Below are 57,671 nucleotides of genomic sequence, written 5' to 3'. Positions count from 1 at the left end.
TTACCTTATTACACCTTAATTAACTTACCTTAATTAATTTACCTTATGTTCCACTCCACATTTTGAGTTATTTTTCTTCGATTTCAATAAGAGAATTGTAATGAATCGTTAAGTATCTTATATAAATGTAAATATTGAAGGCTCGTAGTCAGACCAAAGATAATAAAAAATTTTCATCACTATTGCTATCCTTTAGTAAAGAAAAAAACGTAAATTAATCAATATTAACAGACAAAACCAGATTGAATTTATACATCACTTAACCCTCTATAAATTCTCACTCCGTAGAGATTAGAAACCCGTTTGCTATATGTTGAAGATAATCCGATTATCTGATTAAGTTATGTCATCTAACGTCAGGCCAACATGTTAAAAGCTACCACAGGAACAAATAGAGTATTATGAAAAAAAACATTCAACCCGGTTTCTGTGTCGTACAGCAATCTGGAGGATTGAGTTTTCAAGCAAGTCTGTTATTCAGCCATTCAAATAGCGAAGCGGCCCGGTATTTTATGGCATTAAATTCAAATTACCGATTCCTGAAACCGGGACAAATCCTGCTGGTTGCAGATCCAGATTCCTATAATCCGCCACACATAATACAGCTATTAAAGCAATCTCAGTATGAAGTAAACCGATCCATTTCAGCTTTACCTAATGAATACGCGGCACTTTTGCATCGTCATTTTGGTCTGTTTCACTATGTGCTGGATCAGGGAGGAACTTTGGTTGGTACCTCTTCATCTCTGGGTAACTCTTATTTCTCCCAAATTAAAAAAAATCTGTCAAAATTACAGAAGCTTTATCAAAAAGAATATCGGCTAAATGGGCTAAACCGAAAATATGTCAGTCCCGAGTTTTATGTAGAAAGACAACTGATTATGGGTAACCTAAAGAGATTATTGAATAAAGTTGGCCGACTCTCTTTGAAAATCGACCAACATCCTAATCTAAAGCATGCGCTAAAGTTATCAACTAAAGCCATTGCTCATCAATGGGATAAAGTCGGAGTTGGCGCAATAAAGGGATATAGTCAAACAATTATACAAAGTGAAAAAATGGTTAAATGGATGAAATATGGTGGCTGGGTTGCAATCGGCTTAGATTTTACTGATACCACCGGGCAAGTTATTGATGCCTGTAATTATGGGCAAACAGGGAAATGTGAAAAAGTAGCTATCAAGGAATATAGTAAATTTGCTGGCAGGACAGGAGTAGGAGCAGGTCTTGCATATATTGGTGGAATTACCGCAGACGCAGCATGTGTTGCTCTTGGTGCTACATCTGGGGGACTAGTTGCTGGAATTTGCATGGCGGGTGGCGGCCTTGCCGGTGGTTATATTGGTAGCAAAGGAGGAGAATTGCTCCTCGAATTTATTGTTGAATCTTCAATGGGACTTTAATATGAATAGAATCACTTTCATCATCTTGGTTATTTTTTTTATCTCTTTCAACCTTTTTCTCATTATATCGATAGCCATTTACAAAATAAATCAAAAAAAGATGGATGAAATTATTGAATTATATATGGAAAAAGGGTTTTGCTTATCAACAGCAGCATACATTGGTCATTCTATGGGTATTCATGGTCAGATTCATCCTGCCGTATTTTTCTATAAGTTATTAACAGGGAAAAGAATAAGGATAAATGAGCCTGGTAGTAAATATATGCCCCAAGAATCTTATGATTTCATTCAAAACTTACCCTCCAATTTGACCCACTGGATAAAAATATATTTCATCACTATCAATATAAGCCTTGTATCCTTATCTATATCAATGGCAATATACCTATTTGAAAAATACGCTTAACTATATGGATATTCATGGGGTGTCAATATGAATATAATCACCTTTATCATTTTACTTGTTTCTTTTTCTTCTTTTCTTCTTTCTCTTGCTATATCAATAACTATTTATAAAATAAATCAGAAAAAGATGGATAAAATTATTGAATTATATATAGGAAAAGGGCTTTTGTTATCAACAGGTGTGAACATTGGCCGTTTTATCGGTGTTTATGGTCAGTTTCAAATTGCTACATTTTTCTACATGTTATTAACGGGAAAAAGAATAAGGATAAATAGACCTGACAGTAAATACATGTATCAAGAATCTTATGATTTCATTCAAAATTTACCTTCCAGTTTAACTCATTGGATAAAAACATATTTCATCACCATTAATATAAGTTTTATATTCTTCTTTATATCAACAGTAACGGCTTTATGTCATAAATACTCTTATGTTTTCAACTAAAATCAGTTAAAATACGCACTAAAACCTGGAGATCATATTATGAATAAAAATGGAGAACGCAATGGATAAATCTTCTATTAAATATTTTCTCGGAAATTAATATAAACAGAATAATTACTCTTATTGTTATTATCTCTTAATCAGTTTATTATCTTTCGCTATTGGGATAGTATTTCTTACATATGACAAATATATCTTGCCGTTCTTTAATTAGGACTTTTTCCAGAAGAACACGTAGCCAGGAAGGCTATAGGTAACTATGGATTTGAGAAAGCTGCGGAATTTACTATAGATTTATTTATAGGAAATTAACTATGAGAATATTGGATTTGATAATGACAATATGTCTTTTCTTATCTCTTTTACTTTTGATTATATCAATAGCCATTTATAAAACAAATCAAAAAAAGATGGATAAAATTATTGAATTATATATAGACGAAGGATTTTATTTACCAATAGGAATAACGATAGAACGCTTCGGAAGGATGCGTGATCAGTTTCAAGTCGTTATGTTCTTCTACAGGCTGTTAACTGGAAAAAAAATGAAAACAAACCATCCTGATAGCAAATATATGCACCAAGAATCTTATGACTTTATTCAAAATCTACCCTCCAGCTTAACACACTGGATAAAAATATATATCATTACCACTTATATAGGTGCAGCATTTTCTCTCATATCAACAATAATAATCTTAATTCAAAAAGATTATTAATCGTGCTAAACCTATTTAAGAGTTTCAATAAGCATTGAATATCAGTTCCAGTTTTTCACTTGTTAACAGCCGCTATCATTAGCAATGGGGAAGATTTATCTAATAATTTAATAAAGTTTACCGGCTGATAATTGACATGCTGAGCGACAGTCAAACCATGATTGAATTGCAACACCATAATTTTATTTTCAAATCCATTCTGATACCGGTTACCAATAGAATCTAAAGTTGAACACCCTTGAGAAATAAGCCCCTGAGATTCACCTTTTATCGTCACATAAATCATATTTGCCATACTATACCTTAATTAACTTACCTTAATTAATTTACCTTATGTTCAATTCCCCATTTTGAGTTATTTTCCTTCGATTTCAATAAGAGAATTGTAATGAATCGTTAAGTATCTTATATAAATGTAAATATTGCAGGCTCGTAGTCAGGCCAAAGATAATAAAAAATTTTCATCAATATTACTATCCTTTATCAAAGAAAAAACTGTAAATTAATCAATATTAACAGACAAAACCAGATTGAATTTATACATCACTTAACCCTCTATAAATTCTCACTCCGTAGAGATTAGAAACCCGTTTGCTATATGTTGAAGATAATCCGATTATCTGATTAAGTTATGTTATCTAACGTCAGGCCAACATGTTAAAAGCTACCACAGGAACAAATAGAGTATTATGAAAAGAAACATTCAACCCGGTTTCTGTGTCGTACAGCAACCTGGAGGATTAAGTTTTCAAGCAAGTCTGTTATTCAGCCATTCAAATAGCGAAGCGGCCCGGTATTTTATGGCATTAAATGCAAATTACCGGTCCCTGAAACCGGGACAAATCCTGTTGGTTGCAGATCCAGATTCCTATAATCCGCCACACATAATACAGCTATTAAAGCAATCTCAGTATGAAGTAAACCGATCCATTTCAAGTTTACCCAATGAATACGCGGCATTTTTACATCGTCATTTTGGTCTGTTTCACTATGTGCTGGATCAGGGAGGCACTTTGGTTGGTACCGCTTCATCTCTGGGTGATACTTATTTCTCCCAAATTGAAAAAAATCTGTCAAAATTACAGAAGCTTTATCAAAAAGAATATCGGCTAAATGGGCTAAACCGAAAATATGTCAGTCCCGAGTTTTATGTAGAAAGACAATTGATTATGGGTAACCTAAAGGGATTATTGAATAAAGTTGGCCGACTCTCTTTGAAAATCGACCAACATCCTAATCTAAAGCATGCGCTAAAGTTATCAACTAAAGCCATTGCTCATCAATGGGATAAAGTCGGAGTTGGCGCAATAAAGGGATATAGTCAAACAATTATGCAAAGTGAAAAAATGGTTAAATGGATGAAATATGGCGGCCGCGTTGCCATTGGTCTTGATTTTGTTGATACCACCGGGCAGGTTATTGATGCCTGTAATTATGGACAAACAGGGAAATGTGAAAAAGTAGCTATCAAGGAATATAGTAAATTTGCTGGTAGAACAGGAGGAGGAGCAGGTTTTGCATATGCTGGTGGAATTGCCGCAGGCGCAGCATGTGTTGCTCTTGGGGCTGCAACTGATGGCTTAACTGCCGGACTTTGCATGGCGGGCGGCGGTCTTGCCAGTGGTTATATTGGCAGCAAAGGAGGAGAATTGTTCCTCGAATTTATTGTTGAATATTCAATGGGGTTTTAATATGAATAGAGTCACTTTTATCATTTTACTTATTTCTTGCGCTTCTTTTATTGGTTTTTTCATTATATCATCAGCCATTTACAAAATAAATCAAAAAAAGATGGATAAAATTATTGAATTATATATGGAAAAAGGGTTTTGTTTATCATCAGGAGCATACATAGGGCATTTTATGGGTATTCACGGTCAATTTTATACTGCCGCATTTTTCTATAGATTATTAACAGGAAAAAGAATAAGAATAAATAAACCCAATAGTAAATATATGCCAAAAGAGTCTTACGATTTTATTCAAAATTTACCCCCCAATTTAACTCACTGGATAAAAACATGTTTCATTACCATCAATATAAGTGTTGCATCCTTCATTATATCAATGGCAATATACCTATTTGAAAAATACGCTTAATCATACTGAAAATTCAATAGGACTTTAATATGAACATAATCACCCTTATTATTTTGATTATACTTTACACCTCTTCAACACTTATTCTTTTTATATCAATAGCCATTTACAAAATAAATCAGAAAAAGATGGACAAAGTTATTGAATTATATATAGAAGAAGGACTTTATTTGCCAACAGGCATAATGATACAACGCTTCGGAAGGATGCGTGATCAGATTCACGTCGTTATGTTCTTCTACAGGCTGTTAACTGGAAAAAAAATGAAGATAAATCAGCCTGATAGTAAATATATGCACCAAGAATCTTATGACTTTATTCAAAATCTACCCTCCAGTTTAACGCATTGGATGAAAACATGTATCATTACCACTTATATAGGTGGAGCATTATTTTTTACAGCAACAATAATAGTCTTAATTCAAAAAGATTATTAATCGTGCTAAATGGATATGCGTGGCTGTCGGCAGTGTAGTAGGTGGAGTTACCGGAAGCACAGCGGAAAATTTCTTAATCGATAAAATAGTAAGTGAATAACATGAATATCCTAATTAATACAATTAACTTTCTCATGATTTCTTTATTTTTAGTTAGTCTGTTTTTGCTACTATTTTTATTCTTTTTTTATGGGGTAAAGAAAGCATCCTTCGCAGAAATCAGAGAAAAATATACACAAAAAGGATTTTTTATACCACAAATTATATATGTAATATCGTTCTCTGGTTTTTATGGTAGTTATTATTTATCCTGTTTCTTCTACCAGATAATAACCAGAAAAAAGACTATAATATCTCGTGCTTATATAGGTAATTCCATACCGGAAGAAGCATATGAGTTTGCAAACAGTATACCTAAAAAACTTGCTTCAATAATAATTATATATTATTGTTTATTTTCTATTTCTATATTACTGTTCACCTTAAGCAGTATACTTATCTTGTTATACAAGTGTTTAACGAATACATAAAACACACCCTACTTTTACATCAACAATAATAGCCTTAACTCAAAAACATTATTCATTATGCTAAACCTATTTAAGAGGATCAATATAAATAACAGTCAGACCATGATTAAATTGCAGCACTGCAATCTGATTTTCATCTCCATTCTGACACCGACTACCAATAGAATCCAGAGTATGCGCGCTCTTCATCTTCGACAACAGAAAAAACTATCAATTGATTAGCATTAACAGGTAAAAACGAGCGGAATCTATCGCAAACTCTTTTAAGGTGTCAGGTAATAAAAATGGTATACTCCATCCCCTAAATCCCATTTAAACATTATCTACAGAGTGTCCGTGGTGGATCAGAAACAACAATATAACCTGAACAAATTACAGAAGCGTTTACGCCGTGATGTCGGTCAAGCAATCGCTGATTTCAATATGATTGAGGAAGGCGATCGTATTATGGTCTGCCTTTCTGGTGGTAAAGACAGCTATACCCTGCTATCTATCCTGCAAAATCTGCAAAAAAGCGCTCCGGTTAATTTTTCACTTGTTGCAGTTAATCTGGATCAGAAACAACCCGGTTTTCCTGAGCATATCCTTCCCGCTTATCTGGATGAACTGGGTGTGGAATATAAAATTGTCGAAGAAAACACTTATGGCATAGTGAAAGAGAAGATACCCGAAGGTAAAACAACCTGTTCACTCTGCTCCCGTTTGCGCCGTGGGATCTTATATCGCACAGCCACTGAGTTGGGCGCAACGAAAATTGCATTAGGCCATCACCGTGATGATATTTTACAGACCTTATTTCTCAATATGTTTTACGGCGGCAAACTAAAAGGTATGCCGCCAAAGTTGATGAGTGATGATGGTAAACATGTTGTCATTCGTCCTCTCGCCTATTGCCGTGAGAAAGATATTGAGCGCTATGCAACCGCCAAAGCATTTCCAATCATTCCTTGTAATCTCTGTGGTTCACAACCCAACCTGCAACGTCAGGTTATTAAGGATATGCTACGGGAATGGGATAAGCGTTATCCGGGCAGAATTGAAACTATGTTTCGTGCGGTACAAAATGTCGTTCCATCGCATCTCAGCGATTTTAATTTATTCGATTTTAAAAATATCACTCACGACAGCGAAGTTATTGATGGCGGCGATCTCGCTTTTGACCGCGAAGAATTACCCATACAACTCGTCGGTGATATAGAAGATCAGCCCGATTACCAATCAGAACGGCTGGATGTTGTTGAAGTAAAATAGTTATACCCAATGGATTTCAAGTTGCATCGCGACGGCAAGGGAGCGAATCCCCGGGAGCATAGATAACTATGTGACTGGGGTGAGTGAGTGCGGCCAACAAAGAGGCAGCTTGAAAGATGACGGGTATATTCTTAATCATACCGCTCTGGATATATTTCAGAGCGTCAATTTCTTTGTCTCTTTTGCCTTGATTTTTATTTATTTTCCTACAACAACGATAAATAAAAAAAGCCGACATTATAAATTAATATCGGCATAAGAATGGGCAATTATTCTGTATAAAGACTTATGTGAGAAAAACTACAATTACGGAGAACAACGTTCATCGCTTAACGTTGTTTTCACCTGCGAGAGTTATCATGCCTCAATGACGTCTGGCGAATATTGATATATCTCAAATTAAGAGCTAATTTTAGTAACACTTCCCCCGCAGTTGTGTTTCATCTCGCCAAATAACTCTCTAATTATCACAGCCATTTACTTCTTTTTAACCACAAAGCAACAAATATAATCAATCCCAATAACAGCAAACAAAAAATACTAAAGCCTAGATGGTTTTCATTGCCAGGAATACCACCAAGGTTGACACCAAATAATCCGGTCAGGAATGTTGTTGGTAAAAAAATCATAGCAAGTAATGACATAGTATAAGTACGACGATTCATCGCATCCGCCATCATGGATGTAATTTCATCTGAAATAATTGCTGTACGAGCAATACAACCATCCAAATCATCCAATTCTCTTCCCAAGCGGTCAGCTATTTCCTGCATTCGATGGCGATCTTCATCACTCATCCAGAGTAATTTTTCATTGGCGAGACGGGCAAATACATCTCTTTGAGGCGCCATATAACGACGAAGAATGATCAATTGTTTACGCAGTAAAGCTAATCCACCTCGCTCTGGCGTCCGTTGCTCAAGAATCATATTCTCAAGCTCAATAAGGTTGTCATGAAGATCTTCAATAAAATTACCCACTTCATCAGTTATTGCATCAGCCATTTCAACCAACCAATGCCCGGTCGTTTTCGCGCCTATACCATTTTGTAAATCACTCAGTACCTGTTCAAGTGAATGAACTTTACGATGGCGACTGGAAACGATAATTTCAGCATTAATGTAAATACGGAATGTGACCAATTGATCGGGACGTTCACTTTTATTGCTATTAATTGTCCGCAGCGTGATCATCGTACCATCACCAGTACGCACTATTTTCGGTCTAAAACTCTCTCCAGCCAGCCCCTTTTTGACCGTTTCTGGTAACAAATCAGTGTCCATTATCCAGCGATAACTCTTGGGATTATGGTAATCCAGATGTTGCCAGAAAGGTTGAGCTGGTGTGGCTAATCCATTCATATCAATCGATGTCATGCCGCCTTGACCATCAAACTGACAAGCATAGACTGCATCAGCCTCTTTCAATGATGAGCCATAAATGGTCTCCACATCCAGCTCCTTACCCTCAATGCTTAATTATGTACATAGTATGGCTATATGCCACGTCTTCAGGATTGGTGATCGGGTATCCTTTTAACCAAGGTTTTATCAACCTGCCGTTAGTGTACTGATAAATCGGTGCAATAGGCGCCTGTTCAGCAATCATTTGCTCCGCTTTGTTATAGTCATCGTTTCTTAAAGCATCATCTGTTCGCAAACTAGCAGATTGTAGTAATTTGTCATAATTTGCCTGATGGAATTTAGCAATATTGCCACTATGCGTTGAAGTTAACAGGCTTAGAAATGTAGAAGGTTCATTATAATCACCCACCCAAGATGCTCGAATAACATCAAAATCGCCCGTGTTACGGCTATCAATATAAGTTTTCCATTCCTGATTCATCAAACTCACTTGCGCCCCCAATTTTTTCTTCCACATAGAGGCAATAGCAATCGCAATTTTCTGATGGTTTTCGGAATTATTATAGAGCAGAGAAAGTTTCAGTGGATTGTTCGGCCCGTAACCCGCCGCTTGTAACAAAACCTTAGCCTGTTGATCCAATTCTGCCTGTGTATGTTGTTCCATGTCACTGAGCGCAGGATGGAAACCAGCAGTCACATCCGGCGTAAAATGCCAGGCAGGTTTCTCTCCTGTCCCTAAAACTTTTTCAGTAATGACTTTGCGATCAATTGCCATAGAAAGCGCTTTACGTACTCTGGCATCATTAGTTGGCGCACGTTGAGTGTTAAAAGCATAATAATAGGTTCCCAACTGATCCGGCGTATAGACTTGCCCAGGTAATTCATGCTGCAATTTTTTATACATATTTTTCGGGAAGGATTCAGTGATATCTAAATCATCCGCCAGATAACGTTTAGTCGCGTGTGATTCCTGATTAATGGGCACAAATGTGACTTTGGTTAGGACGGTTTTTTTATGATCCCAATAATAAGGGTTTGGTGTCAGAACGATTTTCTCATTAACAATTCGATCATGTAATTTGAAAGCGCCATTTCCCACCAAATAACCAACTTTTATCCACTCTTTCCCATATTTTTCTACTATCTTCTTATTTACCGGGTAGAGACTGAAATTCGCCGTCAGATTGGGGAAATAAGGCACAGGCCGGTTTAATGTCACTTTTAATGTGTGCTTATCAATGGCCTCAACACCCAGTTTTGCTGGCAGCAGTTTGCCGTCAATAATTTCCTGCGCATTTTCAATACCTGCAAGTGCGGCAAACCAAGCAAAAGATGACGTATTAGCCGGAGTGACTAACCGCTGCCAACTATACACAAAATCTGTCGCAGTAACGGGTTCACCGTTTGACCAACGGGCATCAGAACGCAATGTAAAAAACCAAGTTTTGTTGTCTACAGTTTTCCACGCTGTTGCTACACCGGGAATGGCATTGCCATACGCATCCTGATTCACCAACCCTTCAAACAGATCGCGCTGAACTTGCGCTTCTGTCAGGCCTACGGCATTAATCGGGTCTAAGGACGCCGGTTCGTCTTTTAGATGACGTACCAGTTCTTGTTTGTCATTAAGCTGAGTACCAGGAGGAACTTCCGCAGCAAAAGCAGAAACGGTGATAAGAGAACTACTGATAATAAGAGAACTATTGATAATAAGAGAACTATTGATAAATAGTGCACAAGAAATCAGATTGAAATAGCGCATAAGGTAATAATCTGCCCTGTTATAAAATAGATATCCCATTGCTAAATTATAAGCCATTGTCGAAATGACACAATCAGACAATTTTACTCTCACAAGCACTATTTTTGATGGGCAAGAGCCGAATATTCTTCTACACTGGGCAATCGTGGTTCATTTATCAGAGGAAGAAAACTATGACACAAACAGTAAAATTTCAAGGCAATGATATCTCCGTAAGCGGCCAGTTCCCAAAATCAGGGGAAAAAGCGCAAGATTTTACTCTGACAGCCAAAGATCTCTCCGATGTCTCTCTTAGCCACTATGCCGGAAAGCGTAAAGTGCTGAATATTTTCCCAAGTATCGATACCGGTGTTTGCGCAGCATCAGTACGTAAATTTAATCAGGTAGCGAATGATTTGGAAAATACCGTCGTTCTGTGCATTTCCGCCGATCTGCCTTTTGCTCAGTCCCGTTTCTGCGGCGCGGAAGGGTTATCGAATGTCGTCACGCTGTCTACCCTGCGTGGCGGTAGTTTCAGTGAAGATTATGGCGTTGCCATCAGCAACAGTCCTCTGAGTGGTCTCACAGCCCGTGCAGTCATTGTGCTTGATGAAAGCGACAATGTGATTTATAGCCAACTGGTTGATGAAATCACTAATGAGCCAGATTACGATAACGCACTGGCCGTACTGAAATAAATCCCGTGATTTGTATAATGCCCACTTCCGGTGGGCATTATTTTACTCGTCGTCATCCGGTTCATATTCAGTAGCATGTTTCCTGCTACTCAGACCATATTCTCTCAATTTATTGGCAATCGCAGTATGCGATACCCCAAGACGTTTAGCCAGTTTACGCGTGCTTGGATAATGCCGATAAAGACGCGTCAACACTGAACGTTCAAAGCGTTTACTGATTTCATCCAGAGAACCATTGAACACATCTTCACTAAAAGACACCTCTGTTTCAAACTCTGGCAGTTGGATATCCCGCGGCGTCAGCTCCATATTTTCAAGCTGAGTCAATGCGCGATAAATAGCATTTTGTAACTGCCTTACGTTACCGGGCCAACTGTAACTCATTAGGAAATGGGAAAGTTCAGGGGACAATTTAGGTTTCAGCACCCCCTGCTCTTCGGAAAAACGCTCAATAAAATACTCCACCAGCGGCATAATATCTACTTTGCGATCACGCAATGGCGGAAGTGTAATCGCCAATACATTAAGACGATAATAGAGGTCTTCGCGAAATTCCCCCCGTTGCACTAATTCAACCAGATTTTTTTGTGTAGCACAGATAACTCTGACATTCACTTTAACTTCGTTTTCTTCCCCTACTCGGCGAAAGGTACCATCATTAAGAAAACGCAGTAACTTAATTTGCATCTGTGGCGACATTTCCCCAATTTCATCCAGTAAAACAGTGCCGCCATTGGCCTGCTCGAAGAAACCTTTCTTTCCTTCAATCGCATTGGGATAAGCGCCGGCAGCATAGCCAAACAGTTCACTTTCTACTACATCATCCGGCATTGATGCGCAGTTCAACCCCAGGAAAGGTTGCTTTCCGCGTAAGCTGTGCAAATGACAAGCTTTTGCCAGAATATCTTTACCTGTTCCTGTCTCGCCAATCAGCAGCAGCGGCGCATCCAACATCGCCATCTTACGGGCCTGTTCAATAATCTGAGTCATTTTTGGGCTGACAGCGATAATTTTCTTAAATTCACTGCCATCATTGTCAGTCAGTTTTTTCAGTTGATTCCCTATTCGGGCGGCAGATTTGAGCATAATCACCGTACCAACACACTGCATTTTCTGCTTTTCATCAATCAGTTGGATAGGCGTAATATCCATCAGGTAGTCCAAACCTTTGAGAGTTATCCTTTCCACACGCTGCTGGATATTTTTATTTTCAAACCAGCGCGAAAAGTTATAACCGCTGATAAACTGCCCGATAGGTTTTTGATAAGTTTGTTCTTCACTCACACCAAACAGCTTAAACACCGCAGAGTTAGCAAGTTCAATATTTCCTTTCAGATCAACCGAAAAAACAGGCTCAGGCAAGGACTCCAACAATGCGCACATCGCTTTGTGTTCTCTTTCGGAAGGCATAAAAGAGACGGTACGAACATCAATAACACCATTAATACGACGAATTTCCGCCATCAATTTACGAAATACATTGAAATCAACTGGTGAAAAATTAAGGTAAATCCGGCCGATTTGGGATATTTCTATCCCTTTTAAATCAATATTCTCTAATACCAGTAGATCGAGCAATTCACGGGTAAGCCCAATTCGATCATGGCAAATAACTTCTAAGCGCATCTGTTTTGACCTTATTTACACTAATACATATAATTTTTTAAAATACTACTCTCTACGATTATTCATATGAAGCATTCTGTCAGTAAAAATTGACCAGACTCCGGTTTTTTCAATGTCGTAAATAACACAGCATTTGAAACTTTCACTAAAATAAACAAATTCTACAATTGATTATAAAACAGATTAATAAAATAACGTAAAACGTTGTCGTTATCTGGATATTTTGTGCCTTCATATAGAATTAAAGCATATATCATTTAATCAACTATATTCTTAGATTTATTTGGCAGGATATTCTTAAGTTGAGTGATTAGCTGACGACGGAAATCTCCTAATTTAGGTTTGTCACCTTCTATCCAAGGTAAAGGCCTACATAATTCCATCGCTTTAATACCCAGCCGGGCGGTCAGTAAACCGACACCGATCCCTTGGGCGGCTCTGGTAGAAAGACGCGCGGTGATATCCTGCGATAACCAATCCATACCCACTTCCCGTACCATTTCTGAGACGCCGGAAAAAATAATATTCAGCAGAACAAGGCGGAAAAGCCGAATACGACTGAAATATCCCAATTCAATACCATATAGAGCTGCAATACGATTAATTAGCCGGATATTACGCCAGGCAATAAATGCCATATCGACAATCGCCAACGGGCTAACCGCTATCATTAATGCCGATTCCGCAGCATAGCGGCTGATTTCAGCCCTGGCTTGAGAATCTAAAACAGGTTGAACCCATTTGCTGTACAACAGCACCACTTCACGATCATTATGTGTATCGTGTAAAGCGGCCCGCCAACGCTGTAACGCCGGGTTATGCTGTTCGATACCCGCCTGACTTGCCAACCTCTCACAAAATTCCCGCCCTTTACCCATACCATGATGCTGTAATAATGCTTTCGCAGTATCACGCTCTTCAGACCGCATTCTTAGCCGATAAAGACGACGCCACTCACTGACAAGAGAACCTATACCCGCAAAGACAATCATGCCCCCTGCTGCCGCTACACCTAATGCGCTCCAATCCTGTTGCTGCCATGATTGATAAATCCATTGCACAAACTGAGCAACAGCGCTCACGCCTAGTAAAATCAGAGCGCCATATACCATTTTACGCCAGCAACTACGCTTGGGTTTCAATGCCGCATTAACTATCCCTTCTACCTGACCTTCGCGCTCTTCTGTCTCAAGTTCTGGCGATACAGGATAGAAATTCGCCATATCTTTTTCATCGAAAATCTGAGCGGGTTTTAAAACCGGCTGTTGTGGCCCTGATAAGGGTTCTTCAAAGTCAATTCTTGGCTTCAAGGGCTCGGTCATCTCACTTTATCTCCCACTAAAAATTCCAGCACGGTATCTAACCGAATATGAGGCAATGGCGTATCAGTATCTACCGGACAAGGGCCAAATTCCTCGAAAGAGAAACCCTGCTTTTGCCAGAAATTATCATCAGGTAAACGCCGCGGTACTTCACCGGGAAAAAATGTCAGTGATTTACCATCTGTAAGTCGATATCCCTTCAACGCCGGAATGCTTTCACCGTGATGTTCAATCACGCCATTTTCTGTCGCCCGTACCGATGCCAAACCAACACAATCCATGCTGATACCTTCGAAAGCCGCATTTTGTCTGGCTTCCTGAACCAATTGCTGAAGTAAGGAAACCAAATTAGCATGTTGATCGGCAGTAACATGATCTGCCTTACTGGCAGCAAACATTAATTTATCAATGCAAGGGGAAAACAGGCGACGGAAGAGAGTGCGTTTACCATAATGAAAACTCTGCATTAATTGTGTCAGCGCCAAACGCATATCATTAAATGCTTGTGGTCCACTGTTCAATGGCTGTAAACAATCTATCAACACAATTTGCCGATCAAAGCGTAGAAAATGCGCTTTATAAAACCCTTTCACAACTGACTGGCAATAATATTCAAAGCGCTGACATAGCATACCAATATTCGTGTGTTTATCTGCCTGAGCAAATTGTGACTCAACGATATGGTTGATATCCGGCCACGGAAAAAATTGCAAAGCTGGAGCGCCCATCATATCACCGGGCAGAACAAATCTCCCCGGCTGGATAAAATGCAATCCTTGCTCTTTGCATTTAACCAAATATTCCGTATAGGCCTGAGCAATAGCAGCCAATAGATTCTCATCTGCGGGCGCCAGTGGATCGCACTGTTTACAAAGTTCCAACCAAGGCTTTGCCCATTCAGCTCTTTCTCCCTGCAATAAGCTGTTCATCTGGTGTGACCATGTTAAATAACTTTGTGCCAACATTGGTAGATCTAACAGCCATTCACCGGGATAATCCACAATTTCCAGAAATAACGTGGCTGTTTCTTTGAAATGACGCAGCAGAGAATTCTCAGAACGGTAACGAAGCGCCAGCCGGATTTCACTGACACCCCGTGTCGGCGTCGGCCAGGCAGGTGGTGTGCTGTAAAGTGCGGCCAATCCTTCATCATAAGTAAAACGGGGAACGCCCAAATCACGTTGAGGAACCCGTTTTACACCTAACAAGCGACCGTCACGCACAGCAGAAAATAGCGGCAACCGGGCGCCGCTATGGAGGTGAAGTAACTGGTTAACCAAAGATGTGATAAACGCTGTTTTACCACTACGACTTAATCCTGTCACCGCTAACCGTAAATGGCGATCCATCCCACGATTAACCAGTGCAGTTAATTCATTTTGCAGCCGTTTCATGTCTCTCCTGTGATAAATATGACGATCAGGCAATACCAGTTACCAGTTGCATCATTTAACTTTTCCTGCAACTCGTGCTTGCAGAGCTTCACGCTGACATTGCATCTCTTGTTTGGCCAACTTATGAGAAACCCAAACCGTGTTAGGATCATCGGCCTCATTGAGACCTTGTTTCACTTGTTCCCGGAACCAATTATCGTGTTCCGCCGCTTCATGAGTTCGTTTCAACATTAATGACTCCACAACTAGCCCAAGGCATTCCTAAATTATTATCAAAGCTGCTTGAAACGACTGCGAACACTGAACGTTTCAGAAGTAATATAACGTTCCATTTGGCGCAGACGAATCTCTCCCGATTTCAATTGATAGTCGATTTCATTCAGCAAACTTTGGGCTGAAAAATAGTCCTCTTGGGTATAACCCGGGGGTGCCGGGTCAAGGACGAAAACCAATACAATATAAGCGACAACCACAAACCCAAACAGGCCAAAAAACAGTGACAATACCGCTATGACACGAATCAAACGCACTGGTACATCAAAATAATAGGCCAACCCAGCACAAACACCTTTAATTTTGCCTTTTTCAGGTATTCGATACAGTTTCCGGCGATTACCATTCGACATTATGATTGCCTCCAATCAGGATGTTCTGCATCCAGAATATCTTCCAATGTTTTGATTCGTGCCTGCATATGTTGTACATGCTCTGCCAGACGCTGAATTTCATTCTGATCTAACTGGCTTTGATTGGAATTCCGGTCGCTATAATGCAACCACAACCAGATGGGTAGCACAAAAAGTACAAAGATAGTCAGCGGAATGCCAAGAAATATAGAGCCCATCACTTTTCCTTATGGTTAGTTAAGCGCGCCAACATTTAATGTTGTTCTTTATTAGCATTTATTTTAGCCTTCATTGCCGCTAATTGTGCACTGATTTCATCGTCTGCTTTTAATTCAGCAAACTGTTGATCCAGAGATTTTTGTTTTCCCATGCCCACGGCTTCAGCTTCCGCTTCCATATGATCGATACGGCGTTCAAATTGCTCGAAACGAGCCATTGCCTGATCAATTTTACCGCTGTCGAGCTGACGACGAACTTGTCGGGAAGAGGCAGCCGCTTGATGACGCAGAGCTAACGCCTGTTGTCTTGCTCGGGTTTCACTCAGTTTGTTTTCAAGTTCAACAACTTCCCCTTTCATTCGCTCAAGTGTCTCTTCCAGTATGGCTAATTCATGTTTCAATGTATCCACTAAAGCAGCCACCTTCTGTTTTTCAATCAGAGCCGCTCGCGCCAAATCTTCTCTCTCTTTACTCAACGCCAGTTCCGCTTTTTCCTGCCAATCATGCATTTGCTGTTCACCTGCGGTAATGCGGCGGGATAACTGCTTTTTCTCTGCCAGAGTACGGGCAGAAGTTGAGCGAATTTCAACTAAAGTGTCTTCCATTTCCTGAATCATCAGGCGAATCATTTTCTGCGGATCTTCCGCTTTATCCAGTAATGAAGAGATATTGGCATTCACGATATCAGCAAAACGAGAGAAAATACCCATAGTAAATTATCCTTTTTGATTAAAATTAGTTAATACTCTGTTCATGTCACTCTTAAATCTTATCAAGAACCGTGCCAACTTTTTTTCTCTCTCTATTCTCATGAAATATAAAGAAAATTTTTTATTTGATTTTTTAGCGCAACAGAATAAAGTGGTCTAAATAACTAATTATTGGTGAAAATAACCATGAATGACGCCACAGAAAATCTATTAGGTGAAGCAAACAGCTTTATCGAAATCCTGGAGCAGGTATCCGCACTAGCAAAATTAAATAAACCCGTCATCGTTATTGGGGAACGCGGAACCGGCAAAGAGCTGATTGCCCGCCGCTTGCATTATTTATCCCCCCGCTGGCAAGGGCCATTTATCTCCTTAAACTGCGCAGCGTTGAATGAAAATTTATTGGATTCAGAGTTATTTGGTCATGAGGCTGGCGCATTTACCGGCGCACAAAAAAAGCATCAGGGCCGATTTGAACGTGCCGATGGGGGAACGCTATTTCTTGATGAATTAGCAACCGCACCAATGCAAGTTCAGGAAAAGCTATTGCGCGTTATTGAATATGGGCATCTTGAACGCGTTGGCGGCAGTCAACCATTACAGGTCGATGTTCGATTAATATGCGCCACCAATGATGATCTGCCCGCAATGGCAACTAAGGGGCAATTCCGCGCCGATTTGCTCGATAGACTGGCTTTTGATGTGGTCAAAATCCCTCCATTGCGCCAACGACAACAGGATATCATGTTGCTAGCACAACACTTCGCTATTCAAATGTGCCGCGAACTTGATTTGCCACTATTTCCCGGTTTTACTGACCAAGCAAAACAACAGTTACAGAATTACACTTGGCCCGGTAATATCCGTGAACTGAAAAATGTTGTGGAACGATCGGTTTATCGTCACGGCGAGAATGCTGATCAACTTGATAATGTTATTATTAATCCATTCGCCTCCACACCACATTTTATAGCTCATGTTGATGACGGTAATGATTTATCTTCACAACTTCTGCCTTCACTGCCCGTTAATTTGAAACAGTGGCAACATGACAGCGAACGGCAATTAATAGAGTTATCATTAAAAGAGAGCAGGTTTAACCAAAGAAAAGCGGCAGATAAACTACGGCTGACCTATTATCAGTTACGAGGCTTAATGAAGAAACATGATATCAATACCGGTGATAAATGAGCCGAATTACAGATAAAAAAAAGCCAGCACCCGAGCTGGCTAAAAAAACACTGGAAGCAATGTGAGCAATGTCGTGCCTTTCCTGGGACATAAAACCTGTTCCCCGGAAGTGCGATACAGATGATAATGGTTATCAATACGTTTTGTAAAGCACTTTGTTGAGAATTTTTCTCATTATCATCACCGCAGCGTTTTTTTGGGCTCAAGCGCTATTTGAGATACAATGTGTCAATTCTAATTAATAACAGATGCCATATATGCGTAGTTTGATTTATTGGATCATATTATCCCTTTCAGCCCCGGCTATTGCAGAAACAATGGCTACGCCTGAAAAAAAGCCTCACGTTCCGGCTGACATTCAGCAACACGGGTTTATTTATTGCGTTAATGGCAATCTGAATACCTTTAATCCTCAACTGACTAGCAGTGGTTTAACTGTCGATACACTGGCCGCCCAACTCTACGAACGTCTATTAGACGTTGATCCTTATACGTACCGTTTGCTCCCTGAATTGGCCTCTCATTGGGAGACACTGGATAATGGCGCTACTTACCGCTTTTATTTACGCCGTAATGTCTCATTTCAATCAACAGACTGGTTTACTCCGACCCGTACAATGAATGCTGATGATGTCATCTTTAGCTTTAAGCGTCTGTTTGATAAGCAGCACTATTATCATAACGTCAATGGCGGGCATTACCCCTATTTTGACAGTCTCCAACTGGCCGATTCTATTCAAAGTATCCGTAAAATTAATGAATATACGGTGGAATTTCGCCTGAACGAACCAGACGCCTCTTTTCTTTGGCATTTGGCAACCCACTATGCCCCAATACTTTCACAAGAATATGGGCAACAATTGCATCAAATGAATCGCCATGAACAAATTGACTGGAAACCTGTCGGCACAGGCCCGTTTATGTTGAAAGATTATCGGACCAGGCAATTTATCCGTCTGGTTCGCCATGATAAATACCGGAAAGGCAAACCACAAATGCGGCAAATAGTTATTGACGTCGGCGCCGGCGGCACTGGCAGGATGTCTAAGCTTTTAACCGGTGAATGTGATGTATTAGCGTATCCCGCAGCCAGCCAGCTTACGGTTTTACGAGATGATCCTCGCCTGCGTCTGACTTTACGCCCAGGAATGAATGTCGCTTATCTGGCTTTCAATACCAGCAAGCCGCCTCTTGATAAACTACAGGTTCGGCAAGCCATTGCCTACGCTATTAATAACCAACGGCTGATGCAATCCATCTATTATGGTACGGCGGAAACAGCCTCATCAATTTTACCTCGGGCGTCATGGGCTTATGATAATCAAACTGAGATTACGGAATACAACCCAGAAAAATCCCGCAAAATACTTAATGACCTTGGATTAAATGGCTTGCAATTGAGCTTATGGGTACCTTCCGCCTCTCAATCATACAATCCAAGTCCACTCAAAATGGCAGAATTGATTCAGGCCGATTTAGCACAAGTTGGTATTATCATGAGTATTAAGCCTGTTGAGGGCCGATTTCAAGAAACCAAGCTGATGGATAAATCTCACGATATGACCCTATCAGGTTGGTCAACTGACAGTAATGACCCAGACAGTTTTTTCCGGCCGCTGTTAAGTTGTGCCGCTATCGCTTCACAGACCAATTTCAGTCATTGGTGTGATCCAGCATTTGATAAAACTTTGCGGGAAGCTTTAATTAACCAGCAATTATTATCCCGAATTAAGTATTATCATGCAGCTCAACAAATCCTTGAACAGCAATTGCCTATATTACCATTAGCCTATTCTCTGCATTTACAGGCTTACCGTTACGATATTAAAGGGCTAGTACTCAGTCCATTTGGTAATGCCTCTTTCGCTGGTGTTTATCGGGAAAAAGAGACTGATCAAATGACCCAGAAAGGTGGCAAATGATTATTTACACTCTCCGTCGTCTGCTTTTGCTGATTATTACCCTGTTTTTCCTGTCGCTGATAAGCTTTAGCCTCAGCTACTTTACCCCTAATGCTCCTCTCAGCGGGGCATCCTTGTTTGATGCTTATATATTCTTTTTCCACAGCTTATTACTATGGGATTTTGGTGTATCCAGCATCAACGGTGAACTTATCAGCGAACAATTATGGGAAGTGTTTCCCGCCACAATGGAGCTCTGTATTCTGGCTTTCTCTGTCGCGTTGCTAATCGGCATCCCACTCGGGATTATTGCGGGAGTATGGCGTAACAAACCAGCGGATACTTTTATTACCTCCATTGCCTTAATCGGATTTTCTATCCCGATTTTTTGGCTAGCACTATTACTCACCCTATTTTTTTCTCTTTATCTCGGCTGGCTACCGGTCTCAGGACGCTTTAATCTGCTATATCAGATTGAACCTGTGACAGGTTTCTCATTAATTGATGCCTGGTTATCAAAATCGCCCCATCGTAATGAAATGATCATCAGTGCCATGCAACACTTGTTGCTACCCGTTATTACACTCGCCGTTGCACCGACAACCGAAGTTATTCGGTTGATGAGAAACAGTACAGAAGAGGTTTTTGGCGAGAACTATATTAAAGCCGCCTCAACCCGTGGTTTATCGAGGCTGACAATTATCCGTCGTCATGTATTACACAATGCATTGCCCCCTATCATCCCGAAATTAGGATTACAATTTTCCACCATGTTGACACTGGCAATGATGACGGAGCTGGTATTTAACTGGCCGGGACTTGGTCATTGGTTAGTCAGCGCCATTCGTCAGCAAGATTATTCCGCCATTTCTGCGGGTGTTATGGTGATTGGCACACTGGTGATTTTAGTCAATGTTCTGTCTGATATTATTGGCGCAATGACTAACCCTCTGAAGCATAAGGAATGGTATGCCCTTAGATAATTTTTATCGTGAAAAGAAAATGCCATCACCGATAAAGGTCATCTGGCGCTTTTTCTATTCGGACATGTTGGCAATGATGGGGTTTTATGGGGTGCTTATTCTGATTGCCCTAAGTCTGTTTGGTGAATATCTGGCCCCCTATGAACTCGATCAACAATTTCTTGGTCACCAGCTACTGCCGCCGTCATGGTCATATCACGGTAATATCGCATTTTTTCTAGGTACCGACGATCTTGGGCGCGATATCCTCAGCCGATTGCTAATAGGTACGGCATCTACATTCGGTTCAGCGCTGTTAGTCACTTTAGCGGCTGCTTTATGTGGTTTGATTATCGGCTGTCTGGCAGGCATGACACGAGGACTGAAATCCGCGGTACTTAATCATATTCTCGATACATTACTCTCTATCCCATCACTATTGCTGGCAATTATTGTCGTCGCCTTTGTGGGCGCCAGTTTGCAGCATGCAATAATCGCTATTTGGTTGGCGCTGTTGCCACGTATCGTTCGCACGGTTTACAGCGCAGTTCACGATGAGCTAGATAAAGAATATGTCATTGCCGCTCGTCTGGATGGCGCCTCTAATTACCATATTCTATGGTATGCGGTATTACCAAACATTACCGCCGCCTTGATCAACGAGCTAACACGCGCCCTTTCTATCGCCATACTTGATATTGCTTCACTTGGTTTTCTTGATCTTGGCGCTCAACTTCCCTCGCCTGAATGGGGAGCCATGTTGGGCGATTCACTGGAGCTAATCTATGTTGCGCCTTGGACCGTTATGTTGCCCGGCGCAGCAATCATGTTCAGTGTCTTGTTAGTCAATTTATTAGGTGATGGATTACACCGTGCAATTAATTCCGGGGTGGAATAATGCCATTACTCGATATTCGCAATCTCACTATTGAATTTATGACTGCCAAAGGGCCAGTTAAAGCGGTTGATCGCGTTAGCATGTCACTGACAGAAGGCGAAATACGCGGTCTGGTGGGTGAATCCGGCTCAGGTAAAAGCCTGATTGCCAAAGCAATAAGCGGCGTCACTAAAGATAATCTTAAAGTGACGGCTGACCGTTTTCGCTTCGATGATATTGACCTGCTCCGCCTGACTCCACGGCAACGCCGAAAAGTCATCGGCCACAATATCTCAATGATTTTTCAGGAGCCACAATCCTGCCTTGATCCTTCTGAAAATATTGGTCGGCAACTCATTCAAGCCATCCCCGGCTGGACTTACAAAGGCCGCTGGTGGCAACGTTTCAAATGGCGAAAACGCCGGGCTATTGAATTACTCCACCGTGTGGGAATTAAAGATCATAAAGACATCATGAGTAGCTTCCCTTGCGAATTAACGGAAGGAGAGTGCCAGAAGGTGATGATTGCTATCGCATTGGCTAACCAACCACGCCTGCTGATTGCAGATGAACCAACCAATGCGATGGAACCGACCACCCAGGCTCAGATTTTCCGCCTGTTAGCACGATTGAATCAGAACAATAACACCACCATTTTACTGATAAGCCATGACTTGCAAGTCATGAGCAAATTAGTGGATCGCATTAATGTTCTGTATTGTGGTCAAACGGTAGAAAGCGCCGTTCCCGATGAATTACTGGTAACGCCACACCACCCCTACACACAAGCGTTAAGCCGCGCTATCCCTGATTTTGGTAGCTCTTTGCCTCATAAAAGCAGGTTAAACACCTTACCCGGCGCCATTCCATCCCTTGAGCATCTACCCATCGGCTGCCGTTTAGGCCCGCGTTGCCCTTACGCGCAAAAAACGTGCATTGAAACACCGCGATTGCGGGTGATAAAAAACCATGCTTTTGCCTGCCACTTTCCACTGAATCTGGAGGAACAGTAATTGGTTAATACTCTGCTAGAAGTCAGGAACCTGGCTAAAACTTTTCGTTATCGAACCGGTTTTTTTCATCGTCAACACCTTGATGCGGTGAAACCCGTCAGCTTTACCTTAAAGGCAAAACAGACACTGGCGATTATTGGTGAGAACGGTTCTGGAAAATCAACACTGGCAAAGATGCTTTCAGGCGTTATCGAGCCAACTTCCGGCGAAATCATGATCGACGGCCACAAACTCACTTACGGTGATTATAGTTATCGCAGTCAACGCATTCGCATGATATTTCAGGACCCAAGTACATCGCTAAATCCTCGTCAACGTATTGGACAAATTCTTGCTATTCCCCTTCTGCTTAATACAGAACTCAATACAATGGAACGGGAAAAACGGATCAACCAGACATTGCGACAAGTTGGCCTGTTACCGGACCATGCCAATTATTATCCACATATGCTCGCCTCAGGCCAAAAACAGCGAGTAGCACTGGCGCGCGCATTAATATTACAACCTCAGATTATTATTGCTGATGAGGCATTAGCATCACTCGATATGTCTATGCGATCTCAAATCATTAATCTGATGTTGGAATTACAGGAAAAACACGGTATTTCTTATCTCTATGTCACCCAGCATCTTGGCATGATGAAACATATCAGCGATCAGGTGCTTGTCATGCATCAAGGGGAAGTTGTTGAACGGGGAAATACAGCAGAAGTGTTGGCTTCTCCTCTGCATGATATGACTCGCCGTCTGATCGCCAGCCATTTTGGGGAGCCACTCACCGCTGATGCCTGGCGACAAGATATTCCTTAACATATAGAAAACGATAATCACTGCTCGGAGCAGAACGCAAAATACAGCATATTTCTCTCTAGCGTGATAGAATTACTGGGTTTATTAACAATAAAACGTCATATTGATATTGTCTCTGTGAGCAATTTTAATCCATGAATATCATTACCGGCGTTATCACACAAGGATACTGTTATGGGTTTTATGACCGGCAAGCGCATTCTGATCACTGGCGTCGCCAGTAAACTCTCCATCGCTTATGGTGTTGCAAAAGCAATGCATGACCAGGGAGCTGAGCTGGCTTTCACTTATCAAAATGACAAGTTGAAACCTCGTGTTGAAGAATTTGCTGCTTCTCTGAACTCGACTATTGTTCTGCCTTGCGATGTAGTTGAAGATGCAAGCATCGAAGCCCTGTTCACTGAATTGAGTAAAGTTTGGCCAAAATTCGATGGCTTTGTTCACTCTATTGGCTTTGCGCCTGCTGACCAACTGGATGGTAACTATGTCAGCGCCGTTACCCGCGAAGGCTTTAGAATTGCACACGACATCAGCTCTTACAGCTTTGTTGCTATGGCAAAAACTTGCCGTGAAATGCTGAACCCAAACTCTGCTTTACTGACTCTCACCTATCTGGGAGCGGAGCGCTCAATCCCTAACTATAATGTCATGGGTCTGGCAAAAGCATCTCTGGAAGCTAACGTTCGTTATATGGCTAATGCTATGGGTGCTGAAGGCGTTCGTGTTAACGGTATCTCTGCCGGTCCTATCCGCACTTTGGCTGCATCCGGCATCAAAGATTTCCGTAAAATGCTGGCTCACTGTGAAGCCGTTAACCCAATTCGCCGTACCGTAACAACTGAAGATGTTGGTAACGCTGCGGCATTCTTGTGCTCGGATCTGTCCGGCGGTATTACCGGTGAAATCCTGCATGTTGACGGTGGTTTCAGCATTGCTGCAATGAATGAACTGGAATTGAAATAATCTAGTTAATAACCAGTAATTTTCAATTCACAAGGTCCGAAAAGTTAGTTTTTCGGGCCTTTTATTATTGGTAATAATAATAGATTAATTTCTTCATTAAATCATCACTAATTGATAAGAATTAATTTCAAATTAAAATATAAAAAAATATTAGAGGGAATTATTAAACCCTTTGTAATTAAAGAGTTAAATGATATTACCTTATAATTGTTTTACTGAAATAAAAAATATCATCTCGTTTCCTTGCACTAATCAGTAATATGTCCTTTAATATAATCAACAACTTAATTTCATATAATCGATTATCATTACGATATTTTTAGTGCAATATTTTATTATCATTTTGAAATTTTAGTTTGGATTTTATATTTCATGCTTTTATACAATTTAATGATATTTATTATTTTAGCAAGGTGCATAAAATGAAAAATGATTTTTTAATTATATCCAATATGTTTAAATCAATCAGCAATATAAAGCTGCCAGAATGCCTGAAAAATCATAATCTATCCCAAGAAATTGTCGTTTCTTGGGATGAGTTTAGTGAATCATTATATCGCTGGCCATCAACATTGGAAGATTATGAATATGCATATAATTCCGATGAACAAGATATTGATAGAATTATTAAAAATATACACAAAGCAACAACCTATTTAGGTTCGCTTAGCAGTGGATATTTAGGTCTTGGTTATATTGCCAGAGTCAGCCATGCATTGAAAGAAATTGAGTCAGATTTTAGCAGGCTAAATGATTTCATCTCAAAATTGCCACAACTCTTTGAAATATCTCAAATTGATTTTGAGCGCAAGAAAAACTTCGCAGAAAAAACACATATAAAAATACAACAATTATTAAAGAATATTCCTGATGGAGAAGATAAAAAACAAATATACAAGGTATCTTTATTGATGGAAGAAATCACTTTGAACATATCAGATGTTTCATTTAGCCTTAGAAATATAAATAATTCCATCAATAGACTTAATGGACAAATAAAAACAATTAATAAGATTTATAATGATTTAGTCGAAAGCTTTAATGAAGAGAATAAAAAAGATATTTTCACAAGAAACTATAGACAATGCATGGCTTATTTTAGTGACTTCACAAATAAATTCAATTTATTTTCCTATGATTACAAATCATTTAACAAGAATAATATATTAATTATCTTATAACCAATATAAGATAATTTTTTGCAACTATCAATAATCTCTATTATTTATTCCGTATAATATAACCAGTTGTGAAATATGCTATATAACACAAAATACGGGGAAGTTTTGGATAAGTCGCTTCATCCACGACTACCCCCTAAATTTCTATATTAATGCAACCCATCCACTTGAAAATAATGATAAAAAAAACAGATAATCGCTGCTATACCAGATCATAGAAAAGGATTAATCACCATATAATCACACCACCTTATATCTATTTAATTATCAATTTGATATAACATATTTCCATATGCCGTGGTAGTATATACTAAGGCTATGCCTTACTGAGTTCCTTTGTCCTATATATCTATTACCGGAAATTTTTAAGGAGCGATACATGAAACTTTATTACCAACCTGGAGCTTGCTCCCTATCACCCCATATTATACTTCGTGAAGCGGGGCTCGATTTCAGCGTGATTAAAGTTGATCTGAAAACTAAAAAAACGGAGAACGGCGACGATTTTTTCGCAGTCAATCCAAAAGGCCAAATACCCACTCTTCTGTTAGATAACAATGAAATCCTTACTGAAGGAGCTGTTATTGTTCAATATATTGCCGACCAGAAACCGGACAAAAAATTAATTGCGCCAGCCGGAACTATGGAGCGATATCATCAACTTGAATGGCTTAGCCATATTTCCAGTGAAATTCATAAAGGATTTTCACCCCTGTTCATGCCAGGAACACCAGAAAATTATCGCCCTGTTGCTATTAATAATCTACTTAAGAAATTCAAGTATATAGATGAAGTATTAGCAAAACAGCCATACATTGCCGGGGAGCATTTTACTGTTGCTGACGCTTATTTATTTACACTCAGTAACTGGGCGCCTTTAGTGCAATTGGATCTATCCAATCTGGTTCATCTTAAAGCTTATCAAAAGAAGATTGCAGAACGTCCACATGTTCGTGATGCATTGAAAGCCGAAGGATTAATTTAAAAATAAAAAACCGTTCCACTCAATGTCAGTGGAACGGTTAAATATCTTAATCCAATTGTGTCGCACAGAATTTATGACCAGGCGCCGCCATCCTGTCCTGAGCAGCCACAATTTGTAATTCGTATTCGCCCATATCTTTCGTTGTTACCATCACTTCATAAACCGCAGCGGCAACATATTCAAGGGCAGTTTGTAAAGACTCGCCTTTTAACAAATTAACCAATAACAAGCCGCTGGTTAAATCACCAACACCAACCGGCTGGCGTTCACCAAAATCCACCAAAGGCCGACTCACATGCCAGCTATGTTCTTTAGTCACTAATAGCATTTCAAAATGATCAGGCCGATAACCAGCACGACTAAGGTGTTTAACCAGTACAATATCCGGCCCTTTTTCACATAATGTTCGAGCAGCCACAACAGCCTGTTCTACATTAGTTACTTTCTGCATACTGAGTGTTTCAAGCTCCAGTAAATTTGGCGCAATGATATCACTGACAGGGAGCGCTTCTTCACATAAAAATTCGGCCACCCCAGGCACCACAATACAACCTTTTTCTGGGTGACTCATAACGGGATCGCAGAAATACCAAGCATCAGGATTCACTGCTTTTACCCGTTTCACTATATCGATAATATGGCTCCCCTGCTCCGCTGAGCCGATATATCCACTCAATACCGCATCACAAGATTTGAGCTGTTCGATTTCTTCTATGCCCTGAACGATCTCTGTAAGATGGTTCGCTGGCATAATACACCCTTTCCATTGAGCATATTGGGTGTGATTTGAAAACTGTACTGTATTCAACGGCCATACGTTTACCCCCATCCGACGCATAGGGAATTCCGCAGCGCTGTTACCAGCGTGACCAAAAACAACATGGGATTGAATTGAAAGAATATTTTTCACAATGACGACCTATATTTTTATTCTGGCTTTTGTTTATAAGATTAAAGTCATAGTAAGAGGAAGGGCAACATTACCGTTGCCCCATCATATACCCGTCATCTTTCAAGTTGCCTCTTTGTTGGCTACACTCGCTCACCCCAGTCACATAGTTTGCTATGCTCCCGAGGATTCGCTCCCTTGCCGTCGCGATGCATCTTGATATCTATAGGGTATATATAATATTAGTTATTTCCAGCAGATCAAACAATCGTGTTTTTTACCACGACGCAACAGGGTATAACGACCAAACAGACGGTTACTGTCAGTAAACAGATATTCAGGTTCAGATTGTTTTTCACCATTCACTGCGACAGCGTTGGAACTGATCATCGTACGAGCCTGACCACGAGAAGGTACTAACCCGGCATTAACCAAAGCTTGTTGCAAATCTGCACCTTTTTCCAACTCGATTACCGGCATACCATCCTGTGCCAATTGAGCAAAATCCGCTTCGGTCAAATCAGCAACAGCCCCGGAGAATAAACTTTCTGTAATCCGTTTAGCGGCTGCCAACCCTTCTTCACCATGCACCATACCAGTGACTTGTTCTGCCAACACATACTGAGCACGAGGAGCTTTGCCGCTATTTTTATCTTCTTCTTCCAAAGCATCAATATCTTCAAGATTCATAAAGGTAAAGAATTTCAGGAAGCGATAGACATCGGCATCCGCAGTGTTAATCCAGAATTGATAGAATTTATACGGGCTGGTTTTCTTTGGATCCAACCAAACAGCGCCACCTTCCGTTTTGCCAAATTTAGTGCCATCAGATTTCGTGATCAATGGAACAGTCATGCCAAATACTTGTTTCTGGTTGATACGACGAGTTAGATCAATACCAGAAGTAATATTCCCCCACTGGTCAGAACCACCAATCTGTAACTCAACACCATGTACTTCATTCAGGCGAACAAAGTCATAGGATTGCAGTAGATTGTAAGAAAACTCAGTGAAAGAAATGCCCACATCATCACGGTTCAAACGCTGCTTAACTGCCTCTTTATTAATCATCTGATTAACTGAGAAATGTTTGCCGATATCACGTAGGAAAGTCAGAACATCCATGTTGCCAAACCAATCATAATTATTGGCTGTTTTAGCGCTATTTTCGCCACAATCAAAATCGAGGAAAGGTGAAACTTGTTTACGAATTTTCTCCACCCACTCTTTAACGGTATCTTCAGTATTCAATTTACGTTCGGCGGCTTTGAAACTTGGATCGCCAATCAAACCCGTAGCCCCACCAACTAACGCCACAGGTTTATGCCCGGCTAGCTGGAATCGTTTTAAACACAGCAAGGGAACCAGATGCCCCAAATGCAAGCTGTCAGCGGTCGGATCGAAACCACAATAGAGGGAGACAGGGCCCTGCGCCAGTCTCTCCGCTAACGCATTCTCATCCGTCACCTGGGCAATGAGGCCCCGCTCTTGCAGTTGTTTTATCAGGTTATTGCTAGACATTAATGACTCCATCAATTTGTGTATTTTGTCTGGTTATACCCGTCATCTTTCAAGTTGCCTCTTTGTTGGCTGCACTCACTCACCCCGGTCACATAGTTATCTATGCTCCCGGGGATTCGCTCCCTTGCCGTCGCGATGCATCTTGAAATCCATTGGGTATATATAAATCGCTACTTAAAAAGAGTGCGGCATAGCATAAAACGCCGATACTATAAGTGCTAGTATTAAAAATGATAATCCACGATTTATGGTGCAAGCCTGTCAATACTCCAGCTATCACCTTGTCGTTGATAAATGAACCGATCATGGAGCCGGTTTGCGCCGCCTTGCCAAAATTCAACAGAATCAAAGGTCACTTTAAATCCTCCCCAAAAGCTAGGCAAAGGCACCTCACCATTCAGGAATTTCTGTTTTAGTTCAAGGAATTTCCCTTCTAAAACGCCGCGGGCGGAAATACGAGAAGATTGTTGTGACGCCCATGCAGCAATCTGACTATCTCTGGGACGACTATGGAAATATTTCACCACTTCAACAGGAGAAAGACGTTCCGCTTTACCAAGAAAAGAGACTTGCCTTTCCAGAGGATACCAAGGGAAATGGAGGCTGATTTTGCTATTCTGCGCCAAATGTTTTGCTTTCCGGCTGCCTAAATTTGTATAGAAAACCAAGCTATTGGTATCAAAATGCTTCAATAACACAATACGTTGATAAGGTTGACCGTTCTCATCGACTGTCGCTATACACATTGCAGTTGGATCACTCAACTTAGCTTCGAATGCTTGCTTGAGCCAACGCTCAAAAAGTTCGATAGGTTCTTTAGTCAAATCTTTACGTCTTAACCCACCGCGAATATATTCACGGCGTAATTCTGCAACATCAAATTCATTATGTTCTGACATTAACGTAGCTCTGTTTATGACTCACTAAATACCAGACAGCTTATCATTGTTATTGATTAATAACAGGATAAATCGCTCCCAAAATAGTTTCAGTACTCGCACCGGTAACAGAGGGTAAATTCCCTGGCGCACCTGACATAGTACGGAATGCTAACCAGGCAAATGCCAGCGCTTCCATATCATCACCACTTAGGCCATATTTATCTGTCGGGCAAACTTCTGTCCCCGCTAATAATGCGGAAAGTCTACTCATTATCTGTGGGTTACGCGCGCCGCCGCCACAAACCAACAGACGTTCACACCCACCACTCAACATGATTTGCTGTGACACAGATACGGCTGTCAGCTCGGCCAGTGTTGCCTGGACATCAACTGGTAATATGTCAGGAAAATTAGCTAATTGCGCCTCCAACCAACTCATATTGAAATACTCTCGACCTGTGCTTTTAGGAGCTGGTCGTGAAAAGTAGTGATCAGAAAGCATTTGTCTCAGTAACGGGTTATTAACCGTACCTTCCCGCGCCCATTGCGCATCTTTATCATAAGGTTTTTTCTGATGGCGCCATACCCAACTATCCATCAGCATATTACCCGGACCTGTGTCATACCCTTTGACCGGTGATCCCGGTAATAGCGTCGTTATATTGGCAATACCACCGATATTGAGAATTATCCTACGTTCTGTCGGATGACCTAAGACGGCGAAGTGAAAAGCCGGAACTAATGGCGCTCCCTGTCCGCCATATGCCATATCCCTCCGACGAAAATCGCCAACCACAGTCATCCCAGTTAAAGCTGCAATACGGTTATTATCGCCAAGTTGCATAGTGAAAGGCGTGTGACTATCTGGCTCATGCCAAACGGTTTGTCCATGACATCCTACAGCGATAATGTCACTGGTGGTCAACCCGGTTTTAATCAGTAAGCCTTGTACCGCTTCAGCGAATAAAGAACCAAGTTCATAATCTAACCGACCGATTGCCGATAATGTCGTTTGTTGCCCTTGACAGACTGCGAGAATTTTCTGTTTTAATTCGTGTGGGAATGGATGCGAATAACTGGCTTGCTGAGCCACAACTTTATCATTGATTGCCGCAAGCACCACATCAACGCCATCCAAACTTGTACCTGACATTACACCAATATAACGACCTGACTTTATAACCATTGAATTTGCCTTCCTGCTTAAAATCTGTCTTGATAAAATCAGAAACCACGCCAATAACTATAAAGCGCAGTGGTTTTGGCTGTATATGACTAATAGACAAACTAAGGAATAAAACCTGAGTTTTGGAAACAACTTCACAAAAAATGCTGAATTTCTCATTAATAGCTATTTCTTTTAAAAATCTCTATTGACGTTTAATATATGTTTAGCACTAGATTGCTAATGTACTGGCATCGTATTTGAATAAACTTTTTATTACTTATTGCCAATGCCAGTTGTTAGCCTGATTGCTCAGTAAGCTATCAGATTTCCGCAATCAGGCATCGAAATTAGGAGTTATTATGTTTAAGCACTTTTTAGTTAGCGCGGTTGCCGTCGCTTCATTATCAGGTTGTGTCAACACCGATTCTCTTTCTGGTGATACCTATACTGCTGGACAAGCTAAGCAGGTCCAGACTGTCTCTTACGGTACAATTGTTTCTGTTCGTCCTATCAATATTCAGGCGGGTAGCGATGAGAATGTATTAGGCGCAATTGGCGGCGCAGTTTTAGGAGGCTTGGTCGGTAATACTATTGGCGGCGGCAGCGGCAACACATTAGCGACTGCCGCGGGCGCGATTGCCGGTGGCGTCGCAGGCCAAAATGTTCAGGGAGCTCTTAACACAACTAAAGGTGTAGAACTCGAAATTCGTCGTGACAGCGGTGAAAGCATCATTGTTGTCCAAAAACAAGGCAAAACTGTCTTCCACAAAGGCCAACGTGTAAGACTTGCAGGCCAAGGTAATAATATTACTGTTTCACCTCGCCAATAAGGAGACAGAGATAAGAAAACCGTGACTTCATTTCAGTAAGTCGCGGTCTTCTTTCATCCGGTTAGCATTTCATGGATATCGTAATTACTATCTACTCTGTAATTGGATAATATTTTGCTCTAACTTCTGTACTAAAGTGGAAAGAAAAGCAAGTTCCTCGCGTGAAATACCCTCCAGAATCTCATTTCTTGTGGATTCAATAACACCATCCAACTCCCTAATAACCGATGCAGAATCTTCAGTTAGCTTGATTCTCTTTGCACGACGATCATTGGCACAAGTATGCCGGGTGATAAGTTTTTTTTCCTCAAGTTGATCTAATGTCCTGACCAAAGATGGTTGCTCAATACCGATAGCTTTCGCCAACTGTATCTGAGATTGCTCCTGAGGTAACCGGCTAATATTGTATAACGTTACCCAATGAGTCTGAGTTAATTCTAACGGCTTTAAACGGTAGTCAATTAAAGCACGCCAAATACGAACTAACCGTGCCAGATCTGATCCCAATGTAGATTCCAATTGTCCCTCCTTAAATAACTAGCCTACTAAACATAACAGCCAAATTTTTCTAAATCAGGCTAACTAGCCTTAAAAAAGTATATATAACTTCTGTATAATCACAGTAAATTCTTAGCAACTAACTAATTCAGGTAACTATAACCAAGAATAACTAAACTTAATTTAAACTCAGAACAAAACAATTAACATACAATATTTTTACCACAAAAACTATCAGAACTATGAATACAAGCAGACAGAAACCAATAAATATCATTCAATACTTTATTCAAAGTACTATAAGAATAGCTGTCATCTAAATGCTAAGCTATCTATTTTTACATTAATGTTGTTTTTATTTTACATTTATCACACAATCGATCTTAAAACTACATTTAAAACATAAAGTTATAAAAACATTCAAATAAGCTCCCTTAGTCTTTTCGTTAAGTCAGAAATAAAAAAATAACAAACAAAATGCTTAAGATTATAGTAGAACATTTATAACTTCGCCAAAAATATAACCCTATATAAGTAAATCATTGAATTGTTAACCCTAATAACATCAAAAATCTCTAATTAAAATAGTGATGGCTGTTCAGGTGGTTCTCCATCTGTCTGATTTTGTGCTCTCAATGCACGTAAATATCTTTGCCGGCACAGTCGCAATACTTCACGTTTTTGCCCATCAGACATTTTCATCCAATTAAATCTTTCTTCCCGGCTGCGATAACACCCCAGACAAAAACCTCGCTCATTAGCCTGACAAATTCCTCGACACGGACTGGGAATAGCAAAAAACTCCAGTTGCTCAGCCATCACATCCCGTTTCCTATACAATTAACATACTATATTTAATTATAAACCTAGATGAGAATAAATTATAATTATGGGCAAATTGAACTGTAACCGTAAGACACGTTATAGTTAGTGGTTTTTGTGCGACCTATCGCACAAAAATATCGGTAAAACCATTAAATTAGAGGTAATTATGCGTTTACTCCATACCATGATCCGTGTTGGCGATCTGCAACGCTCCATTAATTTTTACACTGAAGTGTTAGGAATGCGTCTGCTACGCACCAGTGAAAACACCGAATATAAATACTCACTCGCCTTCGTTGGCTATGCTGATGAAAGCGAAGGAGCAGTCATCGAGTTAACCTATAATTGGGGAGTTGACCATTATGAAATGGGAAATGCCTTTGGTCACATTGCATTAGGTGTTGATGATGTCGCAGCCACTTGTGAATCTATTCGCAAAGCCGGAGGTAACATTACCCGTGGAGCAGGCCCTGTAAAAGGCGGAACAACCATTATTGCTTTCGTTGAAGATCCAGATGGTTACAAAATTGAACTTATTGAAAACAAAAATGCCAGCAACGCCCTAGGTAACTCGATCTGATGTCCGATAAAAAAGAGCCAAACGTCCTTAGCGGACGTTTTCGCGGTTATTACCCTGTTGTTATTGATGTTGAAACTGGCGGCTTTAATGCCAAAACAGATGCATTACTTGAAATTGCCGCCGTTACACTGGAGATGGATGGTGAAGGTTGGCTAACGCCTGGCGAATCGCTTCACTTCCATATTGAGCCATTTGCAGGAGCCAATCTTGAACCAGCAGCCCTGGCGTTCACCGGCATTGATCCATTAAATCCGCTACGTGGAGCAGTGAGTGAATATGCAGCTCTACACGCTATCTTTAAAATGGTTCGTAAAGGGATAAAAAATAATCACTGTAATCGGGCAATTATCGTTGCTCATAATGCTAGCTTCGATCATAGCTTTGTTATGGCTGCCGCGGAGCGCACCGGACTAAAGCGCAATCCGTTTCATCCGTTTGCAACTTTTGACACCGCTGCTTTAGGCGGCCTGGTATTAGGACAAACAATCTTAGCAAAAGCCTGCATCACCGCCGGCATCCCATTCGACAATCATCAGGCTCACAGTGCTTTATACGATACTGATCGTACCGCTGAATTATTCTGTGAAATGGTTAACCGTTGGAAACAACTTGGTGGTTGGCCATTAGCGACGGCAGCAGAAGAAAAAGCCGGATAAATAGCTGAGCGGCTAGATTAATATAATCAAATCTAAACTTAAGCAATAATACCCCCCATATATCAATATATGGGGAGATAGCATAATAATCTGTCTATACCCGTTATCTTTCAAGTTGCCTCTTTGTTGGCTGCGCTCCCTTGCCGTCGCGATGCATCTTGAAATCCATAGGGTGTTAAGTAATTAAAAAATTACTCTGTCGCGTCTTCGGCCTGAGAACGATATTTATCAGCAGTTTCTTTGATTAATGTTTGTAACTCACCACGCTGATACATTTCAATGATAATATCGCATCCACCTATCAACTCACCTTCCACCCAAAGCTGAGGAAAGGTTGGCCAATTAGCATATTTTGGCAATTCTGCACGAATATCTGGATTTTGCAAAATATCTACGTAAGCAAAACGTTCACCACATGCAGACAAAGCCTGAACAGCCTGAGCAGAAAATCCACAATTTGGCAATTTAGGAGAACCCTTCATATACAATAAAATTGGGTTTTCTTTAATTTGGCGTTCAATCTTATCAATAGTCGTCATTTTTATTTCCTTTAAACCAACACTATGTTGATAACCAACATCGTCACAATATTACGGAGAATACCATTTTCTCTCACTAAGATGTATCCTGATCTTTTCTTATCCTGGCGCAGATGACATCATTCTCACTGTTATTTATCGTAGAAGTTGTTAGGATAACCAGAAATTTACCGATACAACGGTGGAAGATTTTAGTGCTGGACTAGGCTTCGCGGGCTAGGAAAACAGATAGCAGTCCGGCTATCGTGAATACGTCAAGCAACTACCACTAGCAAATTTCTGGGCGTTAATTAACTGGGAATTTGTTACAGAAAATCTGGCTTAACAACCATCAGATTAATTCATTACTATTTGTTTTAATACTTAAACTGTTTTAACACTCAAAGGCAAAGGGCAGATAAACCACTGAGACTATCTGCCCAATTTCCTTTAACGTAAAGCCCAATTTTTAAATCATCTAATCAGTTCAAAACATCAGGCAAAGATCAAGCAAAGAGCGGCAAAAATGGCAATCATCACCAACGTGCTGACAGCAGTAAATAAACCAAGCTTCAAATCGGTATTCATAGAGCCTCCTCAGAATGAAAAGTTTATAACGACAAATACCAATCTATTGAGATGGTTAATTGCCCTTACACAAGGAAAAGCATAAATAGCGATTACCATACATTTTATAACACTGATTATTGCTTTCACTTTTGAGCCAGATCAGACAAAATCCAGGATTTATCGCTAACTTATTACCAGTGCCTGTGTAAAAGGGCTGGTAAGCGATTAACAAAACGTTTTAAATTTAGACCAAAAGGTCAGGAGTCTTTCACCTCATGGCAACGATCAAAGATGTGGCTAAGCACGCTGGCGTCTCAACCACTACCGTATCCCATGTTATTAATAAAACCCGCTTCGTCGCTGAAGATACTAAAGCTGCCGTTTGGGCTGCTATTAAGGCTCTGAATTATTCACCCAGTGCTGTAGCTCGCAGTCTGAAAGTTAACCACACAAAATCGATCGGATTACTGGCAACGTCCAGTGAAGCCCCCTATTTTGCTGAAGTCATTGAGGCCGTTGAAAACAGTTGTTATAGCAAAGGCTATACGCTGATTTTATGTAACTCACACAATAACATTGATAAACAGAAAGCTTATCTCGCCATGCTGGCGCAAAAACGTGTAGATGGACTGCTGATTATGTGTTCAGAATACCCGGAACAGTTGTTGGGAATGTTAGAAGATTATCGCAATATTCCAATGGTCGTCATGGATTGGGGACAAGTCAGAAGTGATTTCACCGATACGATTATTGATAACGCATTACACGGCGGTTATCTGGCTGGTCGTTATCTTATCGAGCGCGGTCATCGTGACATTGGCGCGATCCCCGGCCCTCTGGCACGAAATACCGGCGGCGGCCGCCATCAAGGATTCTTGAAGGCGTTAAAAGAAGCCAACATTCCGATTAGAGAAGAGTGGATTATTCAAGGGGATTTTGAGCCAGAATCGGGCTATAAAGCTATGCATCAAATCCTGAATCAAAAACAGCGTCCGACTGCGGTTTTCTGCGGCGGAGATGTTATGGCTATGGGGGCTATTTGTGCTGCCGATGAATTAGGATTACGCGTCCCACAGGATATTTCTATCATCGGCTATGACAATATACGCAACGCTCGTTATTTCTCTCCGGCATTGACCACCATTCATCAGCCAAAAGAACGACTGGGGCAAATGGCATTTTCTATGTTACTGGACAGAATAATCAACAAACGTGAAGATGCGCAAACTATTGAAGTACATCCTCGCCTGGTTGAACGACGCTCTGTCGTAGATGGCCCATTTATCGATTATCGTCGTTAATCCGCTCTATTCATCCTGAAGCCATTCAGCATTAAGTGTTTCACTATCGCCAAGATAGTCAAGCAGCCAACTTAATGCTGGAGAATGGCTGTTTTGTACCCATGCCAAACAACATGGACTGTCTGGTAAAGGCTGTTCCAATTCCAGCACGGCTAGTTTCTTCTGCCGAATAAGCGGCATTGCCCTATGCTTAGGCACCATTCCCACACATAACCCCTCATTCAAGCAAGACAGACCAGACTCCCAATCAGGAACCACTAGCCTGCGCTGATTATCCAGATTCCAAGTGTCACGCTTCGGTAAATTACGGGATGTATCTTCAAGGCACAAACTGGGATAAGGCCGCATTTGGTCATCAGATAGCGGACCCGGCGACTGAGTCAGCGCATGACCTGCGCTAACAACACATAGCCAGGGCATAAACCCCATATCTCGGAAACTATACCTTTCCCCGACTGGAGCTACCCGGGTTGCACCAATTGCAACATCAACTCGACTATCCACCAGCGCGTCCCATACACCATTAAACACCTCCTGATGAACAAAAAGCTCTATATCAGGAAAATGGTGATAGAAATTAAGAATAAGCTGACGACTACGTTCCGGTTTGACAACCCGATCAATAGCAATACTAAATTGCCCTCTCCAGCCATTGGCAATTTGTTGACACTGGTGACGAGTGTTAATCATTTTTTTGATAACAGAGCGAGCTTCCTTGATAAAAATAGCGCCTGCCTCAGTTAATTCCACATCCCGATGACGACGCTCAAACAACGAAACAGCAAGCCACTCTTCCAATTGTCTTACGGTATAACTGATCGCAGAAGGGACACGGTGCAGCTCCGATGCAGCGGCACTAAAACTGCCTGTTCTGGCAACCGCATCCACGACTTCAAGTGAATATTCCGACCACATAATTTTACCTTTCAATTTTTTTCACAGCACTATGCAAATATTACCATTTCACAAGTAAAAATCACGACATATAGAATATGTGTCAATATTGTTATCTACCCATCACTGCAAATTATTTCAATCATGACATTCAAAGAGAGTAATCAAATGAAAAACTCAAGTCAGTTTATGTTCTATCTTGCAGGCTTGAGTATGCTAGGTTATCTGGCTATTGATATGTATCTGCCAGCATTCGGTGCTATGCAACAAGAATTAGGTACATCGGCAAACGCAATTAGTGCCAGCCTAAGTATCTTTCTTGCCGGTTTCGCCTTTGCGCAACTTTTGTGGGGGCCTCTTTCAGATCGCTTTGGCAGAAAGCCGATTATCATCACCGGGTTATCCCTGTTTTCCATTGGCTGTCTGGGTATGATGTGGGTAACAGACTCCACCCAACTTTTAGTTTTGCGTTTTATCCAAGCCATAGGTGTTTGTTCAGCCGCTGTCTCATGGCAAGCATTAGTTATTGATCGTTACGATTCCAATCGTACCAAACGTGTTTTTGCAACGATTATGCCCCTGGTTGCGCTCTCCCCTGCCCTGGCGCCTTTGGTAGGGGCCTGGCTGTTGCAACATGGCGGCTGGCGCACCATTTTCCTAGTCTTACTGACAATTACATTATTACTGTTGTTTTTTACTCTGTTCTTGCAAGAAAATCGCAAAAACCGTGAAACTCAAATGCAAACAAATAGTGCCTCTTTCCTTACGCTATTAAAATCACCACTATTTAGTGGCAATGTTCTAATATTCGCATCATGTAGCGCCGGCTTTTTTGCCTGGTTAACCGGCTCACCGTCGATTCTTGGTGAAATGGGATATACTCCAAATGACATCGGTTTGAGTTATGTCCCTCAAACGCTGGCCTTTATCGTTGGAGGTTATGGATGCCGCAGTATTTTGGCCAAAATAAAAAGTGAAATTATTTTCCCTTATCTGTTAATTGGCTACGCTGTCAGCATGATTGCGCTCTATTTGATTGCAAAATTTAGCGAGCCAACGCTATTCACTATTCTGGTGCCTTTCTGCTTTATGGCCGCGATGAATGGCGCATCATACCCAATTGCAGTAGCAAATGCTTTATCCGCTTATCCACAAGACAGCGGAAAAGCCACGGCATTACAAAATACGCTTCAATTAGGGCTCTGTTTCATTGCCAGCCTGATCGTATCGGCATTTATCAGCAATCCACTTATCTCCACAACTACTGTCATGGTTGCTACCGTTGTTCCAATGGCATTAGGATATTTTATACAGTGGAAAAAAAACGCTAATCGCCGCATTCAAACAGTCGAACAGAATTCCTAATATTAATCAAATTGTTATCTCAATAAAGGCTGCTAATTATCAATTAATTTCAGCCTTTATTTATTAATTGATGAAACAATTTTACGCCCTTATACTCAATAAAGCTCTTTATTATAAATCACCTGGAATTTGAGGTTTTCAGGAGCAATGACTGCCCCCATTAAACTCATGGATTAGTCATCTTTAAGATTTTTTACTTTGATTCTTTGTTATTTTTTGCATTTTGCGTCTTCGCATCCTGCTTTGTTAGCTAATTGCCTATCCCAATAGGCGTAATTGTTGCGGACAGTTTGAACACGGACAGCGCGGAAAAACCGGAGCGTACACGTAGTACGTGAGGATTTTGAGCACTGCCCAGGTTCAAAATGGCAAATAAAATAGCCCTATTGGGATATAGGCAGTAAAACGAGCTCCTCAATATTCCATCACCCTAACGTTGGAGAGTATATGAGTTCATCCTGTATTGAAAACCCGAAAACAGCCATTAACTCCTGGCAGAGAATTGCCAATGAGATGCTAGAAAAAGCAGGGATTCAAATTAATGGTCACAACCCTTATGATATCCAGATAAAAAACCCTAATTTCTATAAAAGAGTTTTACAACAAGGTTCGATAGGGTTAGGTGAAAGTTACATGGATGGCTGGTGGGATTGCGAGCGGTTAGATATTTTCTTTTATCGCGTTTTACGCGCTGGATTAGAAAATCAAATGCCCAATAATCTCAAAGATACAATGAGAATCGCAGTAACCCGCTTACGTAATCTGCAAACGCCAAAACGGTCATGGATTGTCGGTCATCAACATTATGATTTAGGAAATGATCTTTTCACCCGTATGCTTGACGCTTATATGCAATATTCCTGCGGATACTGGAAACAAGCTAAAACACTGGAACAAGCTCAGCTTGATAAGTTGAAACTCATCTGCGAGAAATTGGAACTTTCTCCCGGCATGACTCTGCTGGATATTGGTTGTGGTTGGGGCGGGCTATCGGCTTATGCTGCTAAAAATTATGGTGTTTCCGTAACCGGTATAACTGTTTCAGCCGAACAACAGAAATATGCGCAGGAACAATGTACAAATCTGGCTGTAAAGATCATTCTGACAGACTATCGGGATTTACATGAACAGTTCGATAGAATTGTTTCTGTCGGTATGTTTGAACACGTTGGACCTAAAAATTATGCGACTTACTTCGACGTTGTTCAAAGAAACTTGAAACCTGATGGCTTATTCCTGCTCCATACTATCGGTTCCAACAAAGCTAAAACCAGTGCTGACCCGTGGATCAACAAATATATTTTTCCTAATGGCTGTCTGCCTTCGATTGAACAAATAGCCCACACCAGCAAAAGCTGTTTTGTTATGGAAGATTGGCATAACTTTGGCGCAGATTATGATCGCACATTGATGGCTTGGTATGAAAGATTTATTGCCAGTTGGCCTGAAATAGAAGATAACTATAGTCCAACATTTAAACGCATGTTTAGCTATTATCTGAATGCCTGTGCGGGTGCATTTCGTGCTCGCGATATCCAATTATGGCAAGTCGTATTCAGTCTAAAAGGTATTGAAGGCGGGTTACGGGTGGCCCGATAATTAACCAAAAGCTACAGGTTCTCACTGTAGCTTTTAGTCAATACAACAAACATATCCATTTTTAACTCTAAATATTAAAAGGTAAGTTCCTATTATAATCTTAAAAAGATTCCTCTGTTTCTCACTAACGGAAATTACCCACATAACCATTATCAAAGAAAACTGTTTGATCAAATGCTATTTTTCCACCAGAAAATATCAAATCTAAATGATGACTCCCTTTTACACCACCACCTAAACCAAGATGCAAGCCAGGATGCCGTTCTTCAAAACCGGCATTTCTGCCATAAAGCGCTTTCACTCCGGTGTTAGTACCAATACCGAACTCTTCAACAATTCTATTTCCATGATTATGGTTTAGATATAAATTAAAATCTCGACTAAATTCATCATTCTCACAACCAAACCCAATAATTTCACCCTCTTTTATATTTATAGTCATCATATCATTGACAATCCCATACTTTATAGCAAAGGGAGCGGTACTCAAAAAGGTGCCACTAAAGCTAATACTACCGTTAAGGTTCTTTATATGGCTTGCTATTTCCCCAGGAATAACATCAATATTTCCACTGCCATCAATGGAAGTCCATTTATGGTCCTTTTCTAAATAACCTATAATCGAGTTCCCTTTATTATCTGTATATTGAATCTTCTGTGATCGACTTGATAATTCAATAAGTTTCTTATTCCTTTCCGTTATTGATGCTGGCGGCTCACTGAATGCTTCAATAAAATGCGGACCATAATCTTTAAACAATACAGATTTCTTCCATGATTCAGTAATAAAGCTTCTTATCTTAGTTAGATATTCTGGCCCTTGTGGAGATGCATTCTTTAACGTTGATGATGCATAAAGAAAAACAAACAAATCACAATCGGATATTTTTTGTTTTACGTCGTCTGCTGATGTTTCTTCTAGCAAAGCGAAATCAGATTTCACATCAAAATTCTTTTTATACACATGCATCTTTTGCGCAATATCGCTATGCTCGGTATCAGATCCGATAAATATTTTTATACATTCATTATTTCTTACTTTATCTGAAATTGCAGGATGACGTGATAAACAGCGATACATATTTTCAAGACTTTTATCCATGAGGATAATCCTGTTTATTTTTAAGTAAGGGGAAACTCCCCTTACTTACATATTAATAAGAGACCTTAATTATAAAAAGCCATTAAGGCCAAAGTGCGGTACCAAAAGGTACGACAGCTTGTGCATTCATCATTTCAACAGCATCATCGTGTGTAGGTTCTTCGAGCCATTCATCTAACTCAATCGGGTTTTCCATTAAAGTAACCTCTAAAAAATATCACCGTAGGGATTGGTCTGCACTTTACAAGAAAGCGCATTAACACAATAATAACAACGTTAATTATATTAGTTAACACAATATACAAAACACTGCAATGCAAATCACAAAAAGGAGCATCAATGGGTTCAATGCTCCTTTTAACACGCAGTCAATTCTGTCCGAAAACGGCAAGCAGAGTCTTCCTGACGCTCCTCAATTTATTGATTATTCTTCCATAAATATCTCTGGTTGCTGAGAGACAACCCGTTCCTGCTCTTTCTGAGCAAGCACACGCTCCACAGTATCAACAATCGCTTGAGTCTGTGAATCAATCTCAATATTAACTCTCTGACCAAGGCGCTTTTTACCTAATGTTGTACGTTCCAATGTTTCGGGAATAAGGTGAACGCAAAAACGATTATTAACCACATCGCCAATTGTCAGACTAATCCCGTCGATGCCGATAAATCCTTTATGTAGGATATATTTCATCAATTGCTTATCATGAATACGGAACCATATTTGATGATTATTTTCTGAAGTGAAAATTTTAACTATCTCAGCAACCGTGATGATATGACCGGACATCAAATGGCCGCCAATTTCATCACCAAATTTCGCGGCCCGCTCCAGATTCACATAATCCCCCGGCTGTAAATCGCCAAGATTAGTCAGGCGCAGCGTCTCTTTCATTAAGTCAAAACTGATCTCATCGCCTTCTATTTTGGTTACCGTCAGACAACAACCGTTATTGGCAACCGACGCCCCTGTTTCGATACCTGGCAATAATTCAGCCGGAAATTTAACAACATGAGTCCGAAAATTGCTTTTTTCATCAATAGCAACCAAGGGTGCCTTTCCCTGAACGATGCCCGTAAACATAGAAGAACCTCTTAATGACTGTGTATAATTATTAATTAGTTTATATCAAGTTGTCATTGATAAATACCACCTGATCATTTGAATATAAACTCAGCATTATTGTTGTAATATAGTATCAAATAGATACAATACCCCAGTTAGTAAGCGATTGATTTTTCGAAAATCGTTTCTTATATACAGGAGTTTTTCTTAATATTTTCTACTTTCAAAAAGGTGTAATGCGTGCAGAGGTATTTAAAAGAAACGCGTAGTTTGCTCGCTTTAGGTATCCCCGTCATTCTTGCCCAATTCTCACAAACTGCAATGGGGGTTGTGGATACCGTTATGGCAGGTAGCGTCAGTGCAACAGATATGTCCGCGGTTGCCGTTGGCACCTCGATCTGGCTGCCGGTTATCCTATTCGGTTACGGCTTACTATTAGCTTTAACACCCATTATTGCGCAAATGAACGGTTCTGGTCGCAGGAATCTCATTGCTAATCAAACCCAGCAAGGATTTTGGCTGGCGATTTTCATCTCTATTATCACTATTGCTATTTTATACAACAGCAAATTCCTGATTGATAGCCAACATAATATCGATCCGCTTTTAGCAGAAAAAGCCGTTGGATTTATCCACGCAATCATGTGGGGTGCGCCGGGTTTTCTGTTTTATCAGGTGCTACGTAATCAATGTGAAGGTTTATCGAAAACCAAACCAGGTATGGTGATTAGTTTTTTAGGATTATTGATTAATATTCCGGTTAACTACGTATTCATTTACGGTAAATTCGGCGCGCCCGCTTTGGGTGGTGTTGGTTGTGGTGTTGCTACCGCCAGCGTTTACTGGGTTATGTTCCTACTAATGCATTGGTATGTGAAGCACGCGTCATCACAAAGAGATATCCGCCCTAAACATCGCTTTGCGGCGCCGGAATGGCATATTCTGAAACGCATTTCAGCTCTCGGTTTTCCTATTGCAATGGCAATGTTTTTCGAAATTACCCTATTTGCCATAGTAGCACTGCTGATCTCTCCTTTAGGCGTTACTGCTGTCGCAGGGCACCAAATTGCACAAAATTTTGGTTCATTAATGTATATGTTCCCAATATCGTTAGCCGCAGCAACCACTATCCGCGTGAGCTACAACTTAGGACAAAAGTCTACCGAGAATGCCCGGATATCAGCCTATACCGGTATTGCAGTAGGTTTAATATTTGCTTGTTTAACCGCAACCTTTACTATCATTCTGCGAGAACCGATCGCCTTGATGTATAACGACAATCCTGAAGTTATCACTATGGCCTCACATTTGATGCTGCTTGCCGCTCTTTACCAACTATCTGATGCCATACAGATTGTAGGGTGTGGTGTTTTACGTGGATATAAAGACACACGTTCTATCTTCTATATCACTTTTATCGCTTACTGGGTTCTAGGGTTACCAAGCGGTTACATTCTGGGATTAACCGACTATGTTGTACCCGCAATGGGACCACAAGGGTTCTGGATCGGCTTTATTATTGGCCTGACCGCATCAGCGGTAATGATCTTTTACCGCATTTTGTGGGCACAAAAACAACCAGACGAGATGATTTTACAACGCTCAACTCGCTGATCTATTTTCCATAAAGCCGGAGACGAATACTTAATTGGTGGAATAAACGACAAGCTCACTGTATATAGATGCAAATACGAACAGTTGAGCAATAATTTGTATTATTCCCCTTGCCAGAAGGCTAACTCGCCGTTAATATTCGTCCCCGTTGTCACCAATGCAATTTAGATTGCGTCCGTAGCTCAGTTGGTTAGAGCACCACCTTGACATGGTGGGGGTCGGTGGTTCGAGTCCACTCGGACGCACCAATTGTTTGGTCGATGACATACTTAATTATCAGTGCGTCCGTAGCTCAGTTGGTTAGAGCACCACCTTGACATGGTGGGGGTCGGTGGTTCGAGTCCACTCGGACGCACCAAGTCTACAAATGACTCTTCTTATCTTTATCATCCTTTAGCTATATCCAATTTGCCTCCCACACCGAAATGCGCTATTGCCCGTTAACGAACAGCTTACGCAATGAGCTATAACTCTTCTCTGTTAAGATCTGCATCATTTTTGCAGTTTATCGTTATAATTAATTCATATAATCATTTTTCGATTCATTTCACAGAAATAAGTCTCTATAATGCGGCGCAATTTATAGTTGAATGGTTTCAGCTCATTAGGTTTGCCGAACACTGAAAAGTTACAGATTAATCGTATGTATACCCTATGGATTTCAAGATGCACCGCGGCGGCAAGGGAGAGAATCCCCGAGAGCATAGAGAACTATGTGACCGGGGTGAGCGAGTGCAGCCAACAAAGAGGCAACTTGAAAGATAACCGGTATATAAGCTCGCATAACTCCATGTGCCTAACCTCACACGAAAAGCACTGCAAGTCTTCCCCGCCCTGTCCTTAATGATGTTGCGCAACGTTCAACGCCACATGGTATCTGCGCAAACCATAAAGCTAGCGGTTCACTATTTTATCCAATTAAAACCTGTAGATAGATTGTCATGAAAAAAACCAAAATTGTTTGTACTATCGGGCCAAAAACAGAATCCGAAGAAAAACTCGCCGAACTGTTGAATGCCGGTATGAATGTTATGCGCCTCAACTTTTCACACGGAGACTATGAAGAGCACGGCCAGCGTATTCAAAATATCCGTTCAGTTATGACTAAGACAGGTAAACAAGCCGCTATTTTACTGGATACTAAAGGTCCTGAAATCCGAACTATGAAGCTGGAAGGCGGTAACGATGTCTCTCTAACCGCAGGTCAGACCTTCACTTTTACCACTGACACTTCTGTTATCGGCAATAAAGACCGTGTTGCTGTCACTTACAGTGGTTTCCCGGCTGATCTGGCTCCCGGTAATACCGTGCTAGTTGACGACGGCTTGATCGGCATGACAGTTAAGGAAGTCACTAAGTCAGAGGTCATTTGCCAAGTTTTAAACAATGGCGACCTCGGTGAAAATAAAGGTGTTAATCTGCCAGGTATTTCTATCAGCCTGCCTGCATTGGCGGAAAAAGATAAACAAGATTTGATCTTTGGCTGCCAACAAGGTGTTGATTTCGTCGCCGCTTCTTTTATCCGCAAACGCTCCGATGTTTTGGAAATCCGTGAACACCTGAAAGCGCACGGCGGTGAAAATATCCAAATCATCTCTAAGATTGAAAATCAGGAAGGTCTGAACAATTTTGATGAAATTCTGGAAGTATCTGACGGGATCATGGTTGCCCGTGGTGATTTAGGCGTTGAAATCCCGGTAGAAGAAGTGATCTTCGCCCAGAAAATGATGATTCAAAAATGTAACATCGCTCGCAAAGTTGTCATCACTGCCACTCAAATGCTCGACTCCATGATTAAAAACCCGCGTCCTACCCGTGCTGAAGCCGGTGACGTCGCCAACGCTATTCTGGATGGTACTGATGCGGTTATGCTTTCCGGTGAAAGTGCAAAAGGTAAATATCCAATAGAAGCAGTGACTATCATGGCAACGATTTGTGAGCGTACAGACCGCGTCATGCCAAGCCGTATTGAAGCCGTCAATTGCCGTAACCTGCGCGTGACCGAAGCGGTGTGTCGTGGCGCCGTTGAAACAGCAGAAAAACTGGAAGCCCCTCTGATTGTGGTCGCAACTTATGGCGGTAAATCTGCCAAATCCATTCGTAAGTATTTCCCTGGCTCCCCTATTTTGGCATTAACCACTAATGAAGTGACTGCTCGCCAATTACTGCTTGTTAAGGGAGTTTCTACCCAAATTGTTAAAGAAATCGCCTCTACCGACGATTTCTACCGCATTGGTAAAGAAGCCGCGCTAGCAAGTGGCCTGGCGGAAAAAGGTGAAATCGTGGTTATGGTTTCTGGCGCTCTAGTTCCAAGCGGTACTACCAACACTTCGTCTGTTCACGTACTTTAATTTAATAGATTGCTTTATTCCTGAAACACCGTATATATGACGGTGTTTCAGAATATTGAATATACCCGTCATCTTTCAAATTGCCTCTTTGTTGGCTGCACTCACTCACCCCGGTCACATAGTTCTCTATGTTCCCGAAGATTCGCTCTCTTGCCGTCGCGATGCATCTTGAAATCCATAGGGTATATATGATTTTTTTCTGCTAATTTAATGCAATATTAAATTATTTTCCCAATTATCATACTCACATATTTATTTTAATTCTGATTTTTAAATTATAAATTTAGAATAAACTTAACAATCAGACATAATACATACATATATTTCGGAAACAATAAGCATCATTAACACATATAAAGCAATAAGATTTTTTAATCATTTAAAAAATAATTTACACAAAGAGAATTCTATGACTATTCATTAAATATCAATAAATTTAAAATATAATTTTACACTTTGATTATTTCCTTTGTTCAATATGTCTTTATCATTGACATGAGCTCTGCCTTGCTTCCCTATCCATCTGGCTAGCCACAAACATAGATTATCCCTCGATTCTATTGGTATTCATATTCATGTAATAACATGCAAAAAGCTCAATTGATGAAAATGCCAATAGATTAATCCACGCCTAAAAGATAGCTCTTTTCATACTTCCCTATTCAATAAAACGCTATTAATAAATTCATATTAAACAACTACTTTCACAATCCAACCATTAATCATAATTCTATAAAACAGAAACATTATTAATATATAATTATTGTGATTTATTACAGAGATTCACAGCCTAACCATAAGTCGTCTATTCGCAGAAAATAAAATACCTTAATATATTCATCATATATACCTAATAGATTTCGAGTTGCAGCGAGGCGGCAAGTGAACGAATCCCCAGGAGCATAGATAACTATGTGACTGGGGCGAGCGAGTGCAGCCAACAAAGAGGCAACTTGAAAGATAACGGGTATAGATCAAATTATTCCATCCACTTATATACTAATTAATAATAATGCCATTCTCTGTTCTCTCGCGGCCAGAAAATGGCTTAACCTTCAACAATGATGATATTTCCCAGCACTACATCACCATTTGCGAAGAATCTACTTTACATATCATCAATATCTTTGCCTCAATCATGGCTCATCAAAAATTTTACCGACTTCACTTAAGTTTTGGAACTCACTGTTTGTTCCAGTCGCTTTCGCTTGAATTGAGCACAGAATATCCTGACGACTAAAAATCGAAGCTTGCAAAAGTGCTATTTGCTGCAATGATTCATAGACACCATGATCACGGCTGTAAAGCATAGCGCGTTTAACCCCGTTAATGGCAATAGGAGACCGATCAGCAATACGCCGGGCAGTCGCGAGAGCGCCTTCAATTAATGTCTCCGTGGAAGGGAACACCTTTACCACCAGCCCCAAATCATGAGCCTGAGCCGCACTCAACGTATCCCCAGTAAGGGCAAGATAGCGGGCCATTCCCCCAGGGATCAAATGTTGCAAACGTTGAAGAATACCTAAGTCAGCCATCATACCGATATTGGTTTCCTCTATACGAAACTTCGCATTTTCAGCAGCAAAACAAAAATCGCAGGCAGCAATTAAGTCAAAACCGGCACCAAGACAGGCGCCTTGTACTGCGGCAATAACAGGGAAGCGGGCACGTTCTAATACGTTTATTGTCTCTTGCATTTGCAATAAGCTGAACTGCATCGCTTCCCGCTCATTAGGATTAGCTGTATTAGCCTCTTTGCTAGAGGCAAAAATTTGCAGATCAAGCCCGCCACAAAATGTGTTTCCCTGTGCAGAGATCACCATTGCCCGCACTTCACCTGAACGACTGAGTTGCTCTATTGCCTCAGGAAATCTTTTCCAGAACCCAAGCGCCAAACTATTGGCCTTTTCGGGACGACTGAGTTGCAAATGAGCGACTCCATTATCAATATTGATGTTAAAATATTCGTTAGATTGATCAGTTAACATAATGAACTCCTCTTACCAGTTTCAATTTGAGCCTAGGATTCAACCTGAACATTGTCAAGTTGTTCATCTACAATAAGATTCAGTTAACAAATTTGTTTTAAGAGAAACCCTAAATTTATGTATAAAAAATGGCTTCATTAAAGAGATGTCCCGATAGTTCAATAGACGCAAGACGACCTGGATGTCGTATTTTTTATTTATAAGAATTTTTAACTAAAATTATTTCGAAGAATATCATTCCCTCATGCAATAGGCTTTTTTTGATTAAAATGTTACTCAACGGTTTTGTTTTTTTACATTCAGATGAAAATTATCCACTTGTTAAAGAGAAAAATTGAAATAATTGGTTTTCATGATAAAAATTTATTCTCTTTCTAAAAAACTTTGTGTAATACTTACATGGCTACTTGGAGATTAACTTAAATCTAGAGGGTATTATAATGAATCGTACTAAAATTGTACTGGGTGCAGTAGTTCTGGCTTCTACTCTGTTGGCTGGTTGTTCAAGCACTGCTAAGGTTGACCAACTGACTTCTGATATTCAGACTCTGAATGCAAAAGTTGATCAACTGAGCAATGACGTGAACGCAGTACGTACTGACGTTCAAGCCGCTAAAGACGATGCAGCTCGTGCGAATCAGCGTCTGGATAATCAAGTTCGTTCCTACAAAAAATAATTTTTTGTAATTATGTACAAAAATGGCGCACAGTCTATCTGTGCGCCGTTTTTTATCATCGGATTCTGTTAGATAAATATTTGCAGACTCCCTTGTCCACAATAAAATATTAATTTGCCCGATAGATTGGCCCAGGTTGATATAACGGTGGTAATGTAAACGATTCAGATACATCTTTATTCACTGCTTGTTCTGTCCCTTTAACATCATCTTCCACCCGCACGATATTCTCTTCTCGCAACTCTTGTTGTGTTTCATGTTGTGTTTCAGGCTCTATGTCTTTACTTACCAGTACCGGCATACCAGAACGGCGTACCATTGCTTGTTCAGCAATATTTTTATCCGTTTCGCTATTATCAATGAACTTGTTCAAATCGGTTGATCGAACAATAGGTAATGTCTGTGGATCATCATTCTCTTTCTTAGACAACGGCTGGTGTACTTCAATATAACGCTCACCATTTGGTTCTACAGAATACTTAACCGCCTCATTGATAATCTGAACTCGCGTTCCACGGGGCACTGTGTTGAACAACGTTTCAATATCATCAGGACGTAAACGGATACACCCCGAACTCACCCGCATACCAATGCCAAAATCAGCATTAGTGCCGTGAATCAAGTATTCTCCGCGCCCGGCAGCTAAACGCAACGCAAATGCGCCCATTGGGTTTTCCGGGCCAGCAGGAACAACCGCAGGTAAGGTAATCCCCTGTTCAGCATAATGCTTACGGATATTCTTAGTCGGCGTCCAAGTTGGGTCTTTAATTAACTGACTGACAGATGTTGTCATCACTGGCGTATTACGACCAAGTTGCCCAATACCAATCGGATAAACGATGACTTTGTTTTTTCCTTTAGGAAAATAGTAGAGTCTGAGTTCTGCAAGGTTAATCACCATCCCTTGCCTCGGTGTATCGGGCAACAACATTTGTGATGGAATAATCAGTTCAGAACCCGGAGTTGGCAAATAAGGGTCAGTGCCTGGGTTAGCTTCCAGCATTGCCAGTAAACCAATTTCATATTCGGCAGCAATCGCCTCCAAAGAACGACCATCATCGGGTACTACCAATGTCGTATTTTCGCCAATTAAACGGCTATTGGCCGCTGGCAAAGTATATTCTGTGGCGCTAACGGTGTTAGCTAGCCCACTTAATAATAACACGCCAATAAACGTTAAAACTCGTTTCATGCTTGCTTCCTGGAAATGACTTCTAAATGTTATCGAATAAATTTAAGTACATACCCTATGGATTTCAAGATGCATCGCGACGGCAAGGGAGCGAATCCCCGGGAAGCATAGCGAACTATGTGACCGGGGTGAGCGAGTGCAGCCAACAAAGAGGCAACTTGAAAGATAACGGGTATAAAAGGTTGAAGCCTTATTGCGTATATATTATCAGTAGCGAAAGAAACGCGTAAGACTGGTATTTAAACCATTTTACTTGCTCTATTTCGGATGGCGCATATCATCGCATGTAGCCCCTGAGTGCGTGAGGGCGTCAGATGTTGCTCCAAAGACAATTTTCCAAAATATTCAGTCACATCCAAATCCAGAATTTCCTGGGGTGTTTTATCTTGAAAAAGGATAAAAACAATCGCCGCCAATCCTTTAACAATAGCGGCATCACTGTCACCAATAAATTCCACTTTGTTTTGGTGATTCGTTTTCAGCAGTATCCACACATGGCTCTGACAACCTGCAATTAAATATTCAGGCTGACGTTGTTGGTCAGTAAGAGGAGACAACCTCGCTCCCAGTTCAATCATATAGAGATACCTTTCTTCCCAGTTCTGGCAACGGGAAAAATTGCGTAACAATTTATTTACGTCGGGCAAATTTGCCATCACTTCTTCCTTAATCACTCTTTCGATCTATAACCGGCTCAACCCAGTAACTTTTCTATTCGCTGCAATCCAACAACAAGCGCATCAATATCTTCTTGCGTAGTATAAATCGCCAATGACGCCCTACACATGCTGGAAACGTGATAATGCTCCATTAAAGGAAGAGCGCAATGATGTCCGGTACGGATCGCTATTCCATATTGATCAAGGAAACTTCCCACATCATAAGCATGATGCTGGCCAAGATTGAAAGCAATCACTCCCTGACGTTGTTCAGGGCCATACAATTTCAGGGTTCTGACCTCTTTTAGCCGTGTCATTGCATAATCCATCAGAGCTTGCTCATGTTGCTGAATTTCATCTAGCCCAAGTGAAACAACATAATCAACAGCAGCACCAAGCCCAATAATTCCCGTCATATTTGGGGTTCCCGCCTCAAATCGCCACGGCGGTTCTGCATAGGTTATGCCATTTTGCAAGCTGACCTGTTTTATCATCGCGCCACCCCCTTCCCAAGGCGGCATAGCATCCAGCAAAGATTTGCGCCCATAAAGCACGCCAATGCCTGTTGGGCCATATAATTTGTGGCTGGAAAAAACATAGAAATCGCAGTCCAGATCCTGCACATCAACTTTCTTATGCATAATGGCCTGAGCGCCATCAACCAGAATATGTAACCCACTTCCCTGCTCATCAGCCAGTTTTCTTGCCTGCTTTATGATTTGACGTACAGGATTCACGGTACCAAGCACATTAGAGAGATGAGTAAAAGAAAGCAATTTAGTACGTGAATCAATCAAAGAGGCTAAAATTGCTTGATCCAATTCGCCATTCTCATTCAATGGCCATACTCTAATTTCAAATCCTATTTGTTCTGCCAGCATATACCACGGAACAATATTGGCGTGGTGTTCCATTTCAGTAATAACAATATTATCGCCGTTATTGATAAACCTGCGGCCATAACTGTTAGCAATCAGATTAATCCCTTCCGTCGTACCTTTGACGAATACAATCTCTTCACTGCTTTGAGCATGAATAAATTGCGAGATCTGGTAGCGAACATTTTCAACCATCCGAGTTGCCGCAGAGCTGAGGGTATGAATTCCCCGGTGAACCGCCGCATACTGATGCAAACAAAATTCACTTTCTCTTTCAATAACTGAAACCGGCTTCTGAGCACTGGCAGCACTATCAAGATAAACCAGTGGATGCCCATTAACCTGTTGAGTTAACACAGGGAAATCTTGTCGCACCTTTTTTACAGAAAAAGTCATTTTTCTACTCTCGCTAAACGGTGCTTAATGTGTTTCATGACAACACTTTTCAGAGATTCATCTTCAATAGATTCCGTCAGCTCCGCGGCAAAAGCAAATACCATCATATGTTCCGCATCACATCGGCTGATACCACGTGATTGCAGATAAAATAGTTGTTCCTCATCTATTCGGCCAACGGTCGCACCATGACTGCATTTCACATCATCGGCGTAAATTTCCAGTTGGGGTTTGGTATCGACTTCCGCCTGTTTACCTAATAACAAATTGTTATTAGTCATTTGTCCGTCAGTTTTCAATGCATGAGGCGCTACCTTAATCATGCCGTTAAATACTGCTTTGCTCTGATCCATCACAATAGTTTTATGCAACTGGCGGCTTTCACAATGCCCTTTATTATGTTCCAAATAAGTACGAGTATCAGCGACCTCTTTTCCTTGTGGCAACAGTAAGCTATTCAACGACAAATTCGCGCCTTCGCCATCCAACTTAACACTAGTATTGTATCGGCCAAGTCCAGAACCCAATAAAAAGCTGGTGCTTTTTACTTGAGCATCACGACCAACCACAATATCGTTATGCGCAAAGTGATAGCTTTCATTATTCTCAATCCCCAGTTTTATATGAGTGAAATGGGCATTATCTCCCACTTCCGCAGTTAAGCGACCTCCTGTCATATGAGGTTGCTGTCCATCAATACTGACGAAGTGTTCAATTACGCTGGCACTGGCATTCATGCCTACGGAAATGTGATAGCGGTAATGACTGGTATTCAATGCTTCACTACAATGACCGCTGGTTATATTCAGCAGGTAAAGAGGCTTTTCTGCCACTTGCCCGGCCTTTAATGTAATAACCAAGGGCTGTTGAGCCAAACTTTCTGTTAGGTGCAGAAAGATCTCACCCTGTATCGGCGCTGGAAGCCCGCTTTTATTATCCAGTAAATTTAGCTGGTATGGTCCAAATTCATAGGAACTCAGTAAAGGTGAAAAACAACCATCCACCATAACGACACGCCAACAATCCATTGGAATCGCCAGTTGTTCGCATTGTGCTGCGGTCAATTCCCAAGTTTTGCTGCTGTATTGCTGATTTAACAACTTATCCAGCGGTGTATAACGCCAATCTTCATGTCTGAATTGAGGAAAACCGGTTCGAGTGACTTGCTGCCAATGCAAACTAGCATGAGACGAATCCTCACCATGACGGTAACGATATAAATTTGCAAAACGCGCTAATGCTTGCTGGTTACGTTCTGCAACCTGCCGCATCTTTTCAGCTCTTTCACTGTTGGTCAATAAGCCAGCCATAACCTTGCTCCTCCAACTTTTTCGCCAAACTGAAATCACCGGATTTAATAATTCGTCCCTGATAAAGTACATGCACAAAATCAGGTTTCACATAATCCAAAATACGTTGGTAATGGGTCACAATAATGAATGAACGGTTTGGATCACGTAAAGAATTCACGCCATTAGATACAATTTTCAATGCATCAATATCCAGCCCCGAATCTGTCTCATCCAGAATACAAAGTGTCGGTTCCAACGCGGCCATTTGCAGAATATCGTTGCGTTTTTTCTCACCACCGGAAAAGCCGACATTGACTGAACGTGTCAGCAAATCCGGCGGCATATCCAATAATTCAATTTTTTCTTCGATAAAATCGGCAAAATCAAAGCGATCCAACGGCTCCTGATGGCGATATTGGCGAACAGCGTTCACTGCGGTTTGCAGGAAAAATTGATTACTGACACCCGGAATTTCCACCGGATATTGAAACGCCAGAAAAATTCCCTCCCCGGCTCGCTCTGATGGCTCCAATCCAAGTAAATCTTTTCCTTTAAAGGCGATTTCACCATCATCAATTTCATACTCTTCACGGCCAGCTAACGTTGCTGATAATGTACTTTTACCGGAACCATTCGGCCCCATGATGGCATGGATTTCACCCGGTTTAACTTCAAGATTTAATCCTTTTAGGATTTCATTACCTTCAACACTGACTCGTAAATTTTTAATACTTAACATATTACATGCCTTCGAACGACTTAACGTTCTGTCATAAAAAAGGGAAACAGGAAAACTCATCCAACGCTGTGTTCAAGGCTGATTGCCAGCAATTTTTGTGCTTCAACGGCAAATTCAAGGGGAAGTTCAGAGAACACATCCTTACAGAATCCATTAACAATCATGGAGATCGCATCATCTTCACTGATGCCACGCTGCAAACAATAGAACAATTGATCTTCACCAATGCGGGAAGTTGTCGCTTCATGCTCCAATTGCGCCGTATTGTTCTGTACTTCTACATAAGGGAATGTATGCGCGCCACATTCAGTACCAATCAGCATGGAGTCACATTGGGTATAATTACGAGCGTTTTCTGCCCCCGGTAATATTTTGACCAATCCGCGATAACTGTTTTGACTACGCCCAGCCGAAATGCCTTTTGAAATGATGGTTGATTTAGTGTTACGACCAATATGGATCATCTTGGTGCCGGTATCAGCCTGTTGAGTACCGTTAGTCAGAGCAACGGAGAAAAACTCACCAATTGAGTTATCCCCTTTCAGGATCACACTGGGATATTTCCAGGTAATTGCAGAACCTGTTTCCGATTGAGTCCAGGACATTTTGGCATTTTCGCCCTCGCATAACGCTCTTTTAGTGACAAAGTTGAGAATCCCGCCTTCACTTTCCCCCCCTGAGAACCAGTTTTGTACCGTGGAATATTTCACTTCGGCATCTTTATGGATAATCACTTCGACAACAGCGGCATGAAGTTGATAGCTATCACGCACCGGTGCAGAGCATCCTTCTATATAGCTGACATAACTGCCTTCATCAGCAATTAAGATAGTGCGCTCAAATTGCCCCGTTTTCGCAGCATTGATGCGGAAATAGGTGGATAGTTCCATTGGGCATCGGACTCCTTTTGGCACATAAACAAAAGTACCATCAGAAGCCACTGCGGCATTGAGCGCAGCAAAAAAGTTATCGTGGCTTGCAACCACGCTGCCGAGGTATTTACGAACCAATCCGGGATATTCTTGTATCGCTTCACTAAATGAGCAGAAAATAATCCCCTCTTTCGCTAATTTATCCCGATAGGTCGTTGAAACAGAAACGGAGTCAAAAATAGCATCTACCGCAACAGCCTCGCCTTCCCGTACAGGAACACCCAACTTATCAAATGCTTCTTCAATTTCCGCGGTTAAATAGCTATTAGCTTGCTCCGCTCCTGCTTCTTGAACAGCACCAGATTGTGAATTGCAACTATCGCCACAAGCACCGCATGAAGGGGCTGAATAGTAACTGTAGTCCTGATAATCAAGATTGGGATAATTCGCTTTTAACCAATGAGGTTCTTCCATTCCTAACCAATGGCGATAAGCCTCTAGCCGAAATTCAAGCATCCATTCGGGTTCATTACGTTTTGCGGAAATGGCCCGCACAACGTCTTCACTCAAACCTTTAGCTAACTCATCCGTCGCCACCTGAGTGAAGAAGCCTTCTTTATAACGATGACCGCTGAGCCAGGTCTGCACATCATCGCTGATTTCTACATTGCTCTGAGACATATATTGGTACACTTATATACCAAAGCTCTCACCACACCCACAGGCATGTTGTGCTTTTGGATTATTGAATTTAAATATCTGATTTAAACCTTCACGGACAAAATCCACTTCAGTACCATCGATAAATGGCATTGCTTTCAGAGGCACATATAGATGTGCTCCTTCATTTTCATACATTAGATCATCAGGCGCGGGATCATTAACCATCTCAAATACATAGCCAAAGCCGGCACATCCCGATTGCTTAACCCCCAGATATAATCCTTTACTTTGTGGGTTTTGCTGCATCAACTTGAGAATCTGCGCTGCGGCTCTCGCGGTGATAGTAATTCCCTGCCATGCGGTTTCATTCAGAGAAAAGGTTTCAACACTGTTTGTCATAGTTGACCTCACATTTATTCTATAGCTATTCTTGCTGCCGTTATCGGAGTGTTCTCTCCCCCGTATAATGGTAATGATAACCTTTATCACTTCAACCATTTGTTTTAAGAGGATATACCGTAATAAGGTTAAATTTTATTCGAATGCGATAATTTATGTTCATTTCATATGAAGGTATCTCTTTAATTTACTGTTTTATCTATAAATTATTAGTTTGATCAATTGTGCTATCTTTTACTTATTGGCGTAAGACAAAAGCACAAAAAGTTCATCAGAAATACCATTTGATGTAAGCTTCCAGATATACGGGAAAGTAGTTCCCCTCCTAGTATGAAAATAGCAGTCAACCAGATAAAATTGACATAGTTAGCCGGAAATGCAAAATAGAGGTTGTCAGTATGATGATAATATATGTAAATAGAATTTCTATTTAATCGACGCAATTAATCAAACGCATTAAGAAACAATTTTATCCATATATTCCATTTTCAACATTCCTTCCTTTTCTTATTAATAGCTTTACTCGCTGGCTAATTTAATTTGAAGGTATTACTTGACCATAATAAATATTTTCAAGATATTGCATCTCATATGAATAAAAGTATACTGCCTCCGGGTGCTTGAGACTTTCTGTCTTGAGCATGATATTCCAAGCAAAAATTATGTTTCAGGCAGAAAGAGAAAAGCCCCATCCGACTATAAATCGAAATGAGGCTACTTCTATGCGTAAACAACATAAGGCTAGCCTCTTACCTGACAAAAAGCAAGGAGAGAAGGTGATGAAGCCGCAAAAAATCGTAATATTTAGTTTGA

56 protein-coding genes and 2 tRNA genes (1 of these 58 only partly in view) are annotated in these 57,671 nt (G+C 40.8%); 30 read left to right on the top strand and 28 right to left on the bottom strand.

What is annotated here, in order from left to right:
- Window positions 1–401 precede the first annotated feature (401 nt).
- The 4 genes from OO184_RS00595 to OO184_RS00580 all read left to right on the top strand — a co-directional run bounded on the left by OO184_RS00595 (window position 402) and on the right by OO184_RS00580 (window position 2,978).
- On the top strand, window positions 402–1,403 hold the full coding sequence (locus OO184_RS00595; protein WP_265377536.1) for a hypothetical protein: 1,002 nt from the start codon (window positions 402–404) through the stop codon (window positions 1,401–1,403).
- A gap of 1 nt (window position 1,404) precedes the next feature.
- Window positions 1,405–1,812 carry a hypothetical protein gene (locus tag OO184_RS00590; protein WP_139657299.1) on the top strand — a complete coding sequence of 136 codons (408 nt, stop codon included), beginning with the start codon at window positions 1,405–1,407 and terminating at the stop codon, window positions 1,810–1,812.
- A 27-nt stretch (window positions 1,813–1,839) separates the two neighbouring features.
- Complete coding sequence (locus OO184_RS00585) at window positions 1,840–2,259, top strand: hypothetical protein (RefSeq protein WP_265377535.1); 420 nt, start codon at window positions 1,840–1,842, stop codon at window positions 2,257–2,259.
- A 335-nt stretch (window positions 2,260–2,594) separates the two neighbouring features.
- Window positions 2,595–2,978 (top strand): hypothetical protein, encoded by a 384-nt coding sequence (locus tag OO184_RS00580; protein ID WP_265377534.1) that lies wholly within the window; start codon window positions 2,595–2,597, stop codon window positions 2,976–2,978.
- A 55-nt stretch (window positions 2,979–3,033) separates the two neighbouring features.
- On the opposite strand, the gene tssD is transcribed toward OO184_RS00580, so the two are convergent.
- Complete coding sequence (gene tssD / locus OO184_RS00575) at window positions 3,034–3,273, bottom strand: type VI secretion system tube protein TssD (RefSeq protein WP_312023670.1); 240 nt, start codon at window positions 3,271–3,273, stop codon at window positions 3,034–3,036.
- 394 nt (window positions 3,274–3,667) lie between these two features.
- Between tssD and OO184_RS00570 the strand changes: the two genes are divergently transcribed.
- From OO184_RS00570 to ttcA, 4 genes are all read left to right on the top strand, one after another.
- Window positions 3,668–4,669, top strand: coding sequence for a hypothetical protein (locus tag OO184_RS00570; RefSeq protein WP_265377533.1), 1,002 nt, complete (start codon window positions 3,668–3,670; stop codon window positions 4,667–4,669).
- A 1-nt stretch (window position 4,670) separates the two neighbouring features.
- On the top strand, window positions 4,671–5,078 hold the full coding sequence (locus tag OO184_RS00565) for a hypothetical protein (protein ID WP_265377532.1): 408 nt from the start codon (window positions 4,671–4,673) through the stop codon (window positions 5,076–5,078).
- A 29-nt stretch (window positions 5,079–5,107) separates the two neighbouring features.
- Complete coding sequence (locus OO184_RS00560) at window positions 5,108–5,515, top strand: hypothetical protein (RefSeq protein ID WP_265377531.1); 408 nt, start codon at window positions 5,108–5,110, stop codon at window positions 5,513–5,515.
- 851 nt (window positions 5,516–6,366) lie between these two features.
- Window positions 6,367–7,296 (top strand): tRNA 2-thiocytidine(32) synthetase TtcA, encoded by a 930-nt coding sequence (ttcA, locus tag OO184_RS00555; RefSeq protein WP_265377652.1) that lies wholly within the window; start codon window positions 6,367–6,369, stop codon window positions 7,294–7,296.
- Between the two features lie 467 nt (window positions 7,297–7,763).
- Here ttcA and zntB read toward each other — a convergent pair whose 3' ends face one another.
- Window positions 7,764–8,747, bottom strand: coding sequence for a zinc transporter ZntB (gene zntB / locus OO184_RS00550; protein ID WP_265377530.1), 984 nt, complete (start codon window positions 8,745–8,747; stop codon window positions 7,764–7,766).
- Window positions 8,748–8,763: 16 nt separating this feature from the next.
- Window positions 8,764–10,422 (bottom strand): peptide ABC transporter substrate-binding protein, encoded by a 1,659-nt coding sequence (locus OO184_RS00545; RefSeq protein WP_265377529.1) that lies wholly within the window; start codon window positions 10,420–10,422, stop codon window positions 8,764–8,766.
- 173 nt (window positions 10,423–10,595) lie between these two features.
- Here OO184_RS00545 and tpx point away from each other — a divergent pair, with 173 nt between their 5' ends.
- Complete coding sequence (tpx, locus tag OO184_RS00540) at window positions 10,596–11,099, top strand: thiol peroxidase (RefSeq protein ID WP_265377528.1); 504 nt, start codon at window positions 10,596–10,598, stop codon at window positions 11,097–11,099.
- A 42-nt stretch (window positions 11,100–11,141) separates the two neighbouring features.
- On the opposite strand, the gene tyrR is transcribed toward tpx, so the two are convergent.
- The 7 genes from tyrR to pspA all read right to left on the bottom strand — a co-directional run bounded on the left by tyrR (window position 11,142) and on the right by pspA (window position 16,995).
- Window positions 11,142–12,725, bottom strand: coding sequence for a transcriptional regulator TyrR (gene tyrR, locus OO184_RS00535; RefSeq protein ID WP_265377527.1), 1,584 nt, complete (start codon window positions 12,723–12,725; stop codon window positions 11,142–11,144).
- Window positions 12,726–12,982: 257 nt separating this feature from the next.
- Window positions 12,983–14,047 carry a YcjF family protein gene (locus tag OO184_RS00530; RefSeq protein WP_265377526.1) on the bottom strand — a complete coding sequence of 355 codons (1,065 nt, stop codon included), beginning with the start codon at window positions 14,045–14,047 and terminating at the stop codon, window positions 12,983–12,985.
- The gene (locus OO184_RS00525) at window positions 14,044–15,441 is read right to left on the bottom strand and encodes a YcjX family GTP-binding protein (RefSeq protein ID WP_265377525.1); all 1,398 of its coding nucleotides are present in this window, start codon (window positions 15,439–15,441) and stop codon (window positions 14,044–14,046) included. Before OO184_RS00525 ends, OO184_RS00530 begins: the two co-directional genes overlap by 4 nt.
- A gap of 51 nt (window positions 15,442–15,492) precedes the next feature.
- Complete coding sequence (locus OO184_RS00520; RefSeq protein WP_049581339.1) at window positions 15,493–15,672, bottom strand: hypothetical protein; 180 nt, start codon at window positions 15,670–15,672, stop codon at window positions 15,493–15,495.
- Between the two features lie 41 nt (window positions 15,673–15,713).
- A complete protein-coding gene (gene pspC / locus OO184_RS00515) occupies window positions 15,714–16,067 on the bottom strand; it encodes an envelope stress response membrane protein PspC (protein ID WP_265377524.1) in 354 nt (117 codons plus the stop codon).
- The gene (gene pspB, locus OO184_RS00510) at window positions 16,067–16,285 is read right to left on the bottom strand and encodes an envelope stress response membrane protein PspB (RefSeq protein WP_265377523.1); all 219 of its coding nucleotides are present in this window, start codon (window positions 16,283–16,285) and stop codon (window positions 16,067–16,069) included. The genes pspC and pspB overlap by 1 nt, the downstream gene beginning before the upstream one ends.
- 35 nt (window positions 16,286–16,320) lie before the next feature.
- Window positions 16,321–16,995: a phage shock protein PspA gene (gene pspA / locus OO184_RS00505; RefSeq protein ID WP_265377522.1), complete on the bottom strand. Its 675-nt coding sequence runs from the start codon at window positions 16,993–16,995 to the stop codon at window positions 16,321–16,323.
- A 186-nt stretch (window positions 16,996–17,181) separates the two neighbouring features.
- Here pspA and pspF point away from each other — a divergent pair, with 186 nt between their 5' ends.
- The 9 genes from pspF (at window position 17,182) to gstA (ending at window position 26,878) form a co-directional block, all read left to right on the top strand.
- Window positions 17,182–18,186, top strand: a complete 1,005-nt coding sequence (gene pspF, locus OO184_RS00500; protein WP_265377521.1) for a phage shock protein operon transcriptional activator — start codon at window positions 17,182–17,184, stop codon at window positions 18,184–18,186.
- Between the two features lie 257 nt (window positions 18,187–18,443).
- Window positions 18,444–20,108, top strand: a complete 1,665-nt coding sequence (gene sapA, locus OO184_RS00495; protein ID WP_265377520.1) for an ABC transporter substrate-binding protein SapA — start codon at window positions 18,444–18,446, stop codon at window positions 20,106–20,108.
- Window positions 20,105–21,070, top strand: a complete 966-nt coding sequence (gene sapB, locus OO184_RS00490; protein ID WP_265377519.1) for a putrescine export ABC transporter permease SapB — start codon at window positions 20,105–20,107, stop codon at window positions 21,068–21,070. Before sapA ends, sapB begins: the two co-directional genes overlap by 4 nt.
- Window positions 21,057–21,947: a putrescine export ABC transporter permease SapC gene (gene sapC, locus OO184_RS00485; RefSeq protein ID WP_265377518.1), complete on the top strand. Its 891-nt coding sequence runs from the start codon at window positions 21,057–21,059 to the stop codon at window positions 21,945–21,947. Before sapB ends, sapC begins: the two co-directional genes overlap by 14 nt.
- Window positions 21,947–22,939, top strand: a complete 993-nt coding sequence (gene sapD / locus OO184_RS00480; protein ID WP_265377517.1) for a putrescine export ABC transporter ATP-binding protein SapD — start codon at window positions 21,947–21,949, stop codon at window positions 22,937–22,939. The genes sapC and sapD overlap by 1 nt, the downstream gene beginning before the upstream one ends.
- The gene (sapF, locus tag OO184_RS00475) at window positions 22,940–23,749 is read left to right on the top strand and encodes a putrescine export ABC transporter ATP-binding protein SapF (protein ID WP_132344104.1); all 810 of its coding nucleotides are present in this window, start codon (window positions 22,940–22,942) and stop codon (window positions 23,747–23,749) included.
- Window positions 23,750–23,923: 174 nt separating this feature from the next.
- Window positions 23,924–24,712: an enoyl-ACP reductase FabI gene (fabI, locus tag OO184_RS00470; RefSeq protein ID WP_088374497.1), complete on the top strand. Its 789-nt coding sequence runs from the start codon at window positions 23,924–23,926 to the stop codon at window positions 24,710–24,712.
- A gap of 422 nt (window positions 24,713–25,134) precedes the next feature.
- On the top strand, window positions 25,135–25,893 hold the full coding sequence (locus tag OO184_RS00465; RefSeq protein ID WP_265377516.1) for a hypothetical protein: 759 nt from the start codon (window positions 25,135–25,137) through the stop codon (window positions 25,891–25,893).
- A gap of 379 nt (window positions 25,894–26,272) precedes the next feature.
- On the top strand, window positions 26,273–26,878 hold the full coding sequence (gene gstA / locus OO184_RS00460; RefSeq protein WP_265377515.1) for a glutathione transferase GstA: 606 nt from the start codon (window positions 26,273–26,275) through the stop codon (window positions 26,876–26,878).
- A gap of 46 nt (window positions 26,879–26,924) precedes the next feature.
- Here the strand turns inward: gstA and pdxY are convergent, their stop codons facing one another.
- The 4 genes from pdxY to anmK form a co-directional block, all read right to left on the bottom strand.
- The gene (gene pdxY / locus OO184_RS00455) at window positions 26,925–27,788 is read right to left on the bottom strand and encodes a pyridoxal kinase PdxY (protein ID WP_265377514.1); all 864 of its coding nucleotides are present in this window, start codon (window positions 27,786–27,788) and stop codon (window positions 26,925–26,927) included.
- A 225-nt stretch (window positions 27,789–28,013) separates the two neighbouring features.
- A complete protein-coding gene (gene tyrS, locus OO184_RS00450) occupies window positions 28,014–29,288 on the bottom strand; it encodes a tyrosine--tRNA ligase (RefSeq protein WP_265377513.1) in 1,275 nt (424 codons plus the stop codon).
- A gap of 245 nt (window positions 29,289–29,533) precedes the next feature.
- Entirely contained in the window at window positions 29,534–30,187 is a 654-nt protein-coding gene (gene pdxH / locus OO184_RS00445; RefSeq protein WP_265377512.1) for a pyridoxamine 5'-phosphate oxidase, read from the bottom strand.
- A 49-nt stretch (window positions 30,188–30,236) separates the two neighbouring features.
- Window positions 30,237–31,349 (bottom strand): anhydro-N-acetylmuramic acid kinase, encoded by a 1,113-nt coding sequence (anmK, locus tag OO184_RS00440; protein ID WP_265377651.1) that lies wholly within the window; start codon window positions 31,347–31,349, stop codon window positions 30,237–30,239.
- Window positions 31,350–31,696: 347 nt separating this feature from the next.
- On the opposite strand from anmK, the gene OO184_RS00435 reads away from it, so the two are divergent.
- Window positions 31,697–32,167: an outer membrane lipoprotein gene (locus tag OO184_RS00435; RefSeq protein ID WP_088374491.1), complete on the top strand. Its 471-nt coding sequence runs from the start codon at window positions 31,697–31,699 to the stop codon at window positions 32,165–32,167.
- An 87-nt stretch (window positions 32,168–32,254) separates the two neighbouring features.
- Here OO184_RS00435 and slyA read toward each other — a convergent pair whose 3' ends face one another.
- Both slyA and OO184_RS00425 read right to left on the bottom strand, forming a co-directional pair.
- Entirely contained in the window at window positions 32,255–32,686 is a 432-nt protein-coding gene (gene slyA, locus OO184_RS00430) for a transcriptional regulator SlyA (RefSeq protein WP_036805437.1), read from the bottom strand.
- A 558-nt stretch (window positions 32,687–33,244) separates the two neighbouring features.
- Window positions 33,245–33,484: a DUF1289 domain-containing protein gene (locus OO184_RS00425; protein ID WP_265377511.1), complete on the bottom strand. Its 240-nt coding sequence runs from the start codon at window positions 33,482–33,484 to the stop codon at window positions 33,245–33,247.
- 172 nt (window positions 33,485–33,656) lie between these two features.
- On the opposite strand from OO184_RS00425, the gene gloA reads away from it, so the two are divergent.
- Window positions 33,657–34,070: a lactoylglutathione lyase gene (gloA, locus tag OO184_RS00420; RefSeq protein WP_265377510.1), complete on the top strand. Its 414-nt coding sequence runs from the start codon at window positions 33,657–33,659 to the stop codon at window positions 34,068–34,070.
- A complete protein-coding gene (gene rnt, locus OO184_RS00415; RefSeq protein ID WP_265377509.1) occupies window positions 34,070–34,726 on the top strand; it encodes a ribonuclease T in 657 nt (218 codons plus the stop codon). Before gloA ends, rnt begins: the two co-directional genes overlap by 1 nt.
- Window positions 34,727–34,917: 191 nt before the next feature.
- On the opposite strand, the gene OO184_RS00410 is transcribed toward rnt, so the two are convergent.
- On the bottom strand, window positions 34,918–35,265 hold the full coding sequence (locus OO184_RS00410; RefSeq protein WP_265377508.1) for a Grx4 family monothiol glutaredoxin: 348 nt from the start codon (window positions 35,263–35,265) through the stop codon (window positions 34,918–34,920).
- A gap of 824 nt (window positions 35,266–36,089) precedes the next feature.
- On the opposite strand from OO184_RS00410, the gene purR reads away from it, so the two are divergent.
- Entirely contained in the window at window positions 36,090–37,115 is a 1,026-nt protein-coding gene (gene purR, locus OO184_RS00405) for an HTH-type transcriptional repressor PurR (RefSeq protein WP_049581318.1), read from the top strand.
- A 6-nt stretch (window positions 37,116–37,121) separates the two neighbouring features.
- On the opposite strand, the gene punR is transcribed toward purR, so the two are convergent.
- On the bottom strand, window positions 37,122–38,030 hold the full coding sequence (gene punR / locus OO184_RS00400) for a DNA-binding transcriptional activator PunR (protein ID WP_265377507.1): 909 nt from the start codon (window positions 38,028–38,030) through the stop codon (window positions 37,122–37,124).
- A gap of 147 nt (window positions 38,031–38,177) precedes the next feature.
- Between punR and punC the strand changes: the two genes are divergently transcribed.
- Window positions 38,178–39,374, top strand: a complete 1,197-nt coding sequence (gene punC, locus OO184_RS00395; protein ID WP_265377506.1) for a purine nucleoside transporter PunC — start codon at window positions 38,178–38,180, stop codon at window positions 39,372–39,374.
- Between the two features lie 447 nt (window positions 39,375–39,821).
- On the top strand, window positions 39,822–40,973 hold the full coding sequence (gene cfa / locus OO184_RS00390; protein WP_265377505.1) for a cyclopropane fatty acyl phospholipid synthase: 1,152 nt from the start codon (window positions 39,822–39,824) through the stop codon (window positions 40,971–40,973).
- 124 nt (window positions 40,974–41,097) lie between these two features.
- Here cfa and OO184_RS00385 read toward each other — a convergent pair whose 3' ends face one another.
- Together OO184_RS00385 and OO184_RS00380 are read right to left on the bottom strand one after the other, a co-directional pair.
- Window positions 41,098–42,075: a CgnE/CgnB domain-containing protein gene (locus tag OO184_RS00385; RefSeq protein ID WP_265377504.1), complete on the bottom strand. Its 978-nt coding sequence runs from the start codon at window positions 42,073–42,075 to the stop codon at window positions 41,098–41,100.
- A 424-nt stretch (window positions 42,076–42,499) separates the two neighbouring features.
- Window positions 42,500–43,156, bottom strand: a complete 657-nt coding sequence (locus OO184_RS00380; RefSeq protein WP_265377503.1) for a riboflavin synthase subunit alpha — start codon at window positions 43,154–43,156, stop codon at window positions 42,500–42,502.
- Between the two features lie 222 nt (window positions 43,157–43,378).
- Between OO184_RS00380 and OO184_RS00375 the strand changes: the two genes are divergently transcribed.
- The 4 genes from OO184_RS00375 to pykF all read left to right on the top strand — a co-directional run bounded on the left by OO184_RS00375 (window position 43,379) and on the right by pykF (window position 47,103).
- The gene (locus OO184_RS00375) at window positions 43,379–44,752 is read left to right on the top strand and encodes an MATE family efflux transporter (RefSeq protein ID WP_265377502.1); all 1,374 of its coding nucleotides are present in this window, start codon (window positions 43,379–43,381) and stop codon (window positions 44,750–44,752) included.
- Window positions 44,753–44,923: 171 nt separating this feature from the next.
- A tRNA-Val gene (locus tag OO184_RS00370) sits at window positions 44,924–45,000 on the top strand.
- A gap of 33 nt (window positions 45,001–45,033) precedes the next feature.
- A tRNA-Val gene (locus OO184_RS00365) sits at window positions 45,034–45,110 on the top strand.
- Between the two features lie 583 nt (window positions 45,111–45,693).
- Window positions 45,694–47,103 carry a pyruvate kinase PykF gene (gene pykF, locus OO184_RS00360; RefSeq protein ID WP_265377501.1) on the top strand — a complete coding sequence of 470 codons (1,410 nt, stop codon included), beginning with the start codon at window positions 45,694–45,696 and terminating at the stop codon, window positions 47,101–47,103.
- Between the two features lie 1,136 nt (window positions 47,104–48,239).
- Here pykF and OO184_RS00355 read toward each other — a convergent pair.
- A complete protein-coding gene (locus tag OO184_RS00355; RefSeq protein ID WP_265377500.1) occupies window positions 48,240–49,091 on the bottom strand; it encodes an enoyl-CoA hydratase-related protein in 852 nt (283 codons plus the stop codon).
- A 440-nt stretch (window positions 49,092–49,531) separates the two neighbouring features.
- Between OO184_RS00355 and OO184_RS00350 the strand changes: the two genes are divergently transcribed.
- On the top strand, window positions 49,532–49,768 hold the full coding sequence (locus tag OO184_RS00350) for a major outer membrane lipoprotein (protein WP_113025437.1): 237 nt from the start codon (window positions 49,532–49,534) through the stop codon (window positions 49,766–49,768).
- 109 nt (window positions 49,769–49,877) lie between these two features.
- Here OO184_RS00350 and OO184_RS00345 read toward each other — a convergent pair whose 3' ends face one another.
- The 7 genes from OO184_RS00345 to sufA all read right to left on the bottom strand — a co-directional run bounded on the left by OO184_RS00345 (window position 49,878) and on the right by sufA (window position 56,858).
- Window positions 49,878–50,960 carry a L,D-transpeptidase family protein gene (locus OO184_RS00345; protein ID WP_265377499.1) on the bottom strand — a complete coding sequence of 361 codons (1,083 nt, stop codon included), beginning with the start codon at window positions 50,958–50,960 and terminating at the stop codon, window positions 49,878–49,880.
- Window positions 50,961–51,199: 239 nt separating this feature from the next.
- Window positions 51,200–51,616, bottom strand: coding sequence for a cysteine desulfuration protein SufE (gene sufE, locus OO184_RS00340; RefSeq protein ID WP_265377498.1), 417 nt, complete (start codon window positions 51,614–51,616; stop codon window positions 51,200–51,202).
- Between the two features lie 38 nt (window positions 51,617–51,654).
- On the bottom strand, window positions 51,655–52,893 hold the full coding sequence (gene sufS, locus OO184_RS00335) for a cysteine desulfurase SufS (protein ID WP_265377497.1): 1,239 nt from the start codon (window positions 52,891–52,893) through the stop codon (window positions 51,655–51,657).
- On the bottom strand, window positions 52,890–54,203 hold the full coding sequence (gene sufD, locus OO184_RS00330) for a Fe-S cluster assembly protein SufD (RefSeq protein WP_265377496.1): 1,314 nt from the start codon (window positions 54,201–54,203) through the stop codon (window positions 52,890–52,892). Before sufD ends, sufS begins: the two co-directional genes overlap by 4 nt.
- On the bottom strand, window positions 54,178–54,924 hold the full coding sequence (sufC, locus tag OO184_RS00325) for a Fe-S cluster assembly ATPase SufC (protein WP_049581304.1): 747 nt from the start codon (window positions 54,922–54,924) through the stop codon (window positions 54,178–54,180). Before sufC ends, sufD begins: the two co-directional genes overlap by 26 nt.
- Window positions 54,925–54,980: 56 nt before the next feature.
- Window positions 54,981–56,477 (bottom strand): Fe-S cluster assembly protein SufB, encoded by a 1,497-nt coding sequence (sufB, locus tag OO184_RS00320; protein ID WP_265377495.1) that lies wholly within the window; start codon window positions 56,475–56,477, stop codon window positions 54,981–54,983.
- Between the two features lie 12 nt (window positions 56,478–56,489).
- Window positions 56,490–56,858, bottom strand: a complete 369-nt coding sequence (sufA, locus tag OO184_RS00315) for a Fe-S cluster assembly scaffold SufA (RefSeq protein ID WP_265377494.1) — start codon at window positions 56,856–56,858, stop codon at window positions 56,490–56,492.
- Window positions 56,859–57,637: 779 nt separating this feature from the next.
- On the opposite strand from sufA, the gene OO184_RS00310 reads away from it, so the two are divergent.
- A protein-coding gene (locus OO184_RS00310; protein ID WP_075262240.1) for a Hok/Gef family protein crosses the window boundary here: on the top strand, window positions 57,638–57,671 show its start. It continues 125 nt past the right edge of the window; the window shows 34 of its 159 coding nt (coding positions 1–34); the start codon lies at window positions 57,638–57,640; the stop codon falls past the right edge of the window.

This window comes from Photorhabdus aballayi, assembly GCF_026153155.1.
In the GTDB taxonomy this organism is placed as follows: Bacteria; Pseudomonadota; Gammaproteobacteria; order Enterobacterales; family Enterobacteriaceae; genus Photorhabdus; species Photorhabdus luminescens.
The sequence above is the reverse complement of the archived record's forward strand: the minus strand, read 5'-3'. Positions and strand labels throughout refer to the sequence as shown.

Excerpts from the sequence above, each read along its gene's own strand:
- OO184_RS00585 (WP_265377535.1), top strand. The coding sequence starts at position 1,840 with ATGAATATAATCACCTTTATCATTTTACTTGTTTCTTTTTCTTCTTTT.
- OO184_RS00355 (WP_265377500.1), bottom strand. The coding sequence starts at position 49,091 with ATGTTAACTGATCAATCTAACGAATATTTTAACATCAATATTGATAAT.
- pykF (WP_265377501.1), top strand. The coding sequence starts at position 45,694 with ATGAAAAAAACCAAAATTGTTTGTACTATCGGGCCAAAAACAGAATCC.
- purR (WP_049581318.1), top strand. The coding sequence starts at position 36,090 with ATGGCAACGATCAAAGATGTGGCTAAGCACGCTGGCGTCTCAACCACT.
- punR (WP_265377507.1), bottom strand. The coding sequence starts at position 38,030 with ATGTGGTCGGAATATTCACTTGAAGTCGTGGATGCGGTTGCCAGAACA.
- sufA (WP_265377494.1), bottom strand. The coding sequence starts at position 56,858 with ATGACAAACAGTGTTGAAACCTTTTCTCTGAATGAAACCGCATGGCAG.
- OO184_RS00560 (WP_265377531.1), top strand. The coding sequence starts at position 5,108 with ATGAACATAATCACCCTTATTATTTTGATTATACTTTACACCTCTTCA.
- sapA (WP_265377520.1), top strand. The coding sequence starts at position 18,444 with ATGCGTAGTTTGATTTATTGGATCATATTATCCCTTTCAGCCCCGGCT.
- OO184_RS00580 (WP_265377534.1), top strand. The coding sequence starts at position 2,595 with ATGACAATATGTCTTTTCTTATCTCTTTTACTTTTGATTATATCAATA.
- rnt (WP_265377509.1), top strand. The coding sequence starts at position 34,070 with ATGTCCGATAAAAAAGAGCCAAACGTCCTTAGCGGACGTTTTCGCGGT.
- fabI (WP_088374497.1), top strand. The coding sequence starts at position 23,924 with ATGGGTTTTATGACCGGCAAGCGCATTCTGATCACTGGCGTCGCCAGT.
- sufB (WP_265377495.1), bottom strand. The coding sequence starts at position 56,477 with ATGTCTCAGAGCAATGTAGAAATCAGCGATGATGTGCAGACCTGGCTC.
- OO184_RS00345 (WP_265377499.1), bottom strand. The coding sequence starts at position 50,960 with ATGAAACGAGTTTTAACGTTTATTGGCGTGTTATTATTAAGTGGGCTA.
- OO184_RS00380 (WP_265377503.1), bottom strand. The coding sequence starts at position 43,156 with ATGTTTACGGGCATCGTTCAGGGAAAGGCACCCTTGGTTGCTATTGAT.
- tssD (WP_312023670.1), bottom strand. The coding sequence starts at position 3,273 with ATGGCAAATATGATTTATGTGACGATAAAAGGTGAATCTCAGGGGCTT.
- cfa (WP_265377505.1), top strand. The coding sequence starts at position 39,822 with ATGAGTTCATCCTGTATTGAAAACCCGAAAACAGCCATTAACTCCTGG.
- sapD (WP_265377517.1), top strand. The coding sequence starts at position 21,947 with ATGCCATTACTCGATATTCGCAATCTCACTATTGAATTTATGACTGCC.
- gloA (WP_265377510.1), top strand. The coding sequence starts at position 33,657 with ATGCGTTTACTCCATACCATGATCCGTGTTGGCGATCTGCAACGCTCC.
- OO184_RS00520 (WP_049581339.1), bottom strand. The coding sequence starts at position 15,672 with ATGTTGAAACGAACTCATGAAGCGGCGGAACACGATAATTGGTTCCGG.
- sufE (WP_265377498.1), bottom strand. The coding sequence starts at position 51,616 with ATGGCAAATTTGCCCGACGTAAATAAATTGTTACGCAATTTTTCCCGT.
- tyrS (WP_265377513.1), bottom strand. The coding sequence starts at position 29,288 with ATGTCTAGCAATAACCTGATAAAACAACTGCAAGAGCGGGGCCTCATT.
- pdxH (WP_265377512.1), bottom strand. The coding sequence starts at position 30,187 with ATGTCAGAACATAATGAATTTGATGTTGCAGAATTACGCCGTGAATAT.
- punC (WP_265377506.1), top strand. The coding sequence starts at position 38,178 with ATGAAAAACTCAAGTCAGTTTATGTTCTATCTTGCAGGCTTGAGTATG.
- OO184_RS00590 (WP_139657299.1), top strand. The coding sequence starts at position 1,405 with ATGAATAGAATCACTTTCATCATCTTGGTTATTTTTTTTATCTCTTTC.
- OO184_RS00465 (WP_265377516.1), top strand. The coding sequence starts at position 25,135 with ATGAAAAATGATTTTTTAATTATATCCAATATGTTTAAATCAATCAGC.
- OO184_RS00545 (WP_265377529.1), bottom strand. The coding sequence starts at position 10,422 with ATGCGCTATTTCAATCTGATTTCTTGTGCACTATTTATCAATAGTTCT.
- OO184_RS00570 (WP_265377533.1), top strand. The coding sequence starts at position 3,668 with ATGAAAAGAAACATTCAACCCGGTTTCTGTGTCGTACAGCAACCTGGA.
- sufD (WP_265377496.1), bottom strand. The coding sequence starts at position 54,203 with ATGGCTGGCTTATTGACCAACAGTGAAAGAGCTGAAAAGATGCGGCAG.
- tpx (WP_265377528.1), top strand. The coding sequence starts at position 10,596 with ATGACACAAACAGTAAAATTTCAAGGCAATGATATCTCCGTAAGCGGC.
- sapC (WP_265377518.1), top strand. The coding sequence starts at position 21,057 with ATGCCCTTAGATAATTTTTATCGTGAAAAGAAAATGCCATCACCGATA.
- OO184_RS00385 (WP_265377504.1), bottom strand. The coding sequence starts at position 42,075 with ATGGATAAAAGTCTTGAAAATATGTATCGCTGTTTATCACGTCATCCT.
- OO184_RS00525 (WP_265377525.1), bottom strand. The coding sequence starts at position 15,441 with ATGAAACGGCTGCAAAATGAATTAACTGCACTGGTTAATCGTGGGATG.
- gstA (WP_265377515.1), top strand. The coding sequence starts at position 26,273 with ATGAAACTTTATTACCAACCTGGAGCTTGCTCCCTATCACCCCATATT.
- OO184_RS00530 (WP_265377526.1), bottom strand. The coding sequence starts at position 14,047 with ATGACCGAGCCCTTGAAGCCAAGAATTGACTTTGAAGAACCCTTATCA.
- OO184_RS00565 (WP_265377532.1), top strand. The coding sequence starts at position 4,671 with ATGAATAGAGTCACTTTTATCATTTTACTTATTTCTTGCGCTTCTTTT.
- OO184_RS00425 (WP_265377511.1), bottom strand. The coding sequence starts at position 33,484 with ATGGCTGAGCAACTGGAGTTTTTTGCTATTCCCAGTCCGTGTCGAGGA.
- pspA (WP_265377522.1), bottom strand. The coding sequence starts at position 16,995 with ATGGGTATTTTCTCTCGTTTTGCTGATATCGTGAATGCCAATATCTCT.
- pspF (WP_265377521.1), top strand. The coding sequence starts at position 17,182 with ATGAATGACGCCACAGAAAATCTATTAGGTGAAGCAAACAGCTTTATC.
- sapB (WP_265377519.1), top strand. The coding sequence starts at position 20,105 with ATGATTATTTACACTCTCCGTCGTCTGCTTTTGCTGATTATTACCCTG.
- pspC (WP_265377524.1), bottom strand. The coding sequence starts at position 16,067 with ATGTCGAATGGTAATCGCCGGAAACTGTATCGAATACCTGAAAAAGGC.
- OO184_RS00435 (WP_088374491.1), top strand. The coding sequence starts at position 31,697 with ATGTTTAAGCACTTTTTAGTTAGCGCGGTTGCCGTCGCTTCATTATCA.
- OO184_RS00410 (WP_265377508.1), bottom strand. The coding sequence starts at position 35,265 with ATGACGACTATTGATAAGATTGAACGCCAAATTAAAGAAAACCCAATT.
- sufC (WP_049581304.1), bottom strand. The coding sequence starts at position 54,924 with ATGTTAAGTATTAAAAATTTACGAGTCAGTGTTGAAGGTAATGAAATC.
- tyrR (WP_265377527.1), bottom strand. The coding sequence starts at position 12,725 with ATGCGCTTAGAAGTTATTTGCCATGATCGAATTGGGCTTACCCGTGAA.
- sufS (WP_265377497.1), bottom strand. The coding sequence starts at position 52,893 with ATGACTTTTTCTGTAAAAAAGGTGCGACAAGATTTCCCTGTGTTAACT.
- pspB (WP_265377523.1), bottom strand. The coding sequence starts at position 16,285 with ATGGGCTCTATATTTCTTGGCATTCCGCTGACTATCTTTGTACTTTTT.
- OO184_RS00595 (WP_265377536.1), top strand. The coding sequence starts at position 402 with ATGAAAAAAAACATTCAACCCGGTTTCTGTGTCGTACAGCAATCTGGA.
- OO184_RS00350 (WP_113025437.1), top strand. The coding sequence starts at position 49,532 with ATGAATCGTACTAAAATTGTACTGGGTGCAGTAGTTCTGGCTTCTACT.